Genomic DNA, 57671 nt, shown 5'->3' on the forward strand with positions numbered 1-57671 from the left:
AGCAGCCTTGGTGCCCTCGCAGCCCAGATGACCGATGGGACCCGCCTGTTGCCGGCCGAGACACTGGCCAGAATCCTCCAGCGCCAATCCCTGCTGGCAGACTTTTTTGACATAGGCCTGTTGGTGTTTGACGAAAACGCCGTGGCGATTGCTGAAAACCAGTACGTGCCGGGCCGCCTGGGTACCTCCTATGCCGATCGCAGCCACTTCCGGGAGGCGCTGGCCAGCCGCGAGCCTTACATCAGCCGCCCTATCATCGGCCGAACCACGGGGGTCATGCTGGTGTCCTTTCTTCACCCAATCAAGGCCGATGATGGCCGATTTCTGGGTTTTGCCGGCGGCAGTATCAACCTGAACAACACAGCCCTGTTGCCAGAGCCGGTCGCCGTTACACCGAACGCCGTATTCAAGGTGCTGGACACCCAGAACTTTACCCGCGTTGATGCCATTGAACCGGACAATCTGATGCCGGAGCTCCCCGCGCCGGGTGAATCGCCCCTGATTGATGCCGCGCTCTCCGGGATAACCAGCGGCGTGGTTGAGGACAGCGACGGCCAGCGATGGATTTACGCAACAAAACACCTTGAACGGGTCGGCTGGCTGTTTCTCAGGGCGGTACCCTACGAACAGGCAACGGCGCCGGCCAGGGCTTCGTTCCAACAGTTTGTAGCCATCAGTGGGGTACTGGTCCTGGTCATGCTGGCATTAGTGCTGGCCCTGTCCCGTATCACCACCGCCCCTCTGGAGCGAATGGCGGCACGGCTACGTACCATGACCCGGCAGATGGAAAATCCGGGGCGCCTGGCAGAAACCGGCGCTCCGGAAATACGCAGCCTGGCCAGAGCCTTCAACCAACTGCTGGAGGAACGGGAAGCCCTGGATGAATTGAAGAACCAGTTCGTCTCCAATATCAGCCATGAGCTGCGCACCCCGCTAACTTCCATCAACGGCTCCCTGACGCTGCTGGCCTCCAATGCAGCCGGACCACTCCCGGACAAAGCCAACCGGATGGTCAAAGTAGCGCTGCGTAACAGCGATCAGCTGCAGCGTCTGATCGGTGATCTGCTGGACTTCAACAAAGCCCTGGCCGGGGAGCTGGCGGTGAAGACGCAACCGGTGATCCCGGCCGAGATTCTGGCGGAGGCGGTATCCAGTAACCGGGCGCTGGCCGAGATTCACAACATACGTCTGGCTCAGGAAACTGCTCCAGATGCACAGATCATGGCTGATCCATATCGACTCAAGCAGATTCTGGACAATTTCATCAGCAATGCCTGCAAGTTCTCTCCCGCCGGCAGTACAGTTACCCTCAGTGCGCACCGTGAGGGTAACCTGCGCGTGCGCCTTGTGGTTGCGGACCAGGGTGAGGGAGTGCCAGAGTTGTTTCTGCCACGCTTATTCCACCGCTTTGCCCAGGCCGAAGCCGGCTCCGACCGGGCCAGGGCGGGCACCGGGCTGGGACTGGCCATCTGCGATCAGCTCGCCACACTCATGGGTGGCCAGGTGGGCTATTTTTACCAAAGGGGCGCTCACTTCTGGGTAGAGCTTCCTATCGCACCCACGGATCAGAGCGAGAATCGCGATGAAGACGCCTGAACGCCCGGCCAACGAAAATCAACGTTTGTCCGCGCTGGAACAAAGCCAGTTGCTGGACACCCCACCGGAAGAACGCTATGACCGGGTCACCCGTCTTGCCGCACGGCTGTTTGAGGTGCCCGTTGCCCTGGTATCGCTGGTCGACAAAGACCGACAGTGGTTCAAATCCTGCTATGGCCTCGGGGTGCGGGAAACCGCCCGGGATATTTCCTTTTGCGGTCATGCCATTCTGGCGGCCGACACCTTCATCGTTGAAAATGCCCTTAATGACCACCGCTTCGCCGATAACCCTCTGGTCACCGGCGAGCCCTCTATTCGATTCTATGCCGGCGCGCCCCTGGAAGATCGATCCGGTAACCGGCTGGGCACACTGTGCCTGATTGATCGCCAACCCCGGGGATTCTCAGAGGATGACAAACGAAACCTGCGGGACCTGGCCGATATTGTGGAGCGGGAGTTCCAGTACCAGGAGCTTGGCAGTTATTTCGGGGAGCGCACCCGGGCACTCAACATCCTCAACGAGATCGCCCTGGACAATGAAGGCAGCGAATCCGAACGTGTCGAAAGGGCCCTGAAGACTGCCAACCATTTTCTTGCCACGGATACCGCCATCGTCAGTGCTATCACTGGCCAGACTTATACCATAAGGTGGCACCACGAACGCCGCTCCAGATCACTCCACAACGGCCTCTCGCTGCCGCTGGACCGAACCTATTGCGCCATGCTACTGGAACAGGGGGAAATACTGGCGATCAGCCACATGGCCAAGTCCCGATACCGAAACCACGCCTGTTATCAAACCTTCGGACTCGAGAGCTATCTGGCAGCCCCTGTCTGGCTGGATGATAAGATCGTTGGCACTCTGAATTTTTCCTCTGAGCGCCCGCACAGGCCGGCGTTCAGCGAGAGCGAAAAGATGTTCGTAACACTACTGGCCCGTTGGGTTGCCACCACCCTTGAAAGCCAACGTTCCGAGCAGCTAAAAAACCAGTTTATCTCGACGGTCAGTCACGAACTGCGAACACCCCTGACCTCTATCGCCGGCTCCCTCGGCCTGATACTTGGCGGTGCGACCGGGGATCTGCCCGATAAAACCCGACAAATGCTGACGATCGCCCGTCGCAATACCGATCAGTTGCGGGCCTTGATTGACGACCTGCTCGATATCGAAAAGCTGGTCAGTGGCAAGATGCCGGTTCACCTTGGCCCCCATCACGTCGAAGAGGCTTTGGAGGCTGCCATTGAGGAGATACGCCCGTACGCCAGGCCCCGAATGATTGGCATCCGCCTGCACCGGGCGCCATCGACCGTGACCGCAGTACTCGACCCGATGCGTCTGAAACAGGCCCTGACCAACCTGCTGTCAAACGCAGTGAAGTACTCACCGGATGGCGGCGAGGTGCAGGTTCGGATCGTGCGGCAAGAAAGCTCGGTACGTATCGAGATAATAGACCAGGGGCCGGGTGTTCCCACTGCGTTTCGGGATCGTATTTTCCAGAAGTTCGCCCAGGCAGATGCATCGCCAAGCCGGGCCAAGGAAGGCACTGGACTGGGGCTCGCCATCACCCGTGAGCTGATGCTGGCGATGGGAGGCAATGTGGGGTACGAATCGGAAGAAGGTAGCGGCGCCACCTTCTGGGTCTCGCTGCCGCTGCCGGAGACCACGGAATCCTGACAGAGCCGGCGCAAACCGCACCGGCTCTCTTTCTGAGATCACGCGTTTTTCAGCATCTCACGAACCACATAGTGCAGAATCCCACCATGCTGGAAATACACCGCCTCGTTAGCAGTATCAATCCGTGATTTCAGCTCACAGCTCTTGGTGGAGCCATCCTTGTAGGTCACCGTCATGGTGAGTGTCTGCCCCGGCTTGATGTCTCCAGACAGGCCTTCGATGCTGATGGTTTCCTCACCAGTCAGCTTCAGGCTCTTGCGGTCCACTCCCTCCGGAAACTGCAGCGGCATTACGCCCATACCGATCAGGTTGGAGCGGTGGATACGCTCATAGGATTCCGCAACCACGGCTCTGACGCCCAGCAGCCGGGTACCCTTGGCCGCCCAATCGCGGCTTGAGCCAGTGCCATACTCTTTGCCAGCAATCACCACCAACGGTGTACCCTGCTCCTGGTACTTCATCGCGGCATCGTAGATGGCCATCTGCTCGCCGGTGGGCACAAACTTGGTGAAACCGCCTTCCACACCATCGAGCATCTCGTTTCGGATGCGCACGTTGGCGAAGGTGCCGCGCATCATCACCTCGTGGTTACCCCGGCGGGAGCCGTAGGAGTTGAAGTCTTTCGGCTCCACACCGTGTGCCTGCAGGTATTTGCCAGCAGGCGTATCGGCCTTGAAAGAACCGGCCGGGGAGATGTGGTCAGTGGTGACCGAATCACCCAAGAGAGCCAGGATGTTGGCATCCTTGATGTCGTCAATGGGGTCCGGCTGCTCCTTCAGCCCCTCAAAGAAAGGCGGGTGCTGAATGTAGGTGGACTTATCGCTCCATTCATACACCTTGCTTTCAGGCACCTTGATGGATTTCCAGGTGGCGTCGCCATCGAACACTTCCGCATACTCCTTGCGGAACATGTCGGTTTTCACCTTTTCCACGGCCTCGGCTATCTCCTGCTGGCTGGGCCAGAGGTCTTTCAGATAGACTGGATTGCCGGCCTTATCATTTCCAAGCGGCTCCTTTTTGAGATCGAGACGCACGTTGCCAGCCAGGGCATAGGCCACCACCAGCGGCGGCGACGCCAGCCAATTGGTTTTCACCAGCGGATGCACCCGGCCTTCGAAATTCCGGTTGCCCGAGAGCACCGAGGCAACCGTCAGATCGCCGTCGGCAATGGCTTTCTCCACTTCCTCGGGAAGCGGGCCGGAGTTACCGATACAGGTGGTACAGCCGTAACCCACCAGGTTGAACCCCAGTTTGTCCAGATCGTCCTGGAAGCCGCCGACGCGAAGGTAATCTGTGACCACTTTGGAACCCGGCGCCAGCGAGGTCTTCACCCAGGGCTTGGTACTCAGACCCTTCTCCACGGCCTTCTGGGCAATAAGACCAGCTGCCATCATAACGCTGGGGTTGGAGGTGTTGGTGCAGGAGGTAATGGCGGCAATCACGACCGCCCCGGGGTCGAGCCGGGCCTTCTCGCCATTCATCTGCAATGGCTGACTCGACGGGTGCTCAAAATAGGCATCCTGAGCGCCCACGGCAGTGCCGCCACCCTCGGATTCCAGGTTGGCTTTGCGGTTTTCTCCCGGGCCTTCCGAGGTTTCCATCAGCAGCTCAAAGGACGACTTCATATTCTTCAGAGCCACACGATCCTGGGGCCGCTTCGGGCCGGCCAGGCTGGCTTCGACATCGCCCATGTCCAGTTCCAGATTATCGGTATAGACCGGTTCATGGCCCGGTTCCCGCCAAAGCCCCTGAGCCTTTGCGTAGGCTTCCACCAGCGCAAGCTGTTCCTCATCCCGGCCGGTCAGACGCATGTAATTGATGGTCTGCTCGTCCACCGGGAAGAAGCCGCAAGTAGCGCCGTACTCGGGCGACATGTTGGCGATAGTGGCCCGGTCAGCCACCGGCATGTCCTTCAGGCCGTCGCCGTAGAATTCAACGAATTTGCCCACCACGCCCTTCTTGCGCAGCATTTCAGTGACCGTCAGCACCAGGTCTGTGGCGGTGATGCCTTCCCGCAGCTTTCCGGTGATCTTGAAGCCTACCACCTCGGGAATCAGCATAGAGACCGGCTGGCCCAGCATGGCGGCTTCCGCTTCGATACCACCGACACCCCAGCCAAGAATGCCCAGGCCGTTAATCATGGTGGTGTGGGAGTCGGTACCCACCAGGGTATCCGGGTAGGCAATGGTTTTGCCATCCACGTCCTTCTGCCACACGGTCTTGCCTAGATACTCCAGGTTGACCTGATGACAGATACCGGTGCCGGGCGGCACCACCCGGAAATTATCAAAGGCCTGCTGGCCCCAGCGCAGGAACTCATAGCGCTCCTGGTTGCGCTCCATCTCGATGGCGACGTTATCCTTAAAGGCCGACGGATTGCCGTACTTGTCCACCATCACCGAGTGATCGATCACGAGGTCCACCGGTGACAACGGGTTGATCAGAGCCGGGTCTTTGCCGGCCTGTTTTACCGCCTCGCGCATGGCCGCCAGGTCCACCACACCGGGTACGCCGGTGAAATCCTGCATTAATACCCGGGCCGGGCGGAACTGAATCTCAGTGTCGGAGCTTCGGTCTTTCAGCCACTGCACCATGGCATCGATATGGGAGCGGTCGACCGTGGTGTCGTCTTCGTTACGCAACAGGTTCTCCATCAGGACTTTCAGGGAGAACGGCAGGCGGTTCAGGTCGCCCAGGGTGTCAGCCGCCTTGGGCAGACTGTAGTAGTGATAGGTCTTGCCACCCGCGTTCAGGGTGGAGAGGGTATTCAGGCTGTCTTTGCTCAGTGAGGTATTCGACATGCGGGGCCTCCTCTGTTGGCTGATCTCCCTTAACTATTGCAGCGAATACCCAGACTTCAACTCTCCAGCCGTGAATGTTCAGCATTCGGGCCATGAATACCCACCAACAGCCAGGCCACCGAGCCAAGTACAGCCCTGCTTGCTTTGATATCTATGGCGTTAGCAGGGGCCCGCACGAGCAACCTGAAAACAACATTGCCCGGGATGTGTGAACAGATCAGCTGCGGCCCGGGGCCAGTTCTGTCATCATTGGCGCTGTTTTCTGACGGATCAGGATCTACCGTGAAACACGATTGTCATTACCACCCGGGCGACCCGGCCAAGTGGCACTGTGGTGAGTGCCAGATGCACTATTGCAACCGCTGCATGCCCGATGCAGATACCCGCCAGCGCCGCGCCCTGTGCCCACGCTGCAGCAAGGCCATGCGGTATCTCGGGGCGGCAACCGAGGTGGTGCCCTTCTGGCACCGCATCGGCGCTTTCTTCCGCTACCCGTTCCATACCGATCCATTGATGGTGATCGCCATCTGCACCCTGGTGCCTATCGTTGCACCGGCGAACATTGTCGGCTTGATTATCTGGCTGGTGCTGGCACTGGCCCTGTTCAAATACACCTATGCCGTGATCAGCCACACCGCAGAAGGCCATCTGAAACCGCCACCGGTGTCGGTGGCGTTTACGGGCAGCGGTTTTGATATCGTTATTCTGCAGCTTCTGGTGTTCGTGCTGATGGGTGGCCTGGTGGCTGCGGCCGCGATGATCGGCGGGCCGATTCTTATGATGCTGGCGTTGGCATTTGCGATACTCGCCCTGCCCGCCAGCATCATGGTGCTGGCGATGGAGCGATCAGTGGGTGCGGCGGTGAACCCGATGAACCTGGCGGTGCTGATTTCCCGTATCGGCACCCCCTACTTCCTGCTGTATGGCTATCTGATTCTGCTCACCCTGGCTTCCGGGGCGGCCCAGGATTTTGCCGTTGATCACTTCCCGATGTGGGTGGCACAGCCCCTGGCGGGCTTCCTCAACAGTACCTTTACCCTGATTCTGTTCCACATGCTGGGTTACCTGCTGTTCCAGTATCAGGAAGAACTGGGCTTTGCCTCGGACATTCAGGGGGAAGAAGGCGACGCAGACCAACAGAACCGGGACCGGAGCACCCGCTTTGATGCCGATCTGGACATGAACCTGAAAGACGGCAACTACGACCGGGTTCAGAGCATGCTGATCGAATCCCTCAAAAAAGACCGGGACAATCCGAAACGCATCGGGCAGCTCTATCAGATTCTGACCGCCCGGCAGGCAACGACCGAGCTGTACCGGTATCACCCGCGCCTGATGGCGTGGCTCGCCCAACGACACGATGGGGACGGGTTGAACCAGCTGATGCAGACTCTGCAAGCGGCGGAGCCTGGCTTTCAGCTGGACGATCCGGAACTGGCGGTGCAGTGTGCCAGTGCCCTGTATCACCGGGGCCACTTCAAGCCGGCATTGCGATTGCTGCAGGATTTCCACAAACGGTTCCCGGACAGCGACCAGCTGGCACCGGCCTATTTACTGGCCGCCCAGGCACTGGCCAATGGTCTGCAACAGTGGGAGAAAGCCAGTGCGTTTCTCGCGTTTATCAAGAAACGCTGTGTCACCCACCCCTTGCATGGGCAGATTGACACCTGGCTGGACCAGGCCCGCAATCAGCAACCGCTGAAAGGCCCGAAAGCGAGTTTTGAGGTACCTGAGTAATCGGAAAGCGCCGGCACAGGGCAAGCTGCCCTGTGCCGGCATTTAAGGCTTCAAAGAGTGTTCTGGAGCAACTGGCGGTAATGGCGGGCTTTTGGCTCCATCTGGTGCTTCTCGAACTCCGCCAGCAACAACCGGCAGGCCTCGTTGACCATTTCCACATCCGCCGTTGAGCGCATGCGTTCAAAAGCCTTTTCCGCTGATTTCAAATCGTGGTGCTTGAGACTGGCAAACATTACCCGGTTATGGTCTTCCACCGCCAGCGGATGATGGGCCTCACCCTTGCTCAGATATTCCTGCCACACTGAGATCATTTGCTCTGGCTGCCGTCGGGCCATGGCATCGGCCATCAGTTCCCGTGACAGGTCCCGGTAGGCTGGCAGGTCTGGCCGCAGTTTGGCCAGCTGGTACAGATGTTCCAACACGATGGTGCGCTCAGGATAGCGTTCCCGCAACGCTTCAAACTGGCGCCGGGCCAAATCGAAATCCATCCGTCCAAGGCTGGCCATGGCCTGGGCATACGCCGAGGTAAAGCGGGCGTCCTGCTCATCTCCTTCCGGTTCAAAAAACTCTTCTTTCACCTGCAACCAGCTTTTACCCAACAGCCAGACCAGGCCAGCGCCGGCAAGCAGCCCGCCAGCATGAGCCATATAGGCAATACCGGTAGAGCCGGCGTACCAGTAATCGTAGATTTCCTTGCCTACCCACACCGGCAACAGGGCGATGGCGGGGGCCCGGAAATAATTGAAGTAGACCACCAGGAAGTAGAAAAAGCGGATTTTCTGCACGCCATATATGGCCACATACATGCCCATCAATCCGGAAATGGAGCCTGACGCGCCCACCAGAGGAATCTGGCTGCCCATGGAGAAGCCGGTATACATCAGGCCGGATAACGCACCACAGGCCAGATAGGCCATCAGGTAACGGCCAGGCCCCAGGGCTTTCTCGACCGTGAAGCCAAGCAGGAACAGGAACAGCAGGTTACCGATAATATGGCCCCAGCCACCGTGCAGAAACTGGTAGGTGATCAGGCTGTAAAGCGACAACTCAGCCGGGATAAGCCCCAACTGATAAGCGCTCATTCGAGACAGCCACTGTTCGTCGATGGCAACCCGCTGCTCCAGCCAGTGACTTCGCTCAGCCGGCGCCCAGATCAGGTCCCGGTTTTCTTGCAGGTACTGGTAGAACTCCCGGTCCACCAACAGGGTGGCTGCCAGCCAGAAGATTTCGTTGTCCTCCTGCAGTTGCTGGAATTCCTGAAGCTCCAGCACACTCTGGGCATCACCAGAGAACCGGATTTCCCGCTGCAGATAGTCTTCATAAGCCGGTGCCTCGAGCGCCAGCAGGTCGGCTTCCAGGTACTGTTCCAGGGCGGCTTCAAACTTGCGGTCGTCACCGCCCTGATAGAACAGGAAGACCAGCAGGCAACCCATCATCAGGCTCAGGGTTACCCAGGGCGGGCGTTTCCAGTTAACGGCGTTCTCGGCAGGAATAATCAGCATGGGCGGTCACAATTCATCACAATCTGTCCCTGAAAAGCTGCTTTTTACCACAGCAGCGACTTCTTTTCCCGGTGTAATGACACCTGGCGAGCAGAAATCAAAGGTCTGCAACGGGAAATGTGGCGCAGCACACAACCATGGATGTCATCACACAGTCACACAAATGCCATTCAATCGGTAACCACTCACTTCCGGTGCCTATCGACCATTCGCCAATTGCCGTTATTGCTTCAACCAACAATATTGGGGAAGCAATAACAACAAAAACCGGATTCTGGACTCGAGGATACTGCACATGACCGTACTAGTTCTGGACAACCCTGACCTGCTGGCGAAGGCCGCATTGGCATTCGGCGGCATGGCGGGCCAGCCTTCACAAGACGGAAGCCGTCCTCACCGCACCCGATTTCACTACGGCTTCAACAAACACACCCCGGATGCCGGTGACATCGAGGTTCTGAAGCAGCACGCGGCCTACCTGAAAAACCACCCGGGTGTGCGGGTAAGAATTCATGGCCACGCCGACCGCTTTGGTTCAGAGGAATACAATCGTTTCCTGGCTCGCCTGAGGGCCAACTCCGTTGCCCGCCTGCTCATGCGTGAGGGCGTTCACCAGTCTGCCCTTGTGCTGGCCACCTGGGGTTCGGATCGCCCCCTGGCCCGGCCGGAAGACCACGCGGCCAACCGACGGGTGGAGCTGGAATACCTGACCATGGACATTGCCCGAGCACTCTGAGCACCCGGTACAAACACAAACGGGGCCAACAGGCCCCGTTTAAGCAATCGCTGCCGGCTTGCTCAGCCGTACACCTGCCAGACGTTCCACAGTAACAGCAACGCCGCCACCAGAATCGCCAGCCAGGTTAACAGGATACCAATCATACGGGCCTTGTGGGGGCCACCCTTGCCGTTGATCATGCCCCAGGCATGGAGAATACGGCCCACCACCAGCGCCATGCCGGTCCAGTAAATCAGGCCTGAGGCAACACCGTTCAGCTCGGCAATCGCCAGCATGATCAGGCCAATGGGCGCATATTCGACCAGGTTAGCGTGGGCGCGCACCGCTGCCTCAAACTCCACATCGTCGTTCACGCCAAGCCCTTTACGGTACTTCAGCCGGTACTTAACCACCTGGCCGGACAACACCAGCAACAACAAGCCGAGGACGGCCGCGAACACAGCGGTTACGGGTACGATCATGTCAGCCCTGCTTTATCTTGTTAACCACTGCCAACAGCAGTACCGCACCGACGGTCGCTGTTACCAGCTCGCCGACCATGCTCTTTACCGCCAGCCCGAGCACGCCAAACAGCACGCCGCCAATCACCGAACCGACAATACCAATACCGATATTGGCCAGCACACCAAAGCCCTTGCCTTTCATAATCAGGCCAGCCAGCCAGCCGGCAAGACCACCAATGATCAGAAACCAGATCAGGCTCATCTATCCATTCTCCCAAGGTTTACCAGTCCAGAATGCATTCCTGTTCAGAAGACTGCCCTGTTTTTCACGGCCATTCAAGCAGTTCCGGGAGTTCGTGCAAGCCCTGCGATGGCTTCCGACATCTGTTGGTGGCACCGGGCGATCAGCTCGGGTATATCGGCAGAGGTCAGCCCCTGGGTTTCGACGGGCGGAAGAATCCGCATCGGGACTGGCTCCCTGCGGCCAGACCAGCCTCGTGTTTTGCCGTGATACTCACCGGCACACACCATGGTGATGGGGGCACCGGCGGCAATGGCCGTGTGAAACGCGCCTTTCTTGAAACTTCCCAGGCCACGGCCACGGCTACGAGTGCCTTCCGGGAATACCCAGATACTTTTACGCTGCTGGTTGATCGCCTCACTGGTGGCCTCCATCACCGCCACCGCTTTTCGGGACCGACCTCGGTTCAGAATGATGTTGCCACCCAGCCAGAATACCTGGCCAAAGAACGGCACCCAAACCAGTGAGGACTTGCCCACCGCCACGGTGCGTGGCGGCAACAAGTCCCCCATCAGGAACAGGTCGTCGTTCTGTTGGTGATTGGCGATGATGACCGTAGGCCTGTCCTGCGGCATGTTCTCGGCCCCATAGAGGGGGCGTTTCATGCCCAGCAAACAACGCCCTACCCGGGCGACGATCCAGCCCAGCAGCCGGTTGTTATCCGGGTTGAACGGCCGGGCCAGGTATAACACCAATGCCAGAAGGCACAAGACTGGCACGCTAATCCACGCCAGGATTTTTCTTACCACTGCCATACTGCTTTTCCGTTAAGACTCACTTGGCGCACAAGTGTACGCCATACTTAAAGCGCGGCAACAGTATCCTTTTGTTCGAGAGCGTAAACGGGATGGGCTTCAACCACATAGCGCAGGGGGCCACGGGCATCCATGGCGTCGAAAGGGTAGCAGGTAACCAACAGCAGGGTGCCGGCCGCCAACGCGTGAGTGTTAATAAGCTCCTTACGACTGTCCACTACCCGGATACTGGTTACCCGATAGTCCTGCCAACGCTGATCCTGGCCTTGCAATCTGACCGGGTTGCCCGGAGCGAGATGCTGGAGGTGGCTGAAGTGGGTGTCCCGGTGTCCGGCCAGAATCACCGGCCCGTCGGCACCGGCCACCACCCGGCCCGGCCCGAAGGCCAGGCTTTCGCCATGCAGGCCATCCAACACGATCATCGACACGTCCAATTCAGGCATTTCCAGCCTGGCCACCGGCCAGGTATCCGCCCAGGGCCAGGGCCGGGCCTGGACCTGACGGGCCTGGGTTTCCGCCCAGGCAAGTGCCAGCAGCTCCTGTGCCACCAGCGCCTTGAAGGGAATCCACAGCCCGAACATGAGCACCGTGGCAGAACAACCGAACAGTAACAGCAGCAGGCGACTCACAGGGATGGCCTCCGGTTCAGCATGGCAATGGCCAGGGAAAACATCAGCCCCAGCAAACCCAGCGCAGTGAACAACGGTGCGAATGTGGCCGTCTGGGGGTACCTGAGCATACCGGGCTGGCTACCTGCCGGCAGCAGTGTGGGTATGCTCTGCGACCCTGCGCTTTCGGTTTCCGGGCGAACCCGGCGCTGCTCCACCACCACAAAGCTGGTGAACGGCGAAATCACGCCATGGCGAACCGAAAGCTCAGTGATTTGCTGCTCATCCGGCGCCTGGCCCTGAAGCCGGGCGGCATCGGTCAGCTCATCAATCCGGCCACGGGCCCACTGACGATTCAAACCACTGGCGGGCGCCGCCTGGGCAAGATCCAGAGAAGTGGACCAGTGACGGCCTCCGGGCAACTGGCCGGAAACCTGCAACTGCCCTGCTGCCGGCAGCCCCCGGACTACCTGGACCAACGGCGTGCCGCGAAACAGATCTCCGGGCCTGGCCGGTACTGGCTCCAAAGGCTGTCCCTGATCCGGCCAGCGGACGTCCAGATTGGTCAGCACCGGTGCCTCCATGGCGGCAAACAGCCGGTTCAGGGCCCGGTCTACCTCGGCGCCTGAGTGAATTGCGGTAAACTCACCCCGGCCCCACCGGGCCGCCTCCCGCAGAAAGTGCATATTGGGTGCAGAACCAATCCCCACGGTAAACAGTCTTCGGTCAGTCAAACCTGATCGGATCTGGTTAAACAGGGCAGACTCATTGCCCACGGCACCGTCGGTGATAAACACCACCTGGCGCACCCGTTCACCACCCGGACCAGAGTCCATTCCCAGCGCCAGCGACAGGGCACCCGCCATCTCGGTACCGCCATTGGCCCGCAAATCCTGGACATAACGCCGAGCCCGGGCCAGGTAATGGCCTTCTGCCGGCACCGGCTGGGCGAACAGGGCATGGGCCTGGCTGTTGAACTGGATCACATTGAACGAATCACCGGGGCGCAGGGATTCCAGCCCCTTCAGCAGGGCAGAACGGGCCTGGGCAATCGCGTCCCCCGCCATGGAACCCGAGGTATCAATAACGAACACAAGCTCCCGGCGCAGCACCGGCCCGACCGTTTCAGGCGGCAGCACCATGGCCATCAGATAATCCTCACCCTGCCAGGTCTGGTGAAACACGGCCGCTTTTGGCTCACTGCCGGCTACCGGGCGCCACCTGACGATCACATCGCGGTCCATCAGCACCTTTTCCTGTTCCGGCCTCACCGTCGCCCTGGCACCGTCCAGCTCGGTGTGCAGTCGATGGCTTGGGCTGGAGACATCCGCCAGGGCCAGGCCGCTTTCGATCTCTATTCCGATCCTGGCCCGGTGACTGCCGCCATCAACGTCCGTGGGGCGAACGGTAAACGGGCTGATTTCATGGGCATCGGCAACCTCTGTGGTGGCCAGCGCCCACCCCGACTGCCACGGGCCTTGGGTTTCCGCCAGCGGTTCGCCTGGCATATACCGAGGGGTCAAGGTGGTGGGCAGTCGAAGTTCGAATTCACCATGCTTGTAGGCCACCGGTTGCTGATAACGGATTTCCACCTGCACACTTTCGCCTGGCGGGATGTTGGCTACCCGGCTGGTAAACAGGTTCGGGCGATGCTGCTCCAGCGTGGCCGCATGCTGCCCGGCCTGCCTGGCCCGCTCATAGGTTTGGCGGGCCTTGGCTTTGGGCTCAATGTGCCCCACGATTTCACGCTCGCCAATGATCATGCGTAGCCCGTACACCGTGGCCTTGTCGGGTAACGGGAACACGAAAATCCCCTCTTGCCATTGGTCGCTGGCATTACGAAACGTCCTGGTCAGCCTGGTCTGGGCCAGCAAGCCAGACACACGAACCTGAAACTCACTGTCCAAAATCACCGCCGGCTGCTGCCGGGCATTTTGATCATTCATCAGGTACAGTTGACCCGGCTGTTCCATGTCCATCTGACGCGCCTCCGCATAGAGGGGATGGACAAACAACATCAGCAGAACCGCCAGCCAAAGGCTGATACCCTCGGCCATTCGCAACCACCTGGATTGTTTAGCGGCTGGCTTCGCCCGGCGGGCGGTGAACAGGTCAGGCCGTACGGCCGGATTGGCAAGCAGCGATAGCAACATCATCACGACATCCTTTTTGTGGAAGTTAGTGATGCCATTGCAACAGGCTGAATGGGCCCTGCCGTGGCAGAAACGGGCAAGCTGGCGATAGAAAATGATGAATTATGGCAATCCCGCAGCATCGACTTGTGCCGCGCAAGGAGCATGGTTTAATGACAGCACATCTTGCTGAACAGCATCACCCATGAAAAAACACATTGTTCTGATTGAAGACGAAGCAGGCATTCGCGATAACTACCGGGCGGCGTTTGAGCGCCGGGGTTACCGGGTATCAGCCTATGGCGACCGGCCATCGGCCTGGCAAGTGCTGCGCCAGGCGTTGCCAGACCTGGCCATTATTGACGTCGGGCTTGGAGACGAGCCGGAAGGCGGGTTTACCCTGTGCCAGGACCTTCGGTCGCAGTCTGCTACCTTGCCGATCATCTTCCTGACCGCCCGGGACAGCGATATCGATTCGGTGCACGGCTTGCGCCTGGGCGCTGACGATTACGTCACCAAAGACATGAGCCTGGATCATCTGCTGGCCCGGATTACCGCCCTGCTTCGCCGGGCCGATGCCTGGGCCGAGGCGCTGCAAAAGCCGGATGAGCTGCTGCACCGGGGCCGGCTGTCGCTCAACGTCGACCGCATGACCGTGTCCTGGGACAACCAGCCGGTGGACTTGACGGTGACCGAATTCTGGATGCTGCACAGCCTGGTGCAGCATCCCGGCCACGTTCGCAGCCGGGACCAGCTGATGGAAGCCGCCAGCACGGTACTGGATGACAACACCGTGACCTCCCATATCAAACGCATCCGGCGTAAATTCAGCCAGCTGGACTGCAGCTTTGATGGCATTCAGACCGCCTATGGAATGGGTTATCGCTGGAATGCCCGTGAGGTCTGACCTTGAGCCTTAAACGCCAGCTGTTCCTCGCCAGCCTGCTGATGCTGCTGATACCCTGGGCCGGGCTGAAGTTTGTGCTGGAACTGGATGACGCCCTGCGCCAACAGGCCCTGCAACAGCTCCAGGAGCGGGGCCAGCGGATGGCAAACCTGGCCGGCGACCTGCTGCTGGGGCAACCCGCCATCACCACCCCGAACGCGCTCTACGCCAGCCCGGCAGAAACCCCGATCAAACCCGACGGCCATGCCGACGACTGGCCCGGTTACGATGAGCCCGATCACCTGCAGCCCTGGCAATCGGCTGAGCCCCTACCCTTGCCGGGCGCACCCCACCTGCGATGGCAGGCCGCCAGTGATGGCCGGCACCTGTTCCTGTTGGTCCAGATGCAGAACCAGGCCATGCAACTGTTTCAGCAGAACCGGCCTGACCAACCCCATGATCGCTTTGAGCTGGTGCTGCAACCGCCGGTCACCAACCTGCAACAGCCGGTGCCACGGCAACGCTGGACAATACGAACCTCAGCGCCGGGCAGCGTGAATGCCATTCGGGAAGACCGCCAGCAGACTCCGGATTATCGGGTTCAGGGTGCCTGGCGGGATCGGGGGTCTGGCTGGCAACTAGAGCTGCAGATGCCGCAGCCTGCCCGTGGCAGCTTGCTGGGCTTCCAGCTGACCCAGGGAGGCCAGGACGCCTCCGTACCCGGCACCGGCATTGAACCACCACCCCCGCTGGTGCAGCGGATCCCTGAACTGGAACGGGCACTTGCGGACCAGCTCGGTGATGGTCAGCAAGTCACTTTGGTTGAGCCGGCGGGGTGGGTGATTGCCCATCACCGGCATCCGGCCACTGGCCAGGGCCCGGACTTCGATGATCTGTCTCCCGTGCAAGTACTTGAGAAAATCACCCTCAACGCCCTGCGCGCCCTGATTCGGCTCTACCAGCCGGAGCCCACACCGCTGGGCGAAGCCACCCATAGGCTGATCACCGGTGGCCTGCCAGACAATCACCTGGTCAGGCGCAATGACGGCTCGGTCTGGCTGGCCACCGAGCATGATCTGTTTGGCGGTCGCTCGCTGGTACTGGAACAATCCCTCGATCAACTGCTCACCGTCTCCGGCTCGGCCCTTGGCAGCGTCCTGGCCCGCAGCCTGCTAATCATTCTCGCGTTAACCCTGGTGCTGCTGGGTTATGCCAGTTGGTTATCCTGGCGAATTGCCCGCCTGCAACGCCTGGTCAGCGCCAGCGTGGACGAAGATGGCCGGATTCTGAGCCAGGTGCCCGGCGCCAGAACCCAGGATGAACTGGGGCAACTGCAACAGCATTTCAGCCAGATGGTGGAACGGCTGCAGAGTTATAACCACTACCTGGAGAGTTTTTCCCGCCGGCTGTCCCATGAGCTGAAAACCCCCGTGGCGGTGGTCAGGTCGTCCCTCGAGAACCTCGCCCATAACAGCTCCGAGCAGGAACGGCAGCAATACCTGGAACGGGCCGCCGGGGCTACCGAGCGGCTGCGCCGAATTCTCAACAGCATGAGTGAGGCCGCGCGGCTCGAGCAGAGCTTCGACCAGGCTGACAAAGAACGGTTCGACCTGTCCGAGGTGGTCGCGCAAGCCACCGAGGCGTACCAACAACTGGATGCCGACCACCAGATCCGTTACCAGATTCCCGAAGCCGAATGCCCACTGATGGGCTCACCGGAAATGCTGGTGCAAATGCTCGACAAGCTGGTGGATAACGCCCGGGATTTTACCCCCAAAGGCGGCGCCATAGAGGTCAGCCTGCAACGCCATTCGGACCACTACCAATTGTGTGTGTTCAACGAGGGCTCGCAATTGCCGGAACACGCCGGCGTGGATATTTTTGGCGCCTTTGTCTCCCAGCGCCAGGGCCAGAGCGAGGGGCACCTGGGGCAGGGGTTGCTGATCGTACGTCTTATTGCCGACTACCATGGTGGCCATGTGGAGGCCCGAAACACCCGCGAAGGTGGCATTGACGGGGTGAGCTTCCGGGTTATCATCCCGGTATACCGCCCGGAAACAGGATAAACATTGTGAGTGCCGAAACGTCATCCCTGGATTTTCATCCCTTGCGGGCAGACCTTTACCAGGAACTGCACTCACGCCCCTTCCAGGTGATTCCTTCCACCGCCCGGGTGACCCACATTGCCGTGCTGGTCACACCGGAGCAGCGCCGAACACAGTTCGCGCATCTTCAGCGGCTGCACCGCCTGCTGGGCGAGCCCTGGCCGGAACAGGAAGTCAGCTGCTATGAGCACAACTTCGGCAAGCTGCGCGTCCGGCGTGAAGTGCATATGGAGTTTGCCTCCTACACCTTCACCAACCTGGACGTTTCCAGCGCCGACCCGTTTGCCGAGACCGGCATCAGCTCATTACCTGAGGGTTGGCTGGAACAGCTGGACGGCACCATTGTCGGGGCCTTTCACATAGAGGTGCGCCCGTCAGAAGAGGACGCCCGCAGCGAACTGGCGTTCATGCGCAAGTATTTCGAAGGTATGCGCCTCATTGGCAGCAGTCCACAGGAAGGCGCCGCCCGGGTACTGGGCTCGTTCCAGTTGCACAGCGACCATTTCGGCCGGTTCATGGTGCTCAATCACAAGATGTCCAACAGCCAGCTGGGCCGCCTGGTACAACGCCTGATGGAGATTGAAACCTACCGGCTGATGTCGCTGCTGGCGCTGCCACTGGCCAGGGAAATGACGCCCAGTCTGAACGACATGGACCACAAACTGGCCACCATCACCCAGTCCCTGGCGGATAACGAATCCCTGGACGAACAACAGATACTGGCCGAACTGACCCACATTGCCGCCCGGATCGAAGCCTACCGGGCCCACTCCACCTTCCGCTTTGCCGCCACCCGGGCCTACCACGAACTGGTGCTGACCCGGCTGGAAGAACTGCGGGAAGACGAAGTCTCCGGCCACCTGACCATCAGCGAATTCATGACCCGCCGGCTAACCCCGGCGGTGAAAACCTGCGAAGCGGTAGGGGAACGGCTCGAAGACCTGTCCCGCCGGGTAGACCGAGCCTCCGACATGATGCGTACCCGGGTGGAACTGGCGATCCAGAGCCAGAACCAGCAGTTGCTGAGTTCCATGGACCGCCGTTCCCGCATTCAATTGATGATGCAACACACAGTCGAAGGCTTCTCGGTTGTGGCGATCTCCTACTATCTGATCAGCCTGCTCAAGCTTGGCCTGGACGTACTGCAGGATAGCGGCCTGGCGTTCAACAAATCCCTGGTATTGGGCGTGGCCATACCGGTGATCATGGTGCTGGTGTTCCTGGGCATCCGGACCATCCACCACCGGTTTATCCGCATGGCCCGCCGGCAATAGCCGGCGTCAGCTGAATCTGGGGTCCCCGGCAAACTGGCGGTAAAACTGCTGGGCCGTGCGCCCGTTGCGCACCCCTTTGCCGGTGGCAAACCGGACGGCCTCCTGGTGCAGTTGCGAGCGCTCTGCCACCTCAGGAAACAGCGCGTCTACCGCCTGCAGATAGATATCCTGGGAAAACGGGTAGAACGACAATTGCAGCCCGAACCGGTCCGCCAGTGAGACCTGCTCTTCGATTGCCTCCGCCGGGTGCAGCTCGCCGTCGCGCACCTCGCTTTTCAGGTTGTCACTCATGAATTCCGGCATCAGATGCCGGCGGTTGGAGGTGGCATACACCCGCACGTTCTCCGGGGGCAGCTCCAGTGAACCCTCTAGCACGCTTTTCAAGGCCTTATAACCGGACTCCCCCACATCAAACGACAGGTCATCACAGAAGATCACAAAGCGGTACGGCAGCTCGCAGATGTCGTCGACAATCTCCGGCAGGTTCACCAGGTCGTCTTTGTCCACTTCAATCATTCGCAGGCCATCTGCCTGGTAACGGTTCAGCAATGCCTTGATCAGAGACGATTTGCCGGTGCCCCGGGACCCCCAAAGTAACGCATTATTGGAGGGCTGCCCCGCCAGAAAGCGTTCGGTGTTGCGGGCCAGCGCCTGTTTCTGCCGGTCAATACCCGTGAGATCAGCCCATCTGACCGGATCCAGCCGGCGAATGGCCCGAAGGCCGGAGCGGTGCCGGCGCCACACAGCGGCCGGAATCTGCTGCCAGTCAAAACCCGATTCTGTCATTCTCCTACTCCATCAAAGGCGTGCCGTTTCATAGCCTGAATCTGTATTCAATATAGCCACACACCACTGTCAAAGGTTACGATCTGCAACTACACTGGCACTGTTATTCACAGGGAAGGTATACCTTGCAAAGCCGCCTGCCTCAACCGCCCCAGCGAAAATTCTGTGCTGCCTGGCTAACGCTGGCCACACTGATGATTGCGGTGCTGACGTTCGCAGCCCGGGCGGAAGAGCCGGAGAGCCCGTCTCCCGTTGTCACAATTGGCGTGGTGGCCGACAACGAACCCTACACTTTTTTTGAAGGTCGCAATCCAGCCGGGTTCTCCATTGACGTCCTTCGGGAAGTGGCCAGCAACAGCAACCTGGTCTTTGATTTTCGTGCCGGTAGCTGGCCAGACATCTATGCGGCCTTCCTGCGCGGAGATCTGGATGCGATAGACGGTATTTCCTGGCGTCCGGACCGTGCTGAAAAGGTCCTGTTCTCCGAACCTTATCACTACCGCGAAATTTACCTGATGCATGACAGCGCCCGCCCGACTCCCACGATTGAGGCGCTGGACGACTTACAAGGCCTTCGCGTTGGCATGGTAGAGGACATTTTCTACCGCACTGAATTCGCCGACGCCGGCATTTCACTGACCACCTACGACTCCCTGACGAGCGTTGTTCGGGCACTGGCCTTTGGCTGGATCGATATTGCTGTGGGCCCCAAACTCACTATGGAGTATCTCGCCAACCAGGCCGGTTTCCGCTTCCTGGAACTGCTTGGCCCGGCGCCGCTGCAACAATACTCCGGGGAGGATTTCCGTATTGGTGTTCTCACCGACAACCTGAACCTGTTCAATCAGATTCAGGCCGGGCTGAATGCCGTACCGGAGGAAAAACTGCAGCACCTGCTGCAGCGTTGGCAGGAGTTTGGCGGTTTGACCGGCTCCACAGGTACAGAGCTGGCCCTCAGCTCGCAACAACGACAGTACCTGGCGAGTCTGGGGCCGGTTCGGATCGGATTCATGGATGATTATGCGCCGTTCAGTTTCACCGACGGCGGGCGGGTCAGAGGTCTGAGCGTGGATATCATGAACCGGCTGGTTGACCTGACTGGCCTGCAGGCTATTCCTGTCAGCGGCCAGTGGGACGAACTGATTCCCATGCTCAAGAACGGCGACATTGATGTCATGGCCAACATGTCCCATCGCCCGGAACGGGAGTCCTTCGCCCACTTCACCTCGCCCTATCACATCATTCCCAACGTCATCTTTACCCGGGATGAGAGTCTCAACTACCAAAATCTTGAGGACCTGAAGCACTATCGGGTTGGACTGGGCGCGGGCATCTACTATGAGGAAACGCTTCGGCAATTGCTGAGTAACGGCACATTGCTCAGCTTCCACTCACAGCAACCCATGTTCCAGGCGTTGGCGAGCGGCGATGTGGATGTCGTTATCGGAGCCCTGCATTCGGGCAATTACTGGATCCGGCAACTGGGTATCAGTGGCACCCGAATCGCCGGAGAACTTCAGCTCCCGGGCTTCAGTGGCGAGGACCTTCGCTTCGGGGTGAGACCAGCCCTGGCGCCGCTGGCAGACATCCTGAATCAGGCACTGACCAGCATTACGCCAACGGAACAACAGGTGATCGAAACCCGCTGGCTCGGCGCCAGCAACCAGCCCTCGCTGAACACAGCGGAACTGGTGCACTGGACAGACATCGAATCCCTATGGCTGGAACAACGGAATCGGGAAATTCGCATCTGCGCAGACCCGGACTGGATGCCCCTCGAAGGCGTGAGGGATGGCAAACACACCGGCCTGGCCGCAGATGTGCTTGAGCTGTTCAGCCAACGAGGTAACCTGCGTTTCCGGCTGGTGCCCACCAGCAACTGGCAGGAAGCCATTGCCGCGGCGAAGGATCGGCGTTGCGACATGTTCCCGATGGCCATGCGTACACCCGAAAGGTCCATTTATCTGGACTTCACCTCACCCTATCTGGAAGTACCAAACGTGGTGATTGGCCGTATTGAGGCCCCGTTCATTCAGCGTCTCAACGAGCTGGAGGGCGGCCGCGTTGGCATTGTGGAAGGCTACGCGTTTGCCGAATTGCTGCGCAAACGCAATCCATCCTTGCAACTGGTTACCGTAGAGTCAGAGCAAGAAGGCCTGAGAAAACTTCAGAACCGGGAGCTGATCGGCTATGTCACTACACTGGCCACTGCCAGTTACTACATGCAGTCAATGGGCCTGGCGGACCTGAAGGTGATTGGCCGGGTACCGGCCGACTGGTCACTGGCGATCGGCACCCGCAATGACGAACCCACGTTACACGGCATCATGCAGAAACTGGTGTTGAGCCTGACACCTGCAGAGCGCACTCAGCTTGAAAGCACCTGGCGCAACCTGCGAATCGAGGAACGCGTGGACTATACCCGGTTCTGGCAAATACTTTCGCTGGGCCTGCTGGCCACCGCCCTGCTGGTCTACTGGAACCGGAAACTCGGCCGTCTCAATCGGGAACTTGCCGAGGCCAATACCGCTCTGTCCCGTCTGAGTGTGACCGATAACCTCACAGGCCTGGGCAACCGCACCTACTTCGACCGGGAGTTCTCCAACAGCTTTCAATGGTGCCTGCGGCACCAGACCGGCTTTGCGGTTGCCATGGTCGACGCGGACCATTTCAAGAAGATTAATGATAATTGGGGGCATGAGGCTGGTGACCGGTGCCTGGAATCTCTGGCAAATACCATGCGCGAACATTTCCGCCGCGACACTGACCGTCTGGCACGGTTTGGTGGAGAAGAGTTTGTGATTTTTGCCAGTTATCAGGATGCAGATGACATAAAGGCTCGGCTGAACCGGTTCCGCGAGGAAGTCGCAACCCGGCGCTGTGATACCTGCAAGGATAAAGGGATTGATCTGACCGTCAGCATTGGCCTGGCATTGGGGTTTCCAACACCAGAGCACACATCTGCGGAATATCTCCGGCTGGCCGACCAGGCGCTATACACCGCCAAGCGTAACGGCCGGAACCGCCTGGAGGTTATTCCAGCAGGGCAAACATCGGGGCCAGACGAAGCCGAACACCCTAAGGCGTAAAGAAAGGGGCGCCGGCCTGCTACAGCCGGCGCCCCAAACCCGTAACGAGTCAGAACTGGTACTTCAAGCCAACCCGGCCGGTGTCGAAATCCGGACCATTATTGGTAATCTGGCCATTGAAATCGTCTTCATCGATATCCACGTTGTAACGGGCATACTCGGCGAAGGCGGTCAGGCTATTGGTCACCCGGAAATCCACACCGGCGCCAATAAACGGATTGACCTCGTCATAGGTTTCACTCTCATCGAAGGCATCCACATCAAAGGCCGAAGCGAATGCACCGGCCTTCGCATACACCCCGAAACTCTGAGTGAGAGGCAAACGGCCAACAGCGCTCAGGCCAACCCCTTTGAGCTTGGCTTTAACGTCGTCATCGCCGAACTTGCCGAAATCAATGTATTCCGCTTCCAGGGCAAAGAACTCATTGAACTGGTAACCCAGCGCCGCACCCAGCAGATCGTTTTCATCCTTGAATTCACCGCCGTGGGATTTGTAGCCCCCATAACTACCACTGATGTATGGCCCTGAGTTATCCCGGCTCACTTTATCCTGTGCCCAGACGGCAGGGGCTGTCAGTACAGCAGCAGACAGAACCGTGGCACACGCAAAACTGGCTTTGTAGCTCATAACGCGTTTCCTCTGTGGTTGGGTTTTCCATTCGTCGAAACGAACAATCCGGATGTCTCTATCCCGATTGCATGCGTTTACCCTACAGAGATAACGGCTGGTTGGGGGTTAAAACCCTACTAAGAATCATTCATGTTTCAGTCATGTCTTGCCGACGCATCGCCAAACGGGCACCGGCAGACGCCGCCCCTTCGGCAATCACACGACCGGCCAGCGACACGCTGTCGTAACTGACTCTGGCGATACCATGGTGGCACACCCGAACAAGCCGGCTACCGGGCCGAGTGGCCGGAATGGCGTCCAGCACCCGAAAACTCTCGTCTGCAATGGAAAGGTGCACACGCTTCAGCTTAACCGCGCCGTGATGCATGCCTTGGGCCACCAGCTCCGTCACACCCAGCCACCATTGCGTGTTGTTGTCCGGTCCTTTCATGCCAGCCACTCCTGAAGTTGCTGGCTCACCAAGGGGTGGTGGGCCAGGCGAATATGGTCAACACCGGGAAAATTGGCGATGCCCGCCAGCTCCCAGCCTTCACGACGATCACCACGGGCGCTGGATTGATGCACCAGGGCATCGCCAAACAGAACGTTTACAGGGTGCCGTTCGCCCTTGGCGAGCAGTCCGCTGATCACGTAATGCCGGGCACCGTGCAACAGCGGTTGATCTGAGGTACCCGGTTCAAAAGCATCCCCCCGGGATAAGTTGCGGATACCCTCGCTGCGAAGGTCAATCACCTCGCCCACCACTTTCAGATAATCCCGGGGCACCCGATTCAGCCAGCCTGCCGCTTTATGGGCGCCCACCGCCAGCCAGGAGCCGTCGTGGGGTGAGCCGATGTACACACAATCCGGGTTCAGGCTGACCCAGCGGTGATCATTCGCAGCCCCATAATGACAGGCACTGCGAATCAGCAAGCCTCCCATACTGTGGCCGATCAGAACAATCCGCTTGACCGGTACCGGCCAGTTACTCACCAGCCGCTCCAGCAACGCGGCAAGATCCTGGCCGTTACGGTAAATGGGCCGGCCGGTATTGAAACGGAGCTTGAGGGCCGACGTATCGCCCAACGTGTTGGCGAGGTGGGTGCCGTAGTGTTCATCGGGCTTGGCCGGAAAATCCCACACCGATTCCAGCTCCATCAGCCCATGGATGGACAGGCAAAGCACGCTCCCCGGCGCTGCGGGCTGGGGATTCTGCAGATCCAGCGCTTCGCCATCGGCAAACACCGTCATCGGCACCGCCAGCGGATTGCCCCGGTGCTCCAGCCAGTCACCCAGAAAGCCGCTGGCAATGGCTGAAATGTGCTGCTGGACTCGCCCAGCGGAAGGAACAGACACCATGGTTAGTCTCCCGAGTATTTTTTCAGTGTACGCCCTTTGCAGTGCATTACACTGGCCATTTTCGGGCCAGAGTGGCGGCCCCGGAGCAAATCCGGCAAGACAGGCTCACGGTTTGTTAATCTGCCCGAAAGGGCTACAGGCGACCGACCCTGATAACCTTGCTGGAATTGCACAGAAACGGACCGGCCCGTGCCGCTCCACCTTTTCAGATTGACCAGCCAAAGGAAGCATCCAATGCGATCTGCTGTCATCGCCCTGACCAGCCTCTTGTTCTCTGCCAACCCGGCCACGGCCGAGACTCAGTCACAAGCATCGGCGGAGCCGGAAGTGATGGGCTTTGTGGAGTGGGTGGTGATGGGCGAGACCGGCATCCGGTTAAAAGCACGCCTGGATACCGGCGCCAAGACCTCGTCCCTGCATGCTGTGAATGTGGAATCTTTCGAGAAGGACAACGAGGAATGGGTGCGCTTCCAGCTCCCGCTGGGTGACCACGAAGACCAGCCCAGCGAGGGTGATCTGAAACACGACGAAGTGATTCTGGAATTTGAGCGGCCGGTCTATCGCACCGTACTGATCAAACGCAAGGGCGCCCCCTCACAGCGGCGCTATGTGGTCGAAATGGACTTCTGTCTCGGCGGCAAGGTCCATGAAACCCAGTTTTCCCTCACCGACCGGGGCAAATTTTCCTACCCGGTACTTTTGGGCCGCCGACTACTCCGGGATGACAACATCCTGACCGATTCCGGCCGCACCTTCATCGCTGAACTGGAGTGTGAATACAGCACGCTGGAGGAGCTGGCCCAGAGCAGCAAGGCCATCTCGCCCTAATCGGCCTTCGGCACCGGTTCATCATTCCGGACCCGAAGAAAGCTGGCAAATCTCGGCAAGCCGGTGGCGGTCAAACCACGGTAGCGGAAGGTAATGATTGAGCCAATCGCCGGCGGGTTGCGCCTGTCCGCATCGGCAAACCCGGTTCCGATGCGAAACTGCCGGCCATCGTACAGCTCCACTTCCAAAGCCCCCATCAGCCCCTCGTACTTGCCCTTGCCCGGCAGGTGACCAACGACTTTCGCTTCCGCATCCTCATGGGTTTTCACTTTAAGCAGATCATCGGAACGACCGGCCTGATACCGGCTGTTTCTTCGCTTTAGCATCAACCCTTCAGCACCGGCAGCCACCACCTGTTCAAGCTTTGCCATCAGTTCTGAATGGCTGGCAACCGGGCGCTGCGCCACCAATTCCAGATACTCAGAGCCAGAGGCTGCAACCAGCTGTTCCAACTGACGGTAACGCTGCTCGAACACGGTTTCAGGCTGTGGCAGATCAAACACATGAAACCTCACCTGACGCCACTCATGATCCACCGGCTGCACTTTGCGCACCACCCCGGACAGCTCAGCAAAGCGCCCGCGACCACTCCAGAGTTCACCATCCAACGGCTGCCGGGGAAACTGCGCCGTAAACCAGTCCGGCGCCGCGTATACATGCCCGCCCCGGGACCAGAGCTGCTCGCCATCCCAATAGGCCCGGACGCCGTCCAGTTTTTCGCTGACCCAGTATTCCTCGAGGTTTACACCCGAGTGATAGACATTGGCCAGAGGGATGGCAGGCGGCCGTGCATTGGCCTGAATGGGATCAATGGCAAGTAACGAGAGAAAAAGCAGGCAAAGTGTCAGGGCTGTTGCCCCGACACCGCCAGTATTGAAGAGTGGCATGTTCCTTTGCCCTTTTTACATCCTGTTGATGGTGTTACGGAAAACGCTGTACTCAGGCCGTTACATACTTCAGCAGCTCAACCACCTGCTCCGGCGTTTGTGCCCAGGCCATGGCGGCTGCGTCCACTTCCTTGAGCGGGTGCACGATGTCTTCATCATGCAGGGTTATGTAAGGCGTGCCCATGGCGGCACAGTAGCCGGCATCGAAGGCCGCGTTCCACTGCTTGTACTTGTCGCCAAAGCGGATCACCGCCAGGTCGCACTGCTCAAGCAGGGTCTTGGTGCGGATGGCATTCACCTTGGAAGACTGGTGATCACGCCAGAAATTGCTCTCCGGCTTACCCAGGAAATCGCCCGCGGCGTCGCTGGATTCGTGGTCGGTGTTGGCAGAGGTAAACTCAACCGGCAACCCCGCCGCCTCAGCACCCGCAGCAATCTGCTCACGCCAGTCGGTGTGGATTTCGCCGGATAAATAAACGGTCCAGATCATATTGGGCTCCTGTGGGGCTCGTCAAAAGTTGAGGTGGAGATCATACGCCAAAGAAGGCGCAGGTTCACGGCAGGTCAGCGCGCTTCACACACCCTGACCCACCGTCGCTCAACTTACCGACCGCTGTTCACGTTCATGCAGTTTGCGTAATAGGTCGTGGTCGCCGGCCAGTCGGAGAATATCCCGATTACGCCAACATCCCGGGCCAACACATCAATCACGTTGAACACATCGCCGTCGTTATTGATGGCGTCTGTGACGGTCTGATAATACCAACCACCACCGGTGGCCAGCGGACCGCTCCGTTCAACCGTCCAGGCGATCATATCCAGTCCCGCCGCGCGGGCATTCTCCGCATACTCGGAAGGCACAATCTCGCCATGGCCATCCAATGTCAGCATTTTCCAGATTGCGGGCGCCAGGATATTCACACCACGGGCTTTCAGGTGCTCCATGAAGGCCAGGGACGTGTTGTCTGGGGTAATCGGTTCCTGATCAAGGAACACCGCTTGCTTGCCAAAGCGGGGTGTTTCGTTAACCCAGTAGAGCACATCGCCCAGGTTGAAGGATTGCGGCCAAACGTCTCTCGGAGGCACGCCGGCATCAATGTAATCCTGGATCATCTGGCGGGCATAATCCTGCTGACTGTAATCGCCCTCAAACGGCATATCCACCACCGGGAACTTCAGCTCCGGAGTGAACTTGACCCCCAGCGCCTTAAACAGCTCAATGCTTTCACGATGACTGACCAGAGTGCCGCGGGCGGTGTAGAGGTCCGTCCGCCAGTCGGCCGTCCCGCCAAGGTATTCCTCCGGCGTAGTTGCCTCCGAGTTGTAGGCATCCATCTTGCCCTTCAGGGTTTTGAACTCCGCAAGTGTGATGTCACTGGTACGGCATTCGGCCTGCGCAGGCGCGCCGGAAGCCGGATCGGCCGGCACGAAGGGCTGCGTGCATTTCGCGTTCAGCTCAGGAATGGTAACGATGTTGGTGGTGGTGTGCAGATCGTTCTGGGCATGGCGGCAAACCAGCTCCCGGTCCTTGGTAAAGGCTACGTCACATTCGACAATGCCCGCCCCCATTTTGGCCGCAGCAATGTAGGATTCCCGCGTGTGCTCCGGAAACTGTAGCGGCGCGCCTCGATGGCCGATGGAGAAGTCCGAGGGTTTGAACGAACGGGCACTGCAGGACTGAAGCCGCTCCTTCAACGGTCCCTCGTCCATATCCTGTACCAGCCAGAACGGGCGCGGCCCAAGCTGCACCGATTCCTGCCCCTTGAACTTCCCGTGGTGGTGCTTACCCCAATCCGATGACTCCTTCCACTCGGCAAGGCCCGGCGGCAACCAGTTCTGCCCATCCTGATTCTTCGGCCCGGCGTGGGCGACGGCGATAGAGATCGAGCACAACACGATGCCCGCCAACGTGAGTAACTTCATAACCAGCTCCTTGTTTAATGAATGATACTGCGGAGCCAGTGTTCACAAACAGGGTTACCTGTGCGTGAAACTTTTTTGACCAAGGCTGATGAATTTCAGGAGTTGAAGGACACCGCCATCGTCATGCCAGACTGCTGCGTGGATGGTGAGGTGTAGGTCATTCTTTCAACTGAACTGTATCGACTCCGCAAGAGCGCTCTCAAGCCGCTCCCGCACACGCCGGATTTCGTGGTCATCCTGCCCGGCAAGCACCGCGTCAAATTGATTCAACCAGTGCATGACCTCTTCACGTTCTCGGCCCAGAGTCTGGGCATAGGCACTTTCCAGCCTGGCTCGAAGCGTACGGTTGGGCATCTCATCCCTAGGATGAATTTTCATGGCCCTCAGTCGCTCTCGCGATGCCTGCTTTTGGGTTTCACTCAGCCCATTCGGGCTACGATCAATCAGGCGCTCAATTTTCTCGCCGGTGCTCTGCACGGTCACGTCCACTTCCAGCAGACCATCCACGTTATAACTGAAACGCACAGCAATGCACTCTGCACCGGCCGGCGCCGGCGGAACAGGCACCGTAATATCGCCAATAAAGACATTGTCCCGCACTCTCGGGCGTTCGCCCTGAAAGACCAGCACATTAACCGATGTCTGATCGTCTGCTGTCGTGTAGTAGTGCTGCTCGCGGGACGCGGGTATCGTCGTATTTCGCTCGATGATCGGTGACATCAAGCCATTCATGCGCTCACCATTGACCTCACTTGAGATCGCGATGCCCAAGGTGTACGGGCACACATCCGTCATGATGATTTCCTGAACGGCCTCATCCCGAAGGCGGCAAGCAGCCTGCACCGAAGCGCCCTGAGCCACAACGGTGTCCGGGTCCAGGTGACGCAGGGGCATTTTTCCGAACAGTTGGCTCACCAGTTGCTGCGCCTCCCACAAGCGGGTGCTGCCACCCACCATAACCACGTTATCTAGCTCACGGGGGTTTATTCTCGAGTCTCTCAAGGCGCGCTCAACAGGTTGCCTCAGCCGGTCGATCAATGGCTGCCATGCCCGGGCAAGGGCCTCTGGCGTAAACCACTCAAATTCCTTGCCCTGCCAGGCCCAGCAAAGCTTGCCACGCTCGCGGACCGGCCTGCATTTCAGCTGTTCGGCTTTTGCGAGCAAGAGCGCCATAGATGCAGAATCAACTTCGCTTGCCTTCAGGCCCCAAGAGTCGAGGCAGGCATCGGCAATCGCCCTGGTAAAGTCTTCGCCACCCAGAAAGTTGTCGCCGGCAGAAGAGCGCACCTCGATCACCGGACCCACGTACTCCAGCAGAGTAACATCGAAGGTTCCGCCACCGAGGTCAAACACCAGGGACAACCGGTCCGAGTTTTCGTGCAGGCCGTAGGCCAACGCGGCGGCGGTCGGTTCGTTGATCAACCTGACGACGTTCAAACCCGCCAATTCTGCCGCAAAGGCCGCATGCTTGCGTTGTTCATCGTTGAAATAAGCGGGGACCGAGATCACCACATCGTTTATTTCCTGGCCAAGAAAGCTCTCTGCATCCTGCTTCAGGCTTGCCAAAACAAACGACGATAACTCCGTCGGTGTATAACTGTGGCCATCACCAAGTTCGAACCGGTGCTCCGAGCCCATAAAACGCTTGAAAGCCACAGCTGTGCGCTGCGGGTGTGTGACACGTCGTGCTGCGGCTGCCGCTCCAACAAGCAGCGAACCGTCTTCATCAAGGCTGACCGCTGAAGGGGTCATTATTTGGCCAAGGCTGTTAGGAATCAGCTTTGACTTACCATCCTGCCAAACCGCTATCAGGCTGTTCGTGGTACCAAGGTCGATACCTATGGCAAGTGATTTCATCGCACTGTCCTTATGCTTTACGGTTTCCGACCGGCTTCGCCATAGCCCGACATTGCCGACAATAAGCCACTGGCTTCGTCAGGCTGTTCGGAACGGCTGTGAACCGAGGGTTTGAATATCAGTGCAGTGGCTATCACCAGGCCAATGACAGGCATAGCGACGCTCACAAGTGCAGCCAGAGTCATCCTTACCTTACCCAGGCCAGCGTCTCTCATCCGACGCACGAGACTGCTCAACATCGTTGTCGTCATGGCCGCAAGAAAGAGTAAAAACACACCGAATGGCGGAGTGGCCGGGTAGTACAGCCAGGCCAAACCCGCGGCAAAGTAGCAAAGCAGATGAAGTGCAAAACCGCGGCGGCTCAGCAGACCCCCGAACCAGAATGGGTAGAGGGCCGTGTCTTTGGGTGGTTTAGCCTGTTCACGCGTATCGATGAGTCGTTTTTTTAGACTACCCAGAATCAGTCCGCACAGCAGCCTGCCGGCGATTTCCTGATGCTCACTTTCCCCGGCATAGGTCGCATACACTCGTCGAACCAGGTCTTGTGAAGGCTGCTCATGGGGTTGGTGCCGATTCAGGACTGCCAGTATGTCGACCGCCCCTTCAACAAAGTCCGGGAAGCCGTCGCCCCAGTTATTAACCTTGGCACGGTCACCAGGCGCCATGGAGATGGCCTCGGCAAACCTGACACCGCCTGGTATTTTGAGACGGTGCAATGCGGGTGCCTCTCGAGCTGCCAGCCGATCAGAGAAGGTTTGCCCGAGATCTTTATCAATGGTGAGGAGCGCGTAGAACAACATGTTATCGACGAAGCTGGCCTGACACGCACCCAACACCGCAGCCAGAACAGGCACCCAGCTGGCGTCAGGGAGCTGTTCTTTTTCAAACCCATTCTGCAGAAGGATGTAACTCATCCGAGAGGCACAGAGCAGCCGTGCAAAAGTGGGGCTAAATCCAGAGCAGTCCATAAGGTTCACGTTGGCACGGCAGAACTCTTTAATGTCCTCGATACCCTTCGAGCCATCGCTCAAGCCTAACAGCAGGCCTGACAAGCGCCGGAACAGCGTGTTCTCCTGCTGATGAGAAACACGCTCCAGCAAACCCCTCCAGGAAGCCTCCCAAAGGCAGCCCGGATGACAATCCAGGAGAAATCCAAAACGAATACAGTCGCTGATGTCATCATCGCTTAGCGGAAAATCAGCACAATCGACCCAATGCTCTCCTGCAAGGTTCAGGCGCAGCTCCGCCCACTCGACAGCTGTCCGTGGTATCAAAGTCTGGTTTGCGGTCTCCACGTCCATGCCTGCGGCATCGGCAAGCCGCTGCAGGGCCTCGATGGACATGTCTGGCTGGCGACTGATTGCACTCAACAAGGTAAACCGTGATGCGGCCGGCAAGGTGCCTTTCTCCGCGGCTTCGATCAGCTCATCAAACTCGTAACTCAAGATCTTTTGACGAGAGCTGTGTGCTTCCACGAGGTCTAACGCAATCTGGAATGACACTTCAAAATTTGCCGGGCCACAATCTTGTTTGCAACGGTGCGCGAACTCATTCTGCAAGAACGACGGCGCGCCTTGTAATTGCCTTACCCATCCATAGAGTGACGCGAGCCCATCGCCATCGCCAATGGGAACCATGTCAGCAATGACAGCGGAAGCCGAAGGTGAAAGTCTGGCATCAATAAACCGCCGCACCTGCTTGCTCAAGGGGCTGTCGACAATGGCCAAGGCGTGCTTCGACTTAACCAGGATCATACAATCCGCGGCATTCGGCATGTCCCGCAAATCCGGGTTCAGCAATACCGTCCACAGAGGGACCCACTCCTGACCACAACGGCGATGCAGTTCAATCACAAAACTCTTTACCGCAGGAGCCGCATCTACCGAAATCATCGGCCGAATAGCGGTCATGGCGGCTGCATAATCCTTTCTGTGGAAATGCAGGTGTGCAAAAAGCCAGGCCGCGTCATCCGGCCGCTGGTTGGCAAGCGCCGGCAGTATCCGCTCAGCGCAACTCAACCAGACATCAGGCACACGTTTTTCTATCGCGACATGGCAACGTAGCAGCAGTATCGCCAATTCCCGGCATGCCGGAATCACCGTGACCCCATGCTCGTTCAGCAACCGGTCGATCTCACGCAGATTGCCGCGCCCAAATGCCGATACCAAGGCAGAAAAATAGCTCAGTGCGGCACTTTGAGCATGGGTCGGAAATGGTGCGAGCGTGGACAGGTCGAATACGTCCGCTGCATCCAGCCCGTCGAGAACCCCCTCAAGCTGTGCGCTCTGCTCCGACGAATACCGGAGCAACAGGCTTCGCCAATCCAGGAAATCCCTTAACCTGGCTAACACCTGATTTGGCAGCCAGCCGTTATCGAGAGCCCAGTTGAAGGTTGGCTGGGCCAGTAAATAACGGACCTGCAGTGAACAGGCCGTCAGCTCCTGGAGGACAGTTTCATACGATGCCTCCAGAAAGCGCTGTTCAGGATCATTCGCTATAGAGATCAGCTGATCCATCCATCGCTGCGCGTCGATCAGCTCTGGATCTTCAATCGTTGCCTGCGGCTCATCATCTCCGTCCAAAAGATCGTTCTGCCGGGCACTTTCGAGAGCAAACTCATAGGCCTCCCGCAGTGCCCTGAATCCGTCCGGGTCCTCCTCTGGATGCACTCCCGGCAGGAGCGATAGGTAGGCCTTTCGGATCACCCGTTCATCCTCTGTCGGTGTCAGCCCCAGAACGCCCCAATACGCCTCGTTCATAACCCCTCCTCACCGAGAGAGTTCGGGCGCTCGATCTGGTCAAGAGCCATTGCCCAGGGTAAATAAGTGGCCGGGTTGTCGGGATCGGTCAAAACTTCATTAAAAATGCGGCTCAACCAGGGCGGGGCTTCATCGAACAAAAATGCCTTTAATTCATCCGGGGACTCGATTTCCAGTGCCATCCAGAGCATCCGACCACTGAAGTAACCGCACAGGTATTGATCCCAGGATCGATACCAGTAAAGCGCGCGATATCCCAGTTGTAGATGAAGATACTGGCATTCCTGCTCGCTGATGTACCCGAGATACAATCCGTTGCGCAGAAGATAACTCATGCGCCCCAAATCCCAGGCACGAATGCCCCCGGGGCCTGTAAGCAGGGCTGTTCTATCCAGAAACAGATCCCGTAGGCGGTTCAATTCAGGCATCTCTGATCGAGCACTTTCCCGGTCGCTGGGCAAAACCTGATGCCAGGCCCAATAGTTCGCTCCGATCGAAACCGCGTGGCCACGGTCAGCCATGCGTGAGACGGTCTCAAGCAGGCCCTCTCGATCTTCAATGCCCCAGGCGGAGCTGAGTAAGTCGCCTTGTTCAGTGCCTGCATCTGCTGCCCAGAACGAAGGGACATCGTATCTAGCCCCCGCTTTGCGGTTCAAAGCGACCAAGGGGCCGCTCAACGCCAAAAGCCAAAGCTGTTGCTCTCCAGGTGGCATGTCTTTCATCCTTGAAGCTTTCATTCCTGCTCAGTTCAAGGTCAGACGCCAGATGATCTCCAGCGGCCTGCCTGTATACCATCAACATTTACCGACTACTGGGTCAGCAGCCGCTCCTGCAACTCCCGAATCACCCTCAACACCCGGCTCATTTCCTGCTGGGTTTTCAGATCCAGGTCCAGCTTGCCATCCATGGTTTTCACAAGCGGCACAATGGACTCCTCGAAGATCCTCGCAAACGCCATCAGGGCATCGCCCACTTGCGGCGGGCTGTCCAAGTTGACGGTGACTGCGGGATTCAGCTGAACCGATTGCAGGCCTTCGGTGAGGCCGGTTTCCAGGGAGCGGGACAACTGGCTCAGGGCCTTGTCGAGATCTGGTTCGGACTCCCTTCGGCTGTCCATTCCGGCCACCAATTGCTGTCCCAACTGCTGCATGTGCTCGGAAATCAGGCCCAGCTGGCGCACTACTTTCACGCCGGTTTCTTCATCACCACCGGCCTGTTGGCGGCGGCGGTATTCTTCGCAGATCGACTGCCAGCGGGCGGCTTCTGCCTCGCTCAGGGTGCCGCGCATCTGTTTGAGTTTCAGCAGGTTTTCTTCCGCGCCCTGGGTCAGCAGCTGGGATTCGCCCTGGTAATGGTCATCAATCAGGGCTTCCAGCTCATCCTCGCTCATGATCGGCGACAGTTTCTCTGCCAGCTTGTTCATGTTCCGGTAACTGCCCTGCAGCTTGAACGTCGGCTCGGTGCGATAGGCCTCGGCCTGGGCACTGGAGGCTATGTAGGCCTGATTCACTCGCAGCACGGTTTCCCGCACCCGGATCATTTTTTTCAGCAGGGAGACAATTTCGTCCCGCTCGGCGGCGCTGTAATCGTGTTCAAAATCGGAGTCCGCCACCGACTTGCCCTCGGCCAGGTCGGCAAAGCGGTAGAAATCCGCCATGCCACGGGTGGCCAGGGGCGCCAGCACCGGGTTGGAACTCAGGCTGTTCTCGATGTAGGACAGTGCAAAGGCGTGCTCCATACCTGAGAGCACGTCACCCAGGTTGTAGATATCAGCCCGGTTGGCGAGCATGTCGGGCACTTTGAACACTTCACCGCTCTCGGTGTAGGGGTTACCGGCCATGACCACACAGAAGCGTTTACCGCGCATGTCGTAGGTGCGGGTGCGGCCGCGCCAGACCCCCTCAATGCGTCGGGTGCCGTCACACAGGGAGATGAACTTCTGCAGGAACTCCGGATGGGTGTGCTGGATATCATCCAGATACAGCATCACGTTGTTACCCATTTCCAGGGCCAGGTTGAGTTTGATCAGCTCTGCCTCGGCGGTGGAGTGCGGCGCTTTTTCCGGGTCCAGCGAGGTGACGTCGTGGCCCAGGCTCGGGCAGTTGATCTTCATGAAGATCAGGCCCAGGCGGTTTGCCACGTATTCCATCAGGGTGGTCTTGCCGTAGCCGGGTGGCGAAATCATCATCAACAGGCCGGACTGGTCTGTGCGCCGGTCTTCACCGGCGGTACCCATCTGCTTGGCCAGGTTATCGCCGATGATCGGCAGATAACTTTCGCTGATCAGTTTGTTGCGCACAAAAGACGACAGCGGCCGGGGCCTGAACTCCTCAAGGCGCAGCTGATCGCGCCAGCGCTCCAGGACTTTGTGGCGGACTTCCTGCAATTGCTGCCAGCCGGGAATGATTTCCTGGCGGTGGTAGCGCAGGCGCTCATCGAACTCATCCAGCTGCAGGCTAAGGGTGCGCTCGTTTATGCGGCTGTGCTGGCCCAGCAGGCCATCCACATGAAAGGCCAACTCAACGCTGCGCACGCCGGTCTTGATGGCATCGCCCACATTGAGGACGGCCACCACTTCCGGCAGGTAATGCATCAGGTGTTGCTGGTCGGTTTTGCCCATCCAGGCCTTCAGCCAATGCTGGGCAATGGTCCAGCGAGCCGCCGGCTGGCCGCTCACCACATCCAGTGCTTGCTGGTACTGCGCAAACTGGTTATCCCGTTTCAGGGATTCGGTGAAACCGGCCGCCAGCTCACCCGCATAACGGGTGATATCAAACTGCTCGTTTTCCTCCGCCAGCTGCTGCACTAAATACTGGGCCGCCGACTCAATCAGGGTACGCTCGGCACTGCCTTTTTCCGCCAGCGCCAGCTGATGATGGGCGACAAACTCCGACATCTGCGGAGCAAGTTCCTGCTCCAGGGAGTACAACAATTCGTTCGACTGCATCATCCGGCTGAGAATACCGGCAGACAGGCAGCGTGAACGCAACTGTTGTGCCGCTAGATCCTGCCGGGCCACCTCGGCCCAGTACAGCATGGCGAGGGCACGGGCCTTGGGGCTGAATCGAAGCAATCCGGCGCTCTGGATAGCCGGCCAGAGGGTACTGACGACCAAAGCGGCATCGTGGTCGTGAATGCCTTTTTCATAGCCCTCACGGTAGCGGGGGGAGGCGAATTTACGGATGTAGTCGGTCAGCTCATTCAGATCGGCCACGTTGACGGGCAGATCAGATGCCTGCCGGAATTCCTCGATCACCAGTGCCGCAAGGTACTCGGCCCGGTAGACCCTGTCTGACTCCGACGGCTGGCTCATATTCCAGTAGCCGCGCAGGCGGTCCAGCTCTGGCTCGTCCAGGCGCTCGTAATACTGGGTGCCGGTCAGGTGCAGCAGCACGTGGTCGTCTCGCGGGATCAGCGTCAGGTCCAGCTCCTGCTGGTTAACGCTGAACCGGTGCTTGCCCAAACGGATGACCGCGCCGCCGTCTTCAAAGATATCGGCTTTATCGCGAACACTTCTGAGCGCGGTGTCCTGGGCGGCCTTGAGCTGCCCCAAGCAGTCATCCGCTTCCATGGCCGCGCCCAGCTCCCGCAGCTCTTTGGCCATGCTGCGCAGGCGCGCCACCATGGCATCGGAGGCGAAGAAGGCGTGCAGTTCTTCCGGGCTGGCGAACCGTTCGGTCCGGCGGGTGACATTCCGGAGTATGCGTTCGGCGGCATCGGTGAGTGTCGTTACCCGGCGCTGCTGCTGATCCTGCAGTTGCTGGCGCCGGGCCTCAATGCTTTCGTGGGCGTTCTCACGCTGCTCCAGAATGGCGGCAAGAAACTCATCGTATTCGCCAAACTGGCTTTCCAGTTCCTGCAACTGGTCGAGCATACGGGTCATCAGGCCATCACATTCCCGCACATCGGTCAGGGAACTCACGCCGTTGGCCAGGCTCTGCTCAAACAACCGCAGCCGGGCGGCAAACTGGGCCCGGGCCTCGGCACTGCCCTGCTCTTTCAAGCGCAGTTCCGCTTCCGAACGCTGCTGGTTGATGGTGGCGTAGATGCCGGAGATGTTATCGGTGATGGCGGTTTCCAGCGCGGCATCGTCACCGGCCATGGACGCCAGCATGCCCTGAATCATATCCAGCCCGGAAGTCAGCTCCCGGTAGCGGTCTACAATCTTGCGCAGGGCATCCCGGGTGTCGGCCTCGGCCAGGTCGGTTTGTAATTCGGTCAGGGTCTTGCGGTAACCATCCAGCGCCTCCGGTGAGGCCAGAAAACGGAAGGTTCGCTCCGTTAGCCGCTCCTCAGCGTCGGCCAGATCGCTTTCCAGCGTTTCGATACGAGCTTTATCGGCATATCGCCGATCATTCAGGGTGCGCACCCGACCACGATGTTCGCGCAGGCGGGCCAGGTAACTGACGAACTGATCCGGCGCTTTCCAGCTGTCCGGCTTCAGGTCTCGCATCAAAATGCCCTGAGCCTCAGCCACATCATTAACGGCGGTTTCCGTCTGCGCCCGGATGCTCTGAACTTTCTCATACTCATCCAGTACCAGTTCCGCAGTGCCACGGATGGTTGTCAGGTGCTGATGAAGCCCAGAGAATAGAACCTCTTCCTGCCTGCCAGACAGCCAGAAGAACTGGTCGAGCACACGGTCAACGGTGCGAATCAGGCTGGTGAAGTGGCGCTCACTGGCGCTGGAGGAGTCCACCAACGTCACTACCGTGTTTAATTCGGCAATACCCCGCACCAGTTCCGGATTGCCAATCCGAGCCAGTTCCGAATCGTTTGCCACGCTGGCCTGGGCATGGAAGCTCTCGGAGGTAAACGGGGTTTTCCATACCTGCAGCGGGTGCACCAGGGTCGGTTCGTTATCGGCATTGAAGACCACCAGATGACCGTTCTCGAACAGTGCGAAGCCATGGCCAATCAGGGGCACATCCGCCTGTTTCCGGATCAGGTTGTATCGGAACAGAATCACCTGCCCGGTGAGTTGCTCATAGAACACATACAGCATGTCCTCACCGTTCGGTGAGCGCAGGGTACGCTTGAGCCGGAAATCCCCTTCCGGAATCTGGAAGGTTTTCAGCTCACCGGTAGTGAGGTAATAGCCGGAGGGGAATATGAGGCCGTGATTGTCCGGCAACGACGCCACCGAACCGGCCATGGCATCCACCCGCTCAACCTTGCGCTGGGTGCGATTGAACAGGTAGTAGCGCCAGTGCTTTTCATTGAACGGCAGAATCCGCACCAGCAGAATCTCGCCAAGGTCGGCGTAGTCGAAACTGGCGTCATCCAGGGACTGGGAGTCAGACTCCACCGCGTCCTGATAGATGCCCTCGCCGGTGGCGGTGTTGTTCTCCACCTTGAAGGTGATGTTACCCCGCAGGTTGTCAACAAACAGGGTGTCGGCAATGTTCAGATGCGGCGAACGGCCCTGTACCTGGCTGTCACGGCCAACGGTTTTCCAGGGGAAGCTGAAACGGTCCGGGAAGGTCAGGTCGCGCTCGCCCCGGTTGTCCACGTATCGGTTTACGTTGCCATCCGGCTTCAGTTCCCAGCGGAACACCCTCAGGTCGTCCAGCTTGTCACCAATACGGAACGCCATCAGCAACATGCCCTTGAGGATGACCAGCTGAGACAGGGTGGCGGTGTTGTAGTACTGCTGCAGTTCCCGGAAGTCTGTGGCAAAGCGGGCATCGGTCAGGAAGGAGCCTTCGATGGCGGCTTCGGTCATTTCGAAACCGCTGTCGCCGTCATTCAGGTGGTACAGCCGGAACACATCCTCAACCGCCAGGGACTTGCGCAAGCCAAGCTGGAGATTGAAGCCAAACAGCAGTTTGTCCCCAAGACGAACCACGTCCCGTGCAATGGCATTGTTTTCGGTTCTGACCCGGGCCCGGCCAAGTACGTTCATGCCGGCACTGCCGAAAACCTCTTCCCGGGCCTGATTCAACCCGGACACCTGCTCCCGGAGCTGTCCGCCCTGCTCTTTCAGCCGCCGCTGGATGGTTTCGAAGGCAGAGCCTTCCTGAACAATGCTTTCAAGGCCGGTGCGATCCGTCGACATACCAAATCATCCTGAACTGAAGGGAAATCGGAATGGGAACAGCGACCGCCGGTGCTTGGACCGGCGGTCGCTGGGGCTTCAGGCGGTTTCCGAAGTCCGGCTGGACTTCTCACCGGAAACCCGTCCGGCGATGCCGGCCAGGGCTGCCTGCAGCGAGGGCGACTTATCCAGAACGCCCTGCACACTCTTGCCGTAACCCAGCCCCTGGGCAAACTTCTCGAAGATGCCGCCGTCGCCGCCAATCATTTCAAACTTGGCGTCTTTCAGGGCCGCCGCCATCACGCGACCATTTTCCAGCAGGCCGGTCTTCTGGGCTTCGATCTGCGCCATCACTTCCTTCTCATGAACTTCCAGGTTCATGCGGAATTCTTCGAAGTGACGAGCCTCTTCAGACATGTTGTCGTAGGCCTTCAGCTTCTCGACCAGGCCAGACGCTTCGGCCTTGGCCATGGCTTCGCGGGCATCGGCCTTGGCCAGACCCATACGCTGCTCGCCTTCGGCATCCGCCAGCACCATGGCTTTGCGGGCATCCGCTTTGGCCAGACCCAGCTTCTCTTCACCCATGGCTTCGGTTTCAAGGCGCTGCTCCAGCACCCGCACTTCAGCCAGGCCAGCTTCTTCGTCAGCCTTCGCCGTGGCCGATTTAACTTCGGCACGGGCCAGACCATCCGCACGGATCGCAGTTGCCTGAGCTTCCTTGACCTGGGCATCGGCCAGGCCATCGGCCGCTGCCATGGCCTGACGACCACGGGCCAGCTTCTCATCCGAAACCGACTTCTTCTCGGCGGCATCCAGGTCTGCCTGGGCTTTGACTCGAACCTGTTCAGCTTCAAACTTGGAACGTTCGAAGGCGGCTTCCGCAGCTTTCACGTCCATCAACTTAAGCTCTTCGGCATCCGCTTCAGCAGCTACCACTTTCTTGACCTTCAGGCGCTCAGCTTCAGAACGGTTGCGCACATCCTTGATGTTCTCTTCTTCTTCCGCCACATTGCGCTCAACCGCAATACGCTGACTGGTGATGTCGGCAATTTCCTTACGCTCGCCTTCCAGCGCCTTCTCCATGCCGATGCGCTCGATCTCTACGGCGCGCTCACGGTTTACATCTTCCAGCTCACGGGCCTGGCGAATGCGCACTTCCTCAATCTGCACCGCACGCTCACGGGCCTTCATGGCCATCTCGATCTGGCGCTGTTTGTTTTCTTCAGCAATCGCCAGCTCTTCATCGGTCTTGATGCGGGCGGCTTCAGCACGGGCACGCTCTTGCTCACGTACCTGCTCGGTTTCCGAGGTTTCACGGGCCTGCAGGGTTTCAATTTCACGGCGCTGACGGGCTTCTGCGTCGGCCTGACTACGCTCCAACTCCAACGATGCTTCGCGGGCGGAGACGTTCTTGCGCTGGATTTCCAGCTCCTGATCACGTTCCAGGCGGTTGGTTTCTACGTTGTGCAGTGCGGTAATTTCGGTGATGCGCTTGATGCCTTCGGAATCCAGAATGTTGTTTGGATCCAGAGAGGTTTTCGGTGTTTGCTCCAGGTAATCGATGGCCACGTCTTCGAGGATATAGCCATTCAGATCTTCGCCGATGGTCTCAACAATCGAATCCCGGAACCGCTGCCGCTCTTCGAACAGCTGCATGAACTCCATTTTCTTACCAACGGTTTTCAGCGCTTCACTGAACTTGGCATTGAACAGTTCGTTGACCGCATCGCGGTCAGAAGCACGGCCAACACCTACCGACTTGGCAACCCGCAGCACATCTTCTGCGGTTTCATTGACCCGCAGGTAGAAAGCAACGGTGATATCCGCCCGCAGGTTGTCCTTACAGATCAACCCTTCCTTACCGGTGCGGTTCAGCTCCAGGGTAATCACCGAGATTTTCATGGTCTCGGAACGGTGAATAACCGGCAGCACCATGGCCCCGGTGAAGTACACCTTCGGGGTGGGCGACAGATCGTTCACGATCAGGGCCTGGCCCTGATCAACCTTGCGATAGAAAGCCTTGAACAGGGCCAGAATGCCCAGTATCAACAAGACCAGAACGCCGACAGTCATGAAGACCGGGATGATCCAAGATAAATCCATTTACGCTTTCTCCTGAGCTGATTGGAAGGACGCTTGTGCAGGGTTAACCGGCGGAACCGCCGGACAGAAACTCAGATTCCGGTACCACCCACCAGGCGTTGGCGTCCGGAATGTGTTCAATAAGAATGGCCCGTTCCCGATGGGACAACGGGGAATGGCTGCGCACCTGCAACACCAGGTGAGCACCGTCCAGATGGGCTTCTGCCCGCCCAGATGTTTCAGAAACCGAGGAAGAAATCACCACGCAGGGTGTGCCGATAATGCGTTTTTGCAGAGGCGGCAGATAGGCACGGCGGAACAGAGGCCGAAGGGGGCGAACGACAATGGACGTGACCAACAGGCCGCTAACCAGGGATGTGAACAGCACCGCCAGCGCGTACAACCAGTGCAGAATGCCCGACGGCACCAGTGCGCCCAAGGCCAGATCAATGAAATAACTGGTCAACCAGCCAGCCAGGAACAACAGGGTGAGCACCAGCGGCAGGGGCACGCCTTGCAAGCCGAGAGTCACCATCAAACCACTGAAATCACCAGCAACATCAAGATCACCCTCGGCGTCTACATCACCCATACCAGAAAGGGAAATCAGCCAGTAAATAATGGCCACGCAAAGCAGTACGGAGAAAACCACCGTCGGGAAGGAGAACGCAACTGCGAAGAATGTTTCCATACGCGACCAGACATCCGTTCCGGTAAATCCAAGGGGTGACAGTTCATGTCAACAATTAGGCGTTGTTTATAACGCAAACAAACTATTTCTTGCAAATATTTAATTGCGGAGTATAGACTCGGCTTATTGACATAAAATGTCAAGCGACAGGACAAGGTTCGTCCGGATCGGCCGAACCGATTCAATGCCACAGGAAGGAGCTATTCGTGGACACTCAATCCCTCACCCTGGCCTTGGGTGATGCTACCCATGCAGGCCGTACCTTTGATGTGATGCCCGTAGCCGGTGACGAGCCGGTACTGCAAGTGGTCGTTTCCGGCGCTGAAGAAACGCCGGTGTACGTTACCGTAACCGACACCCAGATTCTGTGCCTTGCGTACCTTTTTGACGAACAGGAACTGAACCCGGAACGCCTGAACGAGCTGCATGAAAACATGCTCCGCCTAAGCGTACCCATGCCCCTCAGCGCACTGGGAAGAACCGGCGATCATTACGTGGTGTATGGCGCCTTGAGCCCCACCTCCGGTACGACCGAAATCATGCAGGAACTGGTCACGCTCGCCGAGAATGCCATCGACCTGTTACAGACTTTTGAAGACTACCTGGCTTGAGTGAGGGCTGAACCATGAGAACCGTACTGAAGAAAATCCTGACCGCCATGCGCGGTGGCGTTAACGAACTGGGTGAAGCCGTTGTGGATGGCCAGGGCAACCGCATTCTGGAACAGGAACTGCGAGACGCCGAACAGGAACTGAAACAGGCCAAGCAGGAACTGGCCGCCCTGATGGCCGAATCCGCATCGCTGGCCCGGCAGATCCGCGTTGAGCAGGACAGCGCCAGCAAACGCGAACAGGACGCCAGCAAAGCCCTGGCCGCAGGCCAGGAAGACCTGGCCCGGGAAGTGGCCGAACGCATTGTGGGCCACGAACGCCGCGCTGGGGAACTGACCCAGACCCGCGAATTGCTGCAACAGCGCATCAGCGGCCTGAAAGAGCGCGTACAGCGGGCAGAAAAGCAGCTGGCCGACTACCGCCGGGAACTGCAGGTGGTGAAAACCAACGAGCGGGTACTGCGCACCACCGCCCAGATCGACACCAACATTAACAGCAACCAGTCTTCCCTGAGCACCGCCAAGGAAACACTGGAGCGCATCCGTGACCGCCAGGCCCGGGAAGAAGACCGGCAAAACGCCAGCGCTACGCTTGAGAAAGAACTTACTGGGGCCGACCTGGATGAGAAACTGAAGGCCGCTGGCATTGATAGCGAGCAAGACGCGGTAAACGATGTCCTTGCCCGCCTGAAAGGCAACCAGGCTCAGTAACACTTTACGCGCCCCCAACACGGGGGCGCCTATCCAGGCTAAGCCAATGGCAAAGAAACCGGATTGGTCAAAAGAAGAACAAGCGGTTCAGGCGGTGCAACTGGCCTTTGATCTCTCCAACGACATCCAGCGCGCCTTCCGGGTGTCTGCAGCCCTGCAGGACATGACCACCGCTGATATGGTGCGCAAAGTCCTGCAGCTGCCCTACCGTAAGAATCGGGCCAGACCCCGGCTGACCATCACCCTGCGGGATGAGGATTTTGAGGTACTGGCAAAGAAGTACGGGCTTGATCCCAACGACCGCGCCGCGATTCGGCAGCGGGTGGCGGGGGAGTTGCAGGCGTTTGCGAGCAACTACCTGGCGGGATAGCGGCGCTCGTCAGCCGTCTATGAAATGCGGGACGAACCGCGACGTGTCGCGCGTGATCGCCGTATTGTCTTCACGGATACCCATCCCGACAGCCTCGTTACCCACAATCCAGCTCCCGATTAGGCAATAGTGCCCGGAGAAACGGGGAGGCGGACACCAACCCTGAATGATGGTTGGCCCATCGCCATATGGCCCCTCAACCTGAGCCTCCACTCCGGCGCCGGTTTCAATCGCAATGTTTGCACCTTCTCTGGAGAACAACGGCTTGCGAACCCAGCGTTCGAGGTTCGGATCACGTCGCTTATCGCTTTCAAACCAGGCTGGCAAAAGATTTGGATGGCCCTCATGGCGCTCCCACAACAAAGGCAGGATACCTTTATTCGACAGGATCAGCTTCCATGGCGGTTCGACAAACTGGGTGCCACTGGCACCCACATAATCGGAAAAAGATTCCTGCCACATCCATTCCCAAGGGTATAGCTTGAACAATTGATCAACAGGCTCATCATCAAGGCCAACAAATCGCTGACGCTCTCCAAGGCCAATCTCATCAATAAATAAGGTCTTGGGATTAAGCCCGGCCTGATCCGCGCAGTCGGCGAGATACTCAATGGTACCGGCATCTTCGGGATGGTCCCGGCAGCAGGCCAGGTGAAACGACTGCCCTGCACGACCAATCATTGCCAACCGCTCGATCAGAGCCTCCTGCAATCGATTGAACTGATCGGCGCCTGCCGGCAGTTGCCCTCGCTCAATTTGTTGTTCAAGCCACAACCATTGGAAGAACCCGGTTTCATAGAGAGAGGTTGGGGTGTCCGCGTTGTATTCGTAGAACTTCGCAGGCCCGGCACCATCGAACGAGAAGTCCATTCGCCCATAAAGTGACGGCTCAGAAAACTTCCAGCTTTCGGCGATCAGATCCCAGGCCTTCCCGGGTATCGCCAATTGATCCAACAAGCGCTCGCTTGAGACCACCTCACCCACCAGATCGAGACACATTGCGTGAAGTTCCTCAGTGGGAGCCTCAATACCGTCTTCAATTTCGGCAAGCGTAAACTGATAACAGGCGGTTTCATCCCAATAGGGTTCGCCCTCCAGGGTATAGCGAGTAGGGTGAGGCGTTACCGCCTCATCCCTCTCACAGAACCGTACATACGGGCCACGTATACGGCTCATGCCATTAACTTACCCCGAACTCGGGGACAGTGATGCCGGTTTTGACCTTCGCAAGATCCATCAACTTCAGGTCATTGTGCAGGTAGGTGTTGGGCAGGGCCAGACTGGCCAGTGGGGACGCCGCGTTGCGCCAGCTTTGCATCTTGATATGCCGGAACGGGGGTTGGTAACCTAGCTGTTTCAGCCTCCGATGCAGCCGACTCGGCTTTTTCCACTGCTTGAGCTGGAGGCAGCGCAGGCGCCGCCTTAGCCAACTCATCACCTGCTTTAACACCCGCGCGCAGTTCGCCACCCGGAAGTAGCTGACAAAGCCCCGCAACACCGGATTCAGCTCACGTATAATGGCCGCGAGTCCGATGCCCCGGTTTCGCTTCGTCAGTGATTTCAGCTTCTGCTTAAGCCTGACCACCTTCTTTCCCTGTATGCGGGTGTACTTGCTATGTATCACCACGCCCAGGAACTTAACCCCTTCATCACTATGGGCGATGTGGGTTTTGGTGGTATTGACCGTCAGCTTCAACTCATTTTCCAGATAGCGCCGGGCAACCCGTAACGCATTCTCCGCGCCCGCTCGTGAGCCGCACAGGATCAGGATGTCGTCCGCGTAGCGAACGATCCGGTGCCCCCGCGCTTTCATGAACTGGTCGAAGGCGTCCAGGTAGGCGTTTGCGATCAGCGGACTGATCACGCCACCCTGAGGGCTTCCCAGTTCCGTCTCTTCGAGGTGGTATCCCACCATCACGCCACTTTCCAGGAACTGGCGCAGCAGTGACAGGACACTGCCGTCCGTGATCCGTTGGCGGAATTGGCGGATGATCAGGTCATGGTTGAGTGTGTCGAAGCATTTCGACAGGTCCATATCCACGACCCACTCACGCCGGTATCGGCGGATGAACAACTCCGCCTTGCCAATGGCATGGTGACCACTGCGTCCCGGACGATACCCGTAGCTCGACGGGTGAAAGCCCGGGTCGAAGATCGGCTCTAGGATGCTGCGCAACGCCTGCTGCACAACCCGGTCCCGAACCGTTGGAATGCCCAGTAAACGCTCACCACCATCGTCCTTGGCAATGGCGACGCGCCTGACCGGCTGCGCCCGATAGCGCTTTTCCTTCAGCTCGAGCAACAGGCACGACAGCTCCACCTCCAGATTCGCCTCAAACGCACCCAGGCTCTGCCCATCGATTCCGGCCGCGCCCTTGTTGCGTTTGATGTGTCTGAAGGCTTCATACAGGCGCTGTTTTGACAGCAATTGCCCGTACAGACTGTAGTATTTCCTCATGCCTGCTCATCTCTGTGGTGACGGCTTCGAGGATCGGTCTGGCTGCCGGTCTGTTTCAGGCGATCCGTCCGGGTACTAGCGCTCTGGCAATCTGCCGCCACGGTATCGCTCTACTCCCTTGTCCGGAGAACACCAGAGCCACTGCGTTCCCGCAGCACCCCAGTGCACGTCCCTGCCCCGTCGGGCAGCTTGTGAACACAGCGTCCACCTCTCACTCGTCGTCCGTCATTCTCGTTAATGACTTCCGCCCTTCGCATCCGATCAGAGCTTTTGACCCTGACCGGTCCGCTGAACCTCCGCCAGCGGTCATTCCGGTTTTGTCCTCCACGCTGTTACCAGGCTTCTCAGGCCGGAACTTCCTCACTACTACGGCTTCATCTGCCACCTCGCACCGACTGCGGCCTCGGCTTTCACCTTGCGCCACAGCCTCCGGCGTCGCCGGATTCGGTGTCAGGCTTCCCCGGTTACTGCACCGGCTCCCTGTTAACGATGCCACCCTCAAACACAGCCCAGGTCTGACTGAGTATCGGGCTTCGCGTTATTTCGCACGCTGACCCACCTGAACTGCCGAAGCAGGTTCACTTGCGTTGTGTACCGTTAACTTCCTATGGCTTCCTTCAGACCCCACCGTTGGCCAGTGGCGCCCTTGCCAGTCGGATTGTCTTCCCCTCAGTCGGGGTGACGCCATCTTCTTTCAGATGGCCGGGTTTGCCGGCTTCGCCGGGCAAACGAAAATGGAATCCATAGGATTCCGCCTGAGAGCACCAATCCGGGCGGGGAGCCATTTGAATACGTTTCATGGAGTGTCCTTCTCCTGAGGCGGGCCAGTCCAATACTTTCCTGAAGCGCGAGAGTCTACCGGCATTTCCACACCCGGGAAAGTCGCCAAGTCCAACCGGATTGACCTTTCCTTTCGCTTGCTATAAATTCCCGCCCAAACTGCATACAGGAGAAGGACACTCCATGGCCACTCAGGACGAGGCAAACGCCATACTGCCAACCCGTACCCGTCGTCAGAAACGCTCCCAGACCGCAACGCTGGTGCTAATGGGTGCTACGCCCTTCGCTGTGCTTGGCCTGGACCCACTGCATTCGGAGGTCCGGGTTTTTCGCGACCTGCAGGCATGCCAGACCGCCTTGCCAGGCGCACAGGACTATTGCGAGACACTAAACGCAGAGGCAGCAGAGCGGCATCCGTCACTCGCCCCAAAGTACACTTCTCGCCACCAATGTGAGTCGGACTTTGCTCACGTAACCGTCAACAGTTCGTGTGAAAATGGCTGGTGCGGCATTGACGATCTCTCCATCTGCGAGCGCACAGCAGATGGCTACTATCGCCCCCCCTTTTCAGGCTTTCTGGTCGATCAAGCCATCCTTGATGGCACCTATGAGGGAACCAGGCCCGCGCCCGAATCTCTGGATGACAGGCAATTGCAGCCGGTGTACAGCATTTCCGACGAGACCCTGAGCAGCAGTGGTGATGAAGGCCAGGGCTCGACTTATCGCAGCCACACGCCCTTCCTCTGGCATTACGTGATGGCCAACGGCCAGTACCTTGGCAACCAGAATCTTCGTGATCCCGTAACACGAACCAAAAGCCAACTGGCAGCCAACACCAGCAGAACCTTCACCGGCACCAGCCAGCGTGGCGGCTTTGGCTCCACGGCCAGGCAAACCATGCAGGCGGCAAGGAGCTGATCAATCATGGTTAAACCCACTTTCAGCGCCTTGGCACTGGTAGCCTGCCTGTTCACCACCGTAACAACGCAAGCAGAAACGACAATATCGGCACTCGCCGAAGACCTTCAGCAGCGGCTAACGCAAACACCGGAGACCCTGCGCTGGCTGAAGCCCAACAAAGACGAACCGCTAGCACACACAGACCTCGGCATCGACCCGGAAACCTGCGAAGCCCCGGTGCTCGCCCGGGCGGGAACTCATCCCCGCTTTCTGGTTCGCTGCGTCAACCGCGCCTTGGTCAACTTTCGTGTTACGGACATTCAAACACTGACATCCTGGGCCTACTCCGACGGCGATTGGAGCACAGGGCAAATCATCGCCATTCGCGGTATCGACAATTCTCCAACTAGCCGGTACAGCTCAAGGCAAGTGGAGTACGAAACCGTATGGCATAAAGGTGAGCCGGCCGGACCATACGAACGCAGTCTCACGCTCCTGTCGGAGACCGATCTCCGCAAGTTGGCTAAATTCTGGAATAGCTTTGACACCGGGGAACTGCCGGTACTGGAATCCCTGGAACAATGGCGCCAACTGACATGGCCCGATGCGGTGGTCGGGCTCCGTCGCAATGGCCAACTTCTGCTTCAACAAGGAACGCTGGCAGGCACCAGCGACCTGCTGGAAGAATTGTCCTCAAAGGACGCGCTACCACCTTTCGCCAGAGGCTTGATCCGCCCGGTGAAAAAAGTCTGGCGCGGCACCACGCCTCCGGGTGAGCCGATGTTTCTTCTGCACAGCCTGCGAGCGAACGGCACAGATTACGCTTTAGCACTTTCCAATGTGACTGCCGGTGCCGCCTCCCAGAACATACAACGGCTCAGTGCCGGTTTGCCCTATGAATTGGTATTTCTTCCAATAGAAAGGAATCTGTAAGTCATGACGACCGCCAGCATGGAACCGTCTCAGGCGGTTACTAACCCGCTAGATAGCCTGAAACAAATCCGAAACCACAACCGTTATGCAGGGCAACTTCTGCTTGCCGGCAACCGGTCGGCCTTGACCAGTTTGCTCGTGGTTTGGTTCCCGGTAATCGCAGTGCTGACTTACGGCTTTGTGGTGCCGTTTACCTACACAGCATGGGGCGAGAACAACCTGTTATTGATTCTGTATTGCTGGACGGGCCTCTGGCTGGCTCTTACAGCAGCAAGCGTTACCTTCGGCACCGGACGGCACGTGTATTCTGTTGACCTGGCCAATCGCACCATCAGTCATCTGAACTCAGAGCAAAGCACGTCCCTAGCACTCGAGCTTCGCCAAGGATCAGAAGGCAGCTACCTTGATCTGAAGACCCCCCTGGATAGTGGCTGGCATTTGGACGTGGATTCCCGGATTGTGGCGGAATTAACCCCGGCAGAAGTGCAGTCGATCCGGCGGTGGCAACCGGCTAAACTCAAGGACCACATCCGAAAAAAGGTCAAAGATGGCTCGCTTACAACCCTGTTTGTCGTCGCGAATATCCCGCTAGTCGTTATACATCTTGTTTCCGGAACCTTCGGCCTTCTGATCATGTGCCAGATTTACATGCTTGCGGCCTGGACCCTCACCCAAACTCTTGACTGGTTCCTGGAAAAGCGTGATCAGCAAGTTATGGAGCAACTGTGAAATCCTACTGTCCTGCCTGCGACACCCGCACCCTGAGGCCACTCCAGGGAGGCGACCAACGAATTGCTGAATGCAGGCATTGCCATGGGGTGTGGTTTGAAGATGGCAGCCTGAACTGCGCCATAACCGGCCACCACGATCATATTGAGCACTACGATCATGAACAGCACCTGGGGCCGAAACTGGGCGTAAGCAATCGCCAGTGCACCAGATGCAGGGTTTCCATGACGCACTACCAGTTACTGGCCGATTACAGCGTAGAGATCGACTGCTGCCCGACCTGCGACGGTGTCTGGCTTGACCAGCATGAAGTGGATCAAGTCATTCACTCGCCGTTGCTTAAGGATGCCTTGGCGGAACTGAACAAAAAGGTCACCTGGAAATCCTGGGTGTTCCAGTTCTTCACGGCCATGCCTGTTGAATACAACATCCAGCCTCATCGCACACCCTGGATGACATGGTTACTCATCGCACTATGCACACTTGTCTTCTTCAGTGGCGTCTATGACGCCGGCTCCAACGAATGGATCTTTCTGAACCTTGGCCTTAACTCAGATTCCCCGAGTGCAGCCCATGTGGCCATGCAACTGTTTACCTACCAGTTTGTTCACGGCGGGCTGATGCACCTTGTCGGTAACATGTATTTTCTGTGGATTATCGGCGACAACCTGGAAGACGCATTGGGCCACTGGACTTTTCTAGGCCTGTATCTGCTGTCTGGGGTGGTCGCCGCACTGGCAGAGCTTATGCTGTTTGATGCCTCTCAAGGACCGTTGCTACTGGTAGGCGCCAGCGGCTCCATCGCAGCCCTGTTCGGCCTCTATCTCATGTGGTTCCGCCATGCCAGCCTGACATTCATGATCGTTATCTACCAGAAGAAACTGGCCCCTCACTGGTATTTCCTGATCTGGAGCCTGATCAATCTGTTCGGGATGTTTACCGCCCAGGGCGGCGTGGCCTGGGCTGCTCATCTTGGCGGGTTCGTATTGGGTCTATTGATCGGATACCTGATGCGAGACTATGTTCTTGCAAAGAATCCGCTGATCGCCATGCTGAACCAGCCAGAGGCAGCCATCAGCCGGTAGGTAAGCGTTCACCGGCTGACGGGTTACACACAATCGCCCAAGCCAACGCAGACTCAGTAGCCAACCAGAATCATGACGAAAACAAAGACAATGGCGGCTGCTCCCATCCACTTCAGGAGCAATTTGCCGTCGGAAGCGTTGTCACGATTTTCGGAAACAGCTGGCCCTGAGGTGTCGTCGTCCTGAGAGGCAAAACTCAGAAGCGCAAGACTCCTGATGGTTTGCGACACGGTTTGGTCCAGCGACACCCGAACACCGTTATACCAGGGTTCCGGATATTCAATCAGCGCTGGCGGCACAACAATCGAGCCCAGCGCGTCCCAAAGGGTCATAACACCATCGACAACGACAAATTCCCGTTGCGGCAGCTCCGTGGCAACCTGTTCTTCATCCAACTCAACGTCTTGCTGAGGACTACAGACATAGTTGCCATCCTGCATCCCGAGAACCAACACCGGCACCAGATTCTCACCGCACCGGAAACCGGCCAGAAAGGGAAACCGTTCGTCATCGGGATCACTGAAAAAGCGTGAATCCGAGTTTTCTGGCTGAGCTGAAAGCAGGTCCCGTAAATGCCCACCCAAGAAAAACAAACCGTCTTCCAACCTGCGCGAGAGCACACACAACCTCCAGCTAATGTGCCGCAGAAGCAGCCCGCGCAGGGCGTCTGGAAGTGGATGAAGCCCCGGCGCCTGCGGCAGCCGATACGGCATTCGTTCAACCTCTTCAACCCTCAGAGTTTCTTCATACAGTTTGAGCGACGTTATACCGGCACCAAAGCGGCTTTGCTGCATGTATTGAATCGCAAATCGAATGGCTCCGACAGGTTCTTCCTCGTATTCGTTACCATCATCGTCAACGGCGATTGGAGTAATCGTCGTGGGTGCCACTTCGAGTTTCAGGCCCGAACTCTGGTTGAACAACCGCTCCTCCAGCAACTCGTAGAACTGCTGTGCCGTGGCCAGGAGTGCCGGAGGCATTGTCTCAACGGCGGATAACCGGGGCTGATGACTGGCGTTCTGATCCCGCGTCAACGGCACGTGCCGGCCAAGCACCGGCGTTGCCCAACGATCAAATATCCGGCGCTCACCGTCTGACAGAGCTGAGCGTGGCACTGCTGACTCCGGCAAATCCGGCAGCATGGGATTACCCTGCCAATCAACGGTGTCATCGTAAATCAGTCGCAAAGTACCGGTGTCGGCGCCTTCACCTTCGTCGTTCCAGTACTGCAGGCAGCCCGGAGCCAGGTCCTCAGCGCCCTCACCCTCAAGGGGCAAAGTCGTTATCTTGTAATAACGATCGCCGCCCTCTTCACTTGTGGCCAGCGCCGTATGCCCCAGTGCTGCCAGGGGCCCACCTTCAAGCACGGCGCCTTGTTGGTGCCACGTCACGATGCCCCCATCGGAATGGGCCAAACGAGCGATTTCCCAAAGGGGCAAGGTTTTGACGAAGGGTTTGACTGATGGGTTATGCTCAGTAAGCGCCGAGACCAGATCCTCAGCCTCCTGCTGGTCCAATGCAACGATAGCAGCCTGATCCGGCCCGTACTGGACAAAGGCCACACGCTCGATACCCGAAGGGTCCGTCGCAAAAAGTGTAAAAAAGGATTGCTCTGCCCAGCGAGTCAGCAATTCCTTGATATTGTTCTGGTCCAACGCTTTCTTCAGCGAAGCAGACGGTGACGATTCTACAACTGCGCCCATAGCTACGATCCCTGTTGGAACTGATTTTCTTGAAACGAGCCTTGCTCAGCTTTGCTGCTCGGCTTCTGATAACTCCGCCAACGAAACAAAGACAAGATCAAGGTGCCCGCCCGGGACAATCTGCCAGGTCATCACTCCCTCTTCCGCCGGGACGCCCGGTTCATTAACCAGCACGAAATGCTCGTCTACGTATGTTTGAACTTCCTGAATCACGGAAGGCGTGATCTGAGAACCGGCTACCAGAAGCATGACGCCAATGGAAAAAATGGGCCCGGGATTCAGTAGAATCGTTTCCCAAAGGGTTGGGCCATTCCAACCAACCCGGATAGAGCTCGGCCCACCGATCAGGATCAGGCCACCGATTACGGCAATCGCGATACCGAGCACAGTTAGAACGTTACTGATGTTCTGTCTGGACTCGAGTTTCTGAGCAAGCGGGAAATTTTCAATACGATGAGGTAATTCGTCGGCGGTAAGCCGGCGCTTTGAGGAAGATTCCATTCCTAACATTCCCTGTATTCGTATCCATTTGAGCGGCGTATGGTAAGCAGCTCCACTTCAGGATTCAACCGGTGCGATGCACCGAGCGAGCGCAACTATGGTTAGCCCCAGTTTTTTCAGGTAATCATGCTGCCGAAATCTTGCGTTCAATTTCCTGCAAGCGGCGGCGCATAGCGCCATCCACCTCTTCCGGTTTGATCCTGGAAATGATGTTCCGAAGTACCCGGATTTCGTTCTCATCAATCACACCATCGCGCTCGGCAATACGAACGATTGATCCTAATTCTTCGGCATCCAACTTGCCGTCATCGGCAAAGCACTGGATGGACATGAATGACATTTCGAGATGATCGCGACTTCCTGACATGGTGTTCTCCTTGTGGTGACACTTCTTGAAGTTTAACTCTATAAGGGCCGCACTTCTCAAAGCCCCAAACTGTGAATAACGGGATGGCTGTGGCGATTCCAATCACATCAACTGATCGAGTAATCGACTGCCCTGGAAACGCCGGAGGTAATGCATCAAGGGGAGGTTCAGCAAACTAAGAGGGGCCGTCATCAAAAAGCCCGGCAGTATAAAAAACAACGACAGTTTGCTGGTACCTTTATCAGGAGCATTACGACTCCTCAATCCGAACATCACGAGGCCAAGAAGCAGCAGAAAAACACCCAACCCCAGAACACCGACCATCAACATAGTTTGGGGAGCCGCTCTTTCCGCCATGATGAAGCCAAACACAGCGAGGAACCCTGCCGTACAAACCAGGCCAGTTGCGATTTCTTCGTCTTGTTGAAGTTCGAGCTTGTCTGAGAGGACCGACAATGTCGCCGTTAAAGTGTCAGAGTCAGAATGTTGGGGTGCGACAGTGGCTTCTTTAATGCTCAACACCATGAAAGGCTTCTTGCGATCATCGTTTTTGAGCTGTAGTGCAGCAACATCACCACCGCGCCAGTCGACGGGTTTGCCGCGCTGATTAATAGGCGTAATGGTCGAGTGGGGAAGCGCCCGCTGGAGATCCTCTGCGAGGCTTTGGAGATCGTTGACAGAAATACTCTGAAATCTGATTTCAGGGGAAAGTAACATTGGATTATCCTTTTCCAGTATCGCACTGCGTCCGGCAGTGACTTCAAACGTAACAACTATACACGGCTCCCTGAGACTGATCCATTCACATCAACACGTCAATCCACGAAAATACAAAGGCCGGCGCACAAAAAACGTCTTAAACACGGATTGACAGGACAAGTCCGGGTCTCTTGACCCAAAACTCTTTCGTTGCTTTATTCATGATGCATACTTCAGCTTCTCCAGCACCACACCATCGCAGCCTCCACGGGTGATTCAGCAAACCGGCTGATACCCCTCAGGGGGTTCTGTTAAGGTATCGCATCCCGACGATAGGAACCTGATGTGACGTTTGTCATTGTTGCCCCCAGCAGCCCATCACTGAGGAAATCTTAAAAGCGTCATATCTGGAACTCATCATGCCAGCATGGCCCCTTGCGGCTGATCAGGCAGCGGCAAACCCCTCCCCTGGATATGGGCGTCCAGAATACAGGCCTGGTGGAAGTTCGTAGCCCTCAAACGCTCCCGATACGTCTGTTCGTGATGTTTACGCCAGGATTCGGGCGAAATCTTTCGCCACTTGAACGGATCACGCCCAGTGCGCTGGTCCCATTCCGCCGTAACCGGATCACGGTGCCGGAACGGCTCGAAAATAGGCACGTCCGGCAAAGGCCCCGACACATCCATGAACTGCTGGATCATTTCCCAATAAGCATACACTTCCTTTTGATCCATCGCGTCCGTCAACAAACCTTTCATCCACAGTTGATGCTTACTGTAACGGTGCTGCAGGAGAAGATTGAAATACCGACCACCACGTCCTGAAGGGCTGTGCACCAGATAGGCATCGAACTCAATGAAGGGCGCCTCGAAAACCGCCTTTCCTTTTTTTATGCGAACCAGACCTTCCCGGCGATACAGACCCGTGGGGTTGGCACGTTGGCGCTTTTCACTTATCCACGCTATTAGAATTCGGCCGTACTTTCCGCCAAAATAAAAACCTAGCAAAATACCAAAATAATATTTAACAGAATCAATAAGATCTACAAAGTTACTAATGCTTTGATGATATATAATTAAACTTATAATTGCGATTGCTAATCCAGCCAATGATGCGATTAAACCCACCCCTACTGACATATAAAGAATATACAAAAACCCTTGAAGCCCGCGTAAAAAGCCATTACCTATCAGGTATGTGGTATCGTCCCAAGGAAATCCACTCTCCGCATCATTTTCGTATAATCTGGCGTAGGTCAACTGTACCTCAATGGTGTTCGGCATGATTGGATTGTGAGTCCCACCCCAAGGCAAGCGTTGAAACGCCAAATCCATGTCTGGATGGCCTCCCGCTAACAACACCGGTATCGCATCAGAACGATAGGCAGTATCTCGATAAACATCGGTCATAAATGGTCAACTCGTGATGGTAAGCCAGCGAGGGCTATCGTCATTAAGAGTGGGGACGTCCACTCCCGATACCAAGGGCTTCTCCATATCACTGACGGGGAGCAAGCCACCATTACCGAGAGTGATCCTAACCTTGGCGGTCAGTCTTTCAAGGGAACGCGATCGACCAGCCCAACGCCAACGGGGTTTCGGAAGATGAAACCGAAGCATCTGCCGCTCGGCATCATAAAATACAAACTCCGGCTCTATAGACTTTGCTTTGTGTCCCTGTCTCGTTGAGATCCAGAATTTTGCATTGAACTGCTCGTCAGGCTCGTCGACTAACGCAAACGCGGCGGAACTAACAGCAATGATCTGCCCTTCCGTTCGCTCATGATCTTCCAACCAATCCTTCTCTGTCTTGGACAAAAGGCGTCGGTCGTTAAACTCTGCCAGACTGCCACTCGTGCCTTTAAGCGGGAAAAGTCCATTGACCATGAACTGAAATGAATCTTCTGGCTCGTCGTGAAGATGCGTATATTTTCTACCGGGATTCTCCTTGCCGAACGGGCCGTGCTTTAACCATACTTCCAAGGCATCATCTGTCTTGAAAATGGCCCAGACCAAAGCGGAAAGAGCGACGAGAAGCGCTACTGCAGCCAAAGCTGCCGCAAAACTCACCCCGATGATCGGAATCACGCCGGCTCCTGCAAGATGAGAGAACATAAAGACACCAAACCCCGCTGCGGCAATGAAATACCCTGCAGCCGCGTCCGTATCATTAGCCCGCAACCGCTGAACACCCTCCCATAGCGACAATATGACTTCTAAGCCTGCCCCAAAGGCACCTGCAAATTTGGCAATTGACATCAATCTATCCGCAAACAATCGCCTAGCTATTGATTTACCGACGACGTTGCTGATCTTGTCAACATCCAGCCGAGTTTTCGTAAGCCAAGAAAGACGGTTTTGCTGAACAGAGTTTTCAGCTTCGACAATATGCCCGAGCCAATATAAAAGATTAGTTGCTCCATATGCTAAAGTTGCAATGTCTTTAGGAAGCTTACCAAAATCCAGGTCCCGAACTGTTCTAGAAATGCCCTCAATAGAAGCTATCGTATTCCAACCAAAAACCGCCAGCATCCCGGGCGGCGCCCAACGCAAAAGAACGCCCTTACTTTGGCTCGTCAGTCCTCGGGACATCCTGGCGGCTACGCTGTTCTCATGAGCCAACAACATTTCGACCTGGGTCGACACGGTAGGGGTCTTACCCTGCAAACCAGCAACCGAAGTAGCATTGGCAAGAAGTTTACCGTTGCCATTACGGATAACGGCATAGTTACCGCTCATTCCGGGCCCTACCCGATTAATGACGCCACCTTTGGGTCTTACGATTTGCGAGCCACTGGACTTTTTAAGTGCCTCGTTTATCGCCTCATTGGAAAACTTGCCGATCCCCATTGTCTGGCTGCCATACCGCATGCCAATAACAACCATTTTAGGGTTCGGGTTAGCCCGGATTTCTCATGACGGGATAAAAGAAAGCGGCTGAAAGTGCTATGATTTCAAGAGCCTAACCAATCCACCAAGCACCAACAGCCGCTTCCAAAATGGTACCTGAAAAACTGACCTTCTCGCCACTCTCTCGCCGTCAAATTGAAGCCGACTTCTCCGGTGGCCACATTACCTCCGATGCCGGATTGCTCCTACTTCGCGAAGTCGACAAACAACACCAGCTCACTCAGCGCCTGGCTACGGTTCTGAACGATGCCCGTAATCCGGTACTGGTTCGCCACAAGCTTCAGACCATGATCCGGCAGCGGGTCTTTGGCGTGGCCGCCGGGTACGAAGACCTGAACGATCACGAGGCGCTACGCACTGATCAGGCACTTCAGACCGCGACCGGTGAAGATGCCATTCTGGCGGGCAAATCGACCTTGTGCCGCATGGAACAGCGCGTGGACCGGCAGGCGGTGGTCAAAGCCCACGAACTGCTGTGGCATCACTTCATTGAACAGCACGAGACTCCACCCAAGGAAATTGTGCTGGATTTTGATGGCACCGATGTTCCGGTGCATGGCGACCAGCCCGGCAAGTTCTTTAACGCCTACTACGATCACCATTGTTACTTCCCACTGTACGTGTTCTGCGGTCGCCATCTGCTGGTGAGCTACCTGCGCACCAGCAACCGAAGCGACAGCCGCCACAGCTGGGCCATTCTGGCCTTGCTGGTGAAGTTCATTCGGCAGTACTGGCCGGATACCCGCATCGTGTTCCGGGGTGACAGCGGCTTTTACCGTCCCCGATTGCTGAGCTGGTGCGACCGGAACAACGTGGACTATCTGGTCGGCATCAGCAAGAACAGCCGGCTGCTCAAGGAGGTAGACGTACCCTCGATGCTGGTTCGCAAGGCTCACAACGAACTGGGTGAAAAAGTCTCCGCCACCTACCGGTTCCAGTACCAGGCCCGAACCTGGAAACACCCCCGCTGGGTGATCGCGCGTCTGGAGGAAGGCGAACTGGGTGCCAACCCCAGGTTCATTATCAGTTCCCGTTACGACGACGGCGTTAAACTCTACTACGAGCAATACTGTGCCCGGGGTGACATGGAAAACCGGATCAAGGATCAGCAGTTGTGTCTGTTCGCAGATCGCACCTCCAGCACGCGGTGGTGGACCAATCAGTGGCGGTTGCTCCTGTCGGGCTTTGCCTACACGCTGTTCGAGCGATTACGGGCCCACTTGAAGAAGACGCCCTTCGAGAGAATGAGCGCCAGTAACCTGCGGCTGAAGCTGATCAAGGTGGGCGCGGTCATCATTCGCAACACTCGGCGCATACGGGTGTTGATGAGCGATGCCTATCCTTACAAAGACGAACTCTCTGACCTGGTGCGTCAACTGGTTCCGGGATAGAAGCCCGGGCTCCCCCGGCCCGACTCAATGGGGGAAAGGGGGCCGTGTGTCCGGACAACAGG

Annotated in this window: 46 protein-coding genes (1 of these 46 cut by a window edge); 17 read left to right on the top strand and 29 right to left on the bottom strand. The window is 57.8% G+C overall.

Annotated features, from left to right (window positions below; genetic code table 11):
• Together ACNSOI_RS18335 and ACNSOI_RS18340 are read left to right on the top strand one after the other, a co-directional pair.
• Nucleotides 1–1596, top strand: partial view of an ATP-binding protein gene (locus ACNSOI_RS18335; RefSeq protein WP_420194735.1) — the 3' portion only. 192 nt of this gene lie to the left of the window's left edge; only the last 1596 of its 1788 coding nucleotides appear in the window; its start codon lies beyond the left edge, outside the window; its stop codon occupies nt 1594–1596.
• A complete protein-coding gene (locus ACNSOI_RS18340) occupies nt 1583–3271 on the top strand; it encodes a GAF domain-containing protein (protein ID WP_420194736.1) in 1689 nt (562 codons plus the stop codon). Before ACNSOI_RS18335 ends, ACNSOI_RS18340 begins: the two co-directional genes overlap by 14 nt.
• A gap of 38 nt (nt 3272–3309) precedes the next feature.
• Here the strand turns inward: ACNSOI_RS18340 and acnA are convergent, their stop codons facing one another.
• Nucleotides 3310–6072 (bottom strand): aconitate hydratase AcnA, encoded by a 2763-nt coding sequence (gene acnA, locus ACNSOI_RS18345; protein ID WP_420194737.1) that lies wholly within the window; start codon nt 6070–6072, stop codon nt 3310–3312.
• Between the two features lie 282 nt (nt 6073–6354).
• Between acnA and ACNSOI_RS18350 the strand changes: the two genes are divergently transcribed.
• Nucleotides 6355–7809: a B-box zinc finger protein gene (locus tag ACNSOI_RS18350; RefSeq protein WP_420194738.1), complete on the top strand. Its 1455-nt coding sequence runs from the start codon at nt 6355–6357 to the stop codon at nt 7807–7809.
• A 50-nt stretch (nt 7810–7859) separates the two neighbouring features.
• Here the strand turns inward: ACNSOI_RS18350 and ACNSOI_RS18355 are convergent, their stop codons facing one another.
• Complete coding sequence (locus ACNSOI_RS18355) at nt 7860–9311, bottom strand: rhomboid family intramembrane serine protease (RefSeq protein WP_420194739.1); 1452 nt, start codon at nt 9309–9311, stop codon at nt 7860–7862.
• Between the two features lie 295 nt (nt 9312–9606).
• Between ACNSOI_RS18355 and ACNSOI_RS18360 the strand changes: the two genes are divergently transcribed.
• Nucleotides 9607–10047, top strand: a complete 441-nt coding sequence (locus ACNSOI_RS18360; RefSeq protein ID WP_374812609.1) for an OmpA family protein — start codon at nt 9607–9609, stop codon at nt 10045–10047.
• 62 nt (nt 10048–10109) lie between these two features.
• Here the strand turns inward: ACNSOI_RS18360 and ACNSOI_RS18365 are convergent, their stop codons facing one another.
• The 5 genes from ACNSOI_RS18365 to ACNSOI_RS18385 all read right to left on the bottom strand — a co-directional run bounded on the left by ACNSOI_RS18365 (nt 10110) and on the right by ACNSOI_RS18385 (nt 14214).
• Nucleotides 10110–10511, bottom strand: coding sequence for an MAPEG family protein (locus ACNSOI_RS18365; RefSeq protein WP_061330920.1), 402 nt, complete (start codon nt 10509–10511; stop codon nt 10110–10112).
• Between the two features lies 1 nt (nt 10512).
• On the bottom strand, nt 10513–10755 hold the full coding sequence (locus tag ACNSOI_RS18370) for a GlsB/YeaQ/YmgE family stress response membrane protein (RefSeq protein ID WP_061330921.1): 243 nt from the start codon (nt 10753–10755) through the stop codon (nt 10513–10515).
• 74 nt (nt 10756–10829) lie between these two features.
• On the bottom strand, nt 10830–11549 hold the full coding sequence (locus ACNSOI_RS18375) for a lysophospholipid acyltransferase family protein (RefSeq protein WP_106694050.1): 720 nt from the start codon (nt 11547–11549) through the stop codon (nt 10830–10832).
• Between the two features lie 47 nt (nt 11550–11596).
• Nucleotides 11597–12178 (bottom strand): class GN sortase, encoded by a 582-nt coding sequence (locus ACNSOI_RS18380; RefSeq protein WP_286252355.1) that lies wholly within the window; start codon nt 12176–12178, stop codon nt 11597–11599.
• Nucleotides 12175–14214, bottom strand: a complete 2040-nt coding sequence (locus tag ACNSOI_RS18385; RefSeq protein ID WP_420194740.1) for a marine proteobacterial sortase target protein — start codon at nt 14212–14214, stop codon at nt 12175–12177. Before ACNSOI_RS18385 ends, ACNSOI_RS18380 begins: the two co-directional genes overlap by 4 nt.
• Nucleotides 14215–14494: 280 nt before the next feature.
• Between ACNSOI_RS18385 and pdsR the strand changes: the two genes are divergently transcribed.
• Genes pdsR through ACNSOI_RS18400 form a run of 3 tightly spaced genes read left to right on the top strand, consistent with a single transcriptional unit; the run spans nt 14495 to nt 18554 of the window.
• Entirely contained in the window at nt 14495–15196 is a 702-nt protein-coding gene (gene pdsR, locus ACNSOI_RS18390) for a proteobacterial dedicated sortase system response regulator (RefSeq protein ID WP_420194741.1), read from the top strand.
• A gap of 2 nt (nt 15197–15198) precedes the next feature.
• The gene (locus ACNSOI_RS18395) at nt 15199–17241 is read left to right on the top strand and encodes an ATP-binding protein (RefSeq protein WP_420194742.1); all 2043 of its coding nucleotides are present in this window, start codon (nt 15199–15201) and stop codon (nt 17239–17241) included.
• Nucleotides 17242–17246: 5 nt separating this feature from the next.
• Nucleotides 17247–18554, top strand: a complete 1308-nt coding sequence (locus ACNSOI_RS18400; RefSeq protein WP_152439345.1) for a DUF3422 family protein — start codon at nt 17247–17249, stop codon at nt 18552–18554.
• A 6-nt stretch (nt 18555–18560) separates the two neighbouring features.
• Here ACNSOI_RS18400 and ACNSOI_RS18405 read toward each other — a convergent pair whose 3' ends face one another.
• Complete coding sequence (locus ACNSOI_RS18405; protein ID WP_420194743.1) at nt 18561–19340, bottom strand: ATP-binding protein; 780 nt, start codon at nt 19338–19340, stop codon at nt 18561–18563.
• 125 nt (nt 19341–19465) lie between these two features.
• Between ACNSOI_RS18405 and ACNSOI_RS18410 the strand changes: the two genes are divergently transcribed.
• Nucleotides 19466–22429 carry a transporter substrate-binding domain-containing protein gene (locus ACNSOI_RS18410; protein ID WP_420194744.1) on the top strand — a complete coding sequence of 988 codons (2964 nt, stop codon included), beginning with the start codon at nt 19466–19468 and terminating at the stop codon, nt 22427–22429.
• Between the two features lie 49 nt (nt 22430–22478).
• Here the strand turns inward: ACNSOI_RS18410 and ACNSOI_RS18415 are convergent, their stop codons facing one another.
• The 3 genes from ACNSOI_RS18415 to ACNSOI_RS18425 all read right to left on the bottom strand — a co-directional run bounded on the left by ACNSOI_RS18415 (nt 22479) and on the right by ACNSOI_RS18425 (nt 24398).
• Complete coding sequence (locus ACNSOI_RS18415) at nt 22479–23057, bottom strand: outer membrane beta-barrel protein (protein ID WP_106694054.1); 579 nt, start codon at nt 23055–23057, stop codon at nt 22479–22481.
• 130 nt (nt 23058–23187) lie between these two features.
• A complete protein-coding gene (locus ACNSOI_RS18420; protein WP_152439347.1) occupies nt 23188–23490 on the bottom strand; it encodes a hypothetical protein in 303 nt (100 codons plus the stop codon).
• On the bottom strand, nt 23487–24398 hold the full coding sequence (locus tag ACNSOI_RS18425; RefSeq protein WP_286252370.1) for an esterase/lipase family protein: 912 nt from the start codon (nt 24396–24398) through the stop codon (nt 23487–23489). Before ACNSOI_RS18425 ends, ACNSOI_RS18420 begins: the two co-directional genes overlap by 4 nt.
• A gap of 234 nt (nt 24399–24632) precedes the next feature.
• Between ACNSOI_RS18425 and ACNSOI_RS18430 the strand changes: the two genes are divergently transcribed.
• On the top strand, nt 24633–25226 hold the full coding sequence (locus ACNSOI_RS18430; RefSeq protein ID WP_061330931.1) for an ATP-dependent zinc protease: 594 nt from the start codon (nt 24633–24635) through the stop codon (nt 25224–25226).
• Here ACNSOI_RS18430 and ACNSOI_RS18435 read toward each other — a convergent pair.
• The 9 genes from ACNSOI_RS18435 to ACNSOI_RS18475 all read right to left on the bottom strand — a co-directional run bounded on the left by ACNSOI_RS18435 (nt 25223) and on the right by ACNSOI_RS18475 (nt 41462).
• Entirely contained in the window at nt 25223–26113 is an 891-nt protein-coding gene (locus tag ACNSOI_RS18435; protein WP_420194745.1) for a DNA ligase, read from the bottom strand. The two genes, ACNSOI_RS18430 and ACNSOI_RS18435, sit on opposite strands and share 4 nt — an antisense overlap.
• A gap of 52 nt (nt 26114–26165) precedes the next feature.
• Entirely contained in the window at nt 26166–26603 is a 438-nt protein-coding gene (locus tag ACNSOI_RS18440) for a YtoQ family protein (protein WP_058091620.1), read from the bottom strand.
• A 113-nt stretch (nt 26604–26716) separates the two neighbouring features.
• Nucleotides 26717–28036 (bottom strand): glycerophosphodiester phosphodiesterase family protein, encoded by a 1320-nt coding sequence (locus tag ACNSOI_RS18445; protein WP_420194746.1) that lies wholly within the window; start codon nt 28034–28036, stop codon nt 26717–26719.
• A 165-nt stretch (nt 28037–28201) separates the two neighbouring features.
• Nucleotides 28202–29893 carry an Hsp70 family protein gene (locus ACNSOI_RS18450; RefSeq protein ID WP_420194747.1) on the bottom strand — a complete coding sequence of 564 codons (1692 nt, stop codon included), beginning with the start codon at nt 29891–29893 and terminating at the stop codon, nt 28202–28204.
• A gap of 17 nt (nt 29894–29910) precedes the next feature.
• Nucleotides 29911–32652 carry a J domain-containing protein gene (locus ACNSOI_RS18455; RefSeq protein ID WP_420194748.1) on the bottom strand — a complete coding sequence of 914 codons (2742 nt, stop codon included), beginning with the start codon at nt 32650–32652 and terminating at the stop codon, nt 29911–29913.
• On the bottom strand, nt 32649–33365 hold the full coding sequence (locus ACNSOI_RS18460) for a DUF1266 domain-containing protein (protein ID WP_420194749.1): 717 nt from the start codon (nt 33363–33365) through the stop codon (nt 32649–32651). The genes ACNSOI_RS18455 and ACNSOI_RS18460 overlap by 4 nt, the downstream gene beginning before the upstream one ends.
• Nucleotides 33366–33460: 95 nt before the next feature.
• Nucleotides 33461–38710, bottom strand: coding sequence for a DNA repair ATPase (locus ACNSOI_RS18465; RefSeq protein WP_420194750.1), 5250 nt, complete (start codon nt 38708–38710; stop codon nt 33461–33463).
• Nucleotides 38711–38788: 78 nt separating this feature from the next.
• Nucleotides 38789–40792 carry a flotillin family protein gene (locus tag ACNSOI_RS18470; protein ID WP_286252385.1) on the bottom strand — a complete coding sequence of 668 codons (2004 nt, stop codon included), beginning with the start codon at nt 40790–40792 and terminating at the stop codon, nt 38789–38791.
• 43 nt (nt 40793–40835) lie between these two features.
• Complete coding sequence (locus ACNSOI_RS18475; RefSeq protein ID WP_138436009.1) at nt 40836–41462, bottom strand: hypothetical protein; 627 nt, start codon at nt 41460–41462, stop codon at nt 40836–40838.
• 206 nt (nt 41463–41668) lie between these two features.
• Here ACNSOI_RS18475 and ACNSOI_RS18480 point away from each other — a divergent pair, with 206 nt between their 5' ends.
• The 3 genes from ACNSOI_RS18480 to ACNSOI_RS18490 are packed head-to-tail and all read left to right on the top strand — an operon-like array spanning nt 41669 to nt 43153.
• Complete coding sequence (locus ACNSOI_RS18480; RefSeq protein ID WP_058091627.1) at nt 41669–42073, top strand: YjfI family protein; 405 nt, start codon at nt 41669–41671, stop codon at nt 42071–42073.
• A gap of 14 nt (nt 42074–42087) precedes the next feature.
• Nucleotides 42088–42783 (top strand): PspA/IM30 family protein, encoded by a 696-nt coding sequence (locus ACNSOI_RS18485; protein WP_072676040.1) that lies wholly within the window; start codon nt 42088–42090, stop codon nt 42781–42783.
• 46 nt (nt 42784–42829) lie between these two features.
• Entirely contained in the window at nt 42830–43153 is a 324-nt protein-coding gene (locus tag ACNSOI_RS18490) for a hypothetical protein (RefSeq protein WP_152439358.1), read from the top strand.
• 9 nt (nt 43154–43162) lie between these two features.
• Here the strand turns inward: ACNSOI_RS18490 and ACNSOI_RS18495 are convergent, their stop codons facing one another.
• The 3 genes from ACNSOI_RS18495 to ACNSOI_RS18505 form a co-directional block, all read right to left on the bottom strand.
• Nucleotides 43163–44329, bottom strand: a complete 1167-nt coding sequence (locus tag ACNSOI_RS18495; protein WP_420194751.1) for a glutathionylspermidine synthase family protein — start codon at nt 44327–44329, stop codon at nt 43163–43165.
• A 4-nt stretch (nt 44330–44333) separates the two neighbouring features.
• Nucleotides 44334–45611, bottom strand: a complete 1278-nt coding sequence (gene ltrA, locus ACNSOI_RS18500; protein WP_420194047.1) for a group II intron reverse transcriptase/maturase — start codon at nt 45609–45611, stop codon at nt 44334–44336.
• Nucleotides 45612–46228: 617 nt separating this feature from the next.
• Complete coding sequence (locus ACNSOI_RS18505) at nt 46229–46411, bottom strand: hypothetical protein (protein WP_420194752.1); 183 nt, start codon at nt 46409–46411, stop codon at nt 46229–46231.
• A 163-nt stretch (nt 46412–46574) separates the two neighbouring features.
• Here ACNSOI_RS18505 and ACNSOI_RS18510 point away from each other — a divergent pair, with 163 nt between their 5' ends.
• The 4 genes from ACNSOI_RS18510 to ACNSOI_RS18525 are packed head-to-tail and all read left to right on the top strand — an operon-like array spanning nt 46575 to nt 50038.
• Complete coding sequence (locus ACNSOI_RS18510) at nt 46575–47309, top strand: DUF1190 domain-containing protein (protein WP_420194753.1); 735 nt, start codon at nt 46575–46577, stop codon at nt 47307–47309.
• A 6-nt stretch (nt 47310–47315) separates the two neighbouring features.
• Nucleotides 47316–48224 carry a hypothetical protein gene (locus ACNSOI_RS18515; protein WP_420194754.1) on the top strand — a complete coding sequence of 303 codons (909 nt, stop codon included), beginning with the start codon at nt 47316–47318 and terminating at the stop codon, nt 48222–48224.
• Nucleotides 48225–48227: 3 nt separating this feature from the next.
• The gene (locus ACNSOI_RS18520) at nt 48228–48953 is read left to right on the top strand and encodes a hypothetical protein (protein ID WP_420194755.1); all 726 of its coding nucleotides are present in this window, start codon (nt 48228–48230) and stop codon (nt 48951–48953) included.
• Nucleotides 48950–50038, top strand: a complete 1089-nt coding sequence (locus tag ACNSOI_RS18525) for a rhomboid family intramembrane serine protease (RefSeq protein ID WP_420194756.1) — start codon at nt 48950–48952, stop codon at nt 50036–50038. The genes ACNSOI_RS18520 and ACNSOI_RS18525 overlap by 4 nt, the downstream gene beginning before the upstream one ends.
• A gap of 53 nt (nt 50039–50091) precedes the next feature.
• Here the strand turns inward: ACNSOI_RS18525 and ACNSOI_RS18530 are convergent, their stop codons facing one another.
• From ACNSOI_RS18530 to ACNSOI_RS18555, 6 genes are all read right to left on the bottom strand, one after another.
• Nucleotides 50092–51741: a hypothetical protein gene (locus ACNSOI_RS18530; RefSeq protein ID WP_420194757.1), complete on the bottom strand. Its 1650-nt coding sequence runs from the start codon at nt 51739–51741 to the stop codon at nt 50092–50094.
• A gap of 45 nt (nt 51742–51786) precedes the next feature.
• Entirely contained in the window at nt 51787–52251 is a 465-nt protein-coding gene (locus tag ACNSOI_RS18535) for a hypothetical protein (protein WP_420194758.1), read from the bottom strand.
• A 115-nt stretch (nt 52252–52366) separates the two neighbouring features.
• A complete protein-coding gene (locus ACNSOI_RS18540; protein ID WP_420194759.1) occupies nt 52367–52609 on the bottom strand; it encodes a hypothetical protein in 243 nt (80 codons plus the stop codon).
• Between the two features lie 102 nt (nt 52610–52711).
• Nucleotides 52712–53326, bottom strand: a complete 615-nt coding sequence (locus tag ACNSOI_RS18545) for a hypothetical protein (protein WP_420194760.1) — start codon at nt 53324–53326, stop codon at nt 52712–52714.
• A gap of 399 nt (nt 53327–53725) precedes the next feature.
• Nucleotides 53726–54718, bottom strand: a complete 993-nt coding sequence (locus ACNSOI_RS18550; RefSeq protein WP_420194761.1) for a hypothetical protein — start codon at nt 54716–54718, stop codon at nt 53726–53728.
• Nucleotides 54719–54724: 6 nt separating this feature from the next.
• The gene (locus tag ACNSOI_RS18555) at nt 54725–56194 is read right to left on the bottom strand and encodes a hypothetical protein (protein ID WP_420194762.1); all 1470 of its coding nucleotides are present in this window, start codon (nt 56192–56194) and stop codon (nt 54725–54727) included.
• A 113-nt stretch (nt 56195–56307) separates the two neighbouring features.
• On the opposite strand from ACNSOI_RS18555, the gene ACNSOI_RS18560 reads away from it, so the two are divergent.
• Nucleotides 56308–57609, top strand: a complete 1302-nt coding sequence (locus ACNSOI_RS18560; protein ID WP_420194073.1) for an IS1380 family transposase — start codon at nt 56308–56310, stop codon at nt 57607–57609.
• Nucleotides 57610–57671: the final 62 nt, after the last annotated feature.

The organism is Marinobacter sp. GH_1 (assembly GCF_048595985.1).
GTDB classification, from domain to species: Bacteria; Pseudomonadota; Gammaproteobacteria; order Pseudomonadales; family Oleiphilaceae; genus Marinobacter; species Marinobacter shengliensis.

Bases quoted from the DNA above. Each gene is read 5' to 3' on its own strand.
- ACNSOI_RS18340 (WP_420194736.1), top strand. From the start codon at position 1,583: ATGAAGACGCCTGAACGCCCGGCCAACGAAAATCAACGTTTGTCCGCG.
- acnA (WP_420194737.1), bottom strand. From the start codon at position 6,072: ATGTCGAATACCTCACTGAGCAAAGACAGCCTGAATACCCTCTCCACC.
- ACNSOI_RS18355 (WP_420194739.1), bottom strand. From the start codon at position 9,311: ATGCTGATTATTCCTGCCGAGAACGCCGTTAACTGGAAACGCCCGCCC.
- ACNSOI_RS18360 (WP_374812609.1), top strand. From the start codon at position 9,607: ATGACCGTACTAGTTCTGGACAACCCTGACCTGCTGGCGAAGGCCGCA.
- ACNSOI_RS18365 (WP_061330920.1), bottom strand. From the start codon at position 10,511: ATGATCGTACCCGTAACCGCTGTGTTCGCGGCCGTCCTCGGCTTGTTG.
- ACNSOI_RS18370 (WP_061330921.1), bottom strand. From the start codon at position 10,755: ATGAGCCTGATCTGGTTTCTGATCATTGGTGGTCTTGCCGGCTGGCTG.
- ACNSOI_RS18375 (WP_106694050.1), bottom strand. From the start codon at position 11,549: ATGGCAGTGGTAAGAAAAATCCTGGCGTGGATTAGCGTGCCAGTCTTG.
- ACNSOI_RS18385 (WP_420194740.1), bottom strand. From the start codon at position 14,214: ATGGCCGAGGGTATCAGCCTTTGGCTGGCGGTTCTGCTGATGTTGTTT.
- pdsR (WP_420194741.1), top strand. From the start codon at position 14,495: ATGAAAAAACACATTGTTCTGATTGAAGACGAAGCAGGCATTCGCGAT.
- ACNSOI_RS18405 (WP_420194743.1), bottom strand. From the start codon at position 19,340: ATGACAGAATCGGGTTTTGACTGGCAGCAGATTCCGGCCGCTGTGTGG.
- ACNSOI_RS18415 (WP_106694054.1), bottom strand. From the start codon at position 23,057: ATGAGCTACAAAGCCAGTTTTGCGTGTGCCACGGTTCTGTCTGCTGCT.
- ACNSOI_RS18420 (WP_152439347.1), bottom strand. From the start codon at position 23,490: ATGAAAGGACCGGACAACAACACGCAATGGTGGCTGGGTGTGACGGAG.
- ACNSOI_RS18425 (WP_286252370.1), bottom strand. From the start codon at position 24,398: ATGGTGTCTGTTCCTTCCGCTGGGCGAGTCCAGCAGCACATTTCAGCC.
- ACNSOI_RS18430 (WP_061330931.1), top strand. From the start codon at position 24,633: ATGCGATCTGCTGTCATCGCCCTGACCAGCCTCTTGTTCTCTGCCAAC.
- ACNSOI_RS18435 (WP_420194745.1), bottom strand. From the start codon at position 26,113: ATGCCACTCTTCAATACTGGCGGTGTCGGGGCAACAGCCCTGACACTT.
- ACNSOI_RS18440 (WP_058091620.1), bottom strand. From the start codon at position 26,603: ATGATCTGGACCGTTTATTTATCCGGCGAAATCCACACCGACTGGCGT.
- ACNSOI_RS18445 (WP_420194746.1), bottom strand. From the start codon at position 28,036: ATGAAGTTACTCACGTTGGCGGGCATCGTGTTGTGCTCGATCTCTATC.
- ACNSOI_RS18450 (WP_420194747.1), bottom strand. From the start codon at position 29,893: ATGAAATCACTTGCCATAGGTATCGACCTTGGTACCACGAACAGCCTG.
- ACNSOI_RS18455 (WP_420194748.1), bottom strand. From the start codon at position 32,652: ATGAACGAGGCGTATTGGGGCGTTCTGGGGCTGACACCGACAGAGGAT.
- ACNSOI_RS18460 (WP_420194749.1), bottom strand. From the start codon at position 33,365: ATGCCACCTGGAGAGCAACAGCTTTGGCTTTTGGCGTTGAGCGGCCCC.
- ACNSOI_RS18465 (WP_420194750.1), bottom strand. From the start codon at position 38,710: ATGTCGACGGATCGCACCGGCCTTGAAAGCATTGTTCAGGAAGGCTCT.
- ACNSOI_RS18470 (WP_286252385.1), bottom strand. From the start codon at position 40,792: ATGGATTTATCTTGGATCATCCCGGTCTTCATGACTGTCGGCGTTCTG.
- ACNSOI_RS18475 (WP_138436009.1), bottom strand. From the start codon at position 41,462: ATGGAAACATTCTTCGCAGTTGCGTTCTCCTTCCCGACGGTGGTTTTC.
- ACNSOI_RS18485 (WP_072676040.1), top strand. From the start codon at position 42,088: ATGAGAACCGTACTGAAGAAAATCCTGACCGCCATGCGCGGTGGCGTT.
- ACNSOI_RS18490 (WP_152439358.1), top strand. From the start codon at position 42,830: ATGGCAAAGAAACCGGATTGGTCAAAAGAAGAACAAGCGGTTCAGGCG.
- ACNSOI_RS18495 (WP_420194751.1), bottom strand. From the start codon at position 44,329: ATGAGCCGTATACGTGGCCCGTATGTACGGTTCTGTGAGAGGGATGAG.
- ltrA (WP_420194047.1), bottom strand. From the start codon at position 45,611: ATGAGGAAATACTACAGTCTGTACGGGCAATTGCTGTCAAAACAGCGC.
- ACNSOI_RS18505 (WP_420194752.1), bottom strand. From the start codon at position 46,411: ATGAAACGTATTCAAATGGCTCCCCGCCCGGATTGGTGCTCTCAGGCG.
- ACNSOI_RS18510 (WP_420194753.1), top strand. From the start codon at position 46,575: ATGGCCACTCAGGACGAGGCAAACGCCATACTGCCAACCCGTACCCGT.
- ACNSOI_RS18515 (WP_420194754.1), top strand. From the start codon at position 47,316: ATGGTTAAACCCACTTTCAGCGCCTTGGCACTGGTAGCCTGCCTGTTC.
- ACNSOI_RS18520 (WP_420194755.1), top strand. From the start codon at position 48,228: ATGACGACCGCCAGCATGGAACCGTCTCAGGCGGTTACTAACCCGCTA.
- ACNSOI_RS18530 (WP_420194757.1), bottom strand. From the start codon at position 51,741: ATGGGCGCAGTTGTAGAATCGTCACCGTCTGCTTCGCTGAAGAAAGCG.
- ACNSOI_RS18535 (WP_420194758.1), bottom strand. From the start codon at position 52,251: ATGTTAGGAATGGAATCTTCCTCAAAGCGCCGGCTTACCGCCGACGAA.
- ACNSOI_RS18540 (WP_420194759.1), bottom strand. From the start codon at position 52,609: ATGTCAGGAAGTCGCGATCATCTCGAAATGTCATTCATGTCCATCCAG.
- ACNSOI_RS18545 (WP_420194760.1), bottom strand. From the start codon at position 53,326: ATGTTACTTTCCCCTGAAATCAGATTTCAGAGTATTTCTGTCAACGAT.
- ACNSOI_RS18550 (WP_420194761.1), bottom strand. From the start codon at position 54,718: ATGACCGATGTTTATCGAGATACTGCCTATCGTTCTGATGCGATACCG.
- ACNSOI_RS18555 (WP_420194762.1), bottom strand. From the start codon at position 56,194: ATGGTTGTTATTGGCATGCGGTATGGCAGCCAGACAATGGGGATCGGC.
- ACNSOI_RS18560 (WP_420194073.1), top strand. From the start codon at position 56,308: ATGGTACCTGAAAAACTGACCTTCTCGCCACTCTCTCGCCGTCAAATT.